Annotated in this window: 44 protein-coding genes and 7 pseudogenes (1 of these 51 cut by a window edge); 32 read left to right on the top strand and 19 right to left on the bottom strand. The window is 68.8% G+C overall.

Annotated features, from left to right (window positions below):
• The 8 genes from mtrA to G6N37_RS25590 form a co-directional block, all read left to right on the top strand.
• Window positions 1–433 carry the 3' portion of a two-component system response regulator MtrA gene (mtrA, locus tag G6N37_RS25555; protein WP_007168097.1) on the top strand. 254 nt of this gene lie to the left of the window's left edge, so the window shows 433 of its 687 coding nt (coding positions 255–687); the start codon falls outside the window, past its left edge; it ends in the stop codon at window positions 431–433.
• A 43-nt stretch (window positions 434–476) separates the two neighbouring features.
• On the top strand, window positions 477–2,162 hold the full coding sequence (gene mtrB / locus G6N37_RS25560) for an MtrAB system histidine kinase MtrB (RefSeq protein ID WP_163684301.1): 1,686 nt from the start codon (window positions 477–479) through the stop codon (window positions 2,160–2,162).
• Window positions 2,162–3,919, top strand: a complete 1,758-nt coding sequence (lpqB, locus tag G6N37_RS25565; RefSeq protein ID WP_163684303.1) for an MtrAB system accessory lipoprotein LpqB — start codon at window positions 2,162–2,164, stop codon at window positions 3,917–3,919. Before mtrB ends, lpqB begins: the two co-directional genes overlap by 1 nt.
• Window positions 3,920–4,078: 159 nt before the next feature.
• A complete protein-coding gene (locus G6N37_RS25570) occupies window positions 4,079–4,720 on the top strand; it encodes a ComF family protein (RefSeq protein WP_163684305.1) in 642 nt (213 codons plus the stop codon).
• A gap of 324 nt (window positions 4,721–5,044) precedes the next feature.
• Window positions 5,045–5,713, top strand: coding sequence for a ribosome hibernation-promoting factor, HPF/YfiA family (gene hpf, locus G6N37_RS25575; RefSeq protein ID WP_163685507.1), 669 nt, complete (start codon window positions 5,045–5,047; stop codon window positions 5,711–5,713).
• Window positions 5,714–5,810: 97 nt separating this feature from the next.
• Window positions 5,811–8,645 (top strand): preprotein translocase subunit SecA, encoded by a 2,835-nt coding sequence (secA, locus tag G6N37_RS25580; RefSeq protein WP_163684307.1) that lies wholly within the window; start codon window positions 5,811–5,813, stop codon window positions 8,643–8,645.
• Between the two features lie 126 nt (window positions 8,646–8,771).
• On the top strand, window positions 8,772–10,322 hold the full coding sequence (locus G6N37_RS25585) for an HD domain-containing phosphohydrolase (RefSeq protein ID WP_163684309.1): 1,551 nt from the start codon (window positions 8,772–8,774) through the stop codon (window positions 10,320–10,322).
• Between the two features lie 52 nt (window positions 10,323–10,374).
• A complete protein-coding gene (locus G6N37_RS25590) occupies window positions 10,375–11,181 on the top strand; it encodes an adenylate/guanylate cyclase domain-containing protein (RefSeq protein ID WP_163684311.1) in 807 nt (268 codons plus the stop codon).
• 82 nt (window positions 11,182–11,263) lie between these two features.
• On the opposite strand, the gene G6N37_RS25595 is transcribed toward G6N37_RS25590, so the two are convergent.
• Window positions 11,264–12,967, bottom strand: a complete 1,704-nt coding sequence (locus G6N37_RS25595) for an ABC transporter ATP-binding protein/permease (protein ID WP_174813983.1) — start codon at window positions 12,965–12,967, stop codon at window positions 11,264–11,266.
• Between the two features lie 214 nt (window positions 12,968–13,181).
• Between G6N37_RS25595 and mddA the strand changes: the two genes are divergently transcribed.
• From mddA to G6N37_RS25610, 3 genes are read left to right on the top strand one after another with little or no spacing between them, the layout of a single operon-like run.
• Window positions 13,182–13,955 carry a methanethiol S-methyltransferase gene (gene mddA / locus G6N37_RS25600; RefSeq protein ID WP_163684314.1) on the top strand — a complete coding sequence of 258 codons (774 nt, stop codon included), beginning with the start codon at window positions 13,182–13,184 and terminating at the stop codon, window positions 13,953–13,955.
• 53 nt (window positions 13,956–14,008) lie between these two features.
• Entirely contained in the window at window positions 14,009–14,491 is a 483-nt protein-coding gene (locus G6N37_RS25605) for a cation:proton antiporter regulatory subunit (protein WP_163684316.1), read from the top strand.
• Between the two features lie 4 nt (window positions 14,492–14,495).
• Window positions 14,496–15,653, top strand: coding sequence for a cation:proton antiporter (locus G6N37_RS25610; protein ID WP_163684319.1), 1,158 nt, complete (start codon window positions 14,496–14,498; stop codon window positions 15,651–15,653).
• A gap of 18 nt (window positions 15,654–15,671) precedes the next feature.
• Here the strand turns inward: G6N37_RS25610 and G6N37_RS25615 are convergent, their stop codons facing one another.
• Entirely contained in the window at window positions 15,672–16,223 is a 552-nt protein-coding gene (locus tag G6N37_RS25615; RefSeq protein WP_163684321.1) for an Rv3235 family protein, read from the bottom strand.
• Window positions 16,224–16,406: 183 nt separating this feature from the next.
• Between G6N37_RS25615 and G6N37_RS26000 the strand changes: the two genes are divergently transcribed.
• The 9 genes from G6N37_RS26000 (at window position 16,407) to G6N37_RS25665 (ending at window position 25,604) form a co-directional block, all read left to right on the top strand.
• On the top strand, window positions 16,407–17,825 hold the full coding sequence (locus G6N37_RS26000; protein WP_179961869.1) for a WS/DGAT/MGAT family O-acyltransferase: 1,419 nt from the start codon (window positions 16,407–16,409) through the stop codon (window positions 17,823–17,825).
• Window positions 17,826–17,869: 44 nt separating this feature from the next.
• Window positions 17,870–18,730, top strand: a complete 861-nt coding sequence (gene ppk2, locus G6N37_RS25630; RefSeq protein ID WP_163684325.1) for a polyphosphate kinase 2 — start codon at window positions 17,870–17,872, stop codon at window positions 18,728–18,730.
• The gene (locus tag G6N37_RS25635) at window positions 18,727–19,230 is read left to right on the top strand and encodes a DUF6912 family protein (protein ID WP_163684327.1); all 504 of its coding nucleotides are present in this window, start codon (window positions 18,727–18,729) and stop codon (window positions 19,228–19,230) included. The genes ppk2 and G6N37_RS25635 overlap by 4 nt, the downstream gene beginning before the upstream one ends.
• Window positions 19,231–19,330: 100 nt before the next feature.
• Window positions 19,331–20,524, top strand: coding sequence for a ferredoxin reductase (locus tag G6N37_RS25640; RefSeq protein ID WP_372514741.1), 1,194 nt, complete (start codon window positions 19,331–19,333; stop codon window positions 20,522–20,524).
• Between the two features lie 95 nt (window positions 20,525–20,619).
• Window positions 20,620–21,915, top strand: a complete 1,296-nt coding sequence (locus G6N37_RS25645) for a fatty acid desaturase family protein (protein WP_163684328.1) — start codon at window positions 20,620–20,622, stop codon at window positions 21,913–21,915.
• 53 nt (window positions 21,916–21,968) lie between these two features.
• Complete coding sequence (locus tag G6N37_RS25650) at window positions 21,969–22,349, top strand: nuclear transport factor 2 family protein (protein WP_163684329.1); 381 nt, start codon at window positions 21,969–21,971, stop codon at window positions 22,347–22,349.
• A 39-nt stretch (window positions 22,350–22,388) separates the two neighbouring features.
• On the top strand, window positions 22,389–23,462 hold the full coding sequence (locus G6N37_RS25655; protein WP_163684330.1) for an AraC family transcriptional regulator: 1,074 nt from the start codon (window positions 22,389–22,391) through the stop codon (window positions 23,460–23,462).
• Window positions 23,463–23,537: 75 nt separating this feature from the next.
• Window positions 23,538–25,034, top strand: coding sequence for a flavin-containing monooxygenase (locus G6N37_RS25660; RefSeq protein WP_163684332.1), 1,497 nt, complete (start codon window positions 23,538–23,540; stop codon window positions 25,032–25,034).
• Window positions 25,035–25,067: 33 nt separating this feature from the next.
• Window positions 25,068–25,604, top strand: a complete 537-nt coding sequence (locus G6N37_RS25665) for a hypothetical protein (RefSeq protein WP_163684334.1) — start codon at window positions 25,068–25,070, stop codon at window positions 25,602–25,604.
• On the opposite strand, the gene G6N37_RS25670 is transcribed toward G6N37_RS25665, so the two are convergent.
• From G6N37_RS25670 to G6N37_RS25680, 3 genes are all read right to left on the bottom strand, one after another.
• Window positions 25,601–26,086: a DUF302 domain-containing protein gene (locus tag G6N37_RS25670; RefSeq protein WP_163684336.1), complete on the bottom strand. Its 486-nt coding sequence runs from the start codon at window positions 26,084–26,086 to the stop codon at window positions 25,601–25,603. The two genes, G6N37_RS25665 and G6N37_RS25670, sit on opposite strands and share 4 nt — an antisense overlap.
• Before the next feature lie 74 nt (window positions 26,087–26,160).
• A complete protein-coding gene (locus tag G6N37_RS25675) occupies window positions 26,161–27,249 on the bottom strand; it encodes an NmrA family NAD(P)-binding protein (protein WP_163684338.1) in 1,089 nt (362 codons plus the stop codon).
• On the bottom strand, window positions 27,249–28,421 hold the full coding sequence (locus tag G6N37_RS25680; RefSeq protein ID WP_163684340.1) for a thiolase family protein: 1,173 nt from the start codon (window positions 28,419–28,421) through the stop codon (window positions 27,249–27,251). The genes G6N37_RS25675 and G6N37_RS25680 overlap by 1 nt, the downstream gene beginning before the upstream one ends.
• Before the next feature lie 95 nt (window positions 28,422–28,516).
• Here G6N37_RS25680 and G6N37_RS25685 point away from each other — a divergent pair, with 95 nt between their 5' ends.
• Window positions 28,517–28,990: a winged helix-turn-helix transcriptional regulator gene (locus tag G6N37_RS25685; RefSeq protein WP_163684342.1), complete on the top strand. Its 474-nt coding sequence runs from the start codon at window positions 28,517–28,519 to the stop codon at window positions 28,988–28,990.
• Here the strand turns inward: G6N37_RS25685 and rsgA are convergent.
• Together rsgA and aroA are read right to left on the bottom strand one after the other, a co-directional pair.
• Window positions 28,977–29,957 (bottom strand): ribosome small subunit-dependent GTPase A, encoded by a 981-nt coding sequence (gene rsgA / locus G6N37_RS25690; protein ID WP_163684344.1) that lies wholly within the window; start codon window positions 29,955–29,957, stop codon window positions 28,977–28,979. The genes G6N37_RS25685 and rsgA overlap by 14 nt on opposite strands.
• Window positions 29,954–31,234: pseudogene (gene aroA / locus G6N37_RS25695) on the bottom strand (3-phosphoshikimate 1-carboxyvinyltransferase). The gene rsgA and the pseudogene aroA overlap by 4 nt, the downstream one beginning before the upstream one ends.
• A gap of 70 nt (window positions 31,235–31,304) precedes the next feature.
• On the opposite strand from aroA, the gene G6N37_RS25700 reads away from it, so the two are divergent.
• Together G6N37_RS25700 and G6N37_RS25705 are read left to right on the top strand one after the other, a co-directional pair.
• Complete coding sequence (locus G6N37_RS25700; protein ID WP_163684346.1) at window positions 31,305–32,066, top strand: SOS response-associated peptidase; 762 nt, start codon at window positions 31,305–31,307, stop codon at window positions 32,064–32,066.
• 34 nt (window positions 32,067–32,100) lie between these two features.
• Window positions 32,101–32,979, top strand: coding sequence for a 3-hydroxyacyl-CoA dehydrogenase family protein (locus tag G6N37_RS25705; RefSeq protein WP_163684348.1), 879 nt, complete (start codon window positions 32,101–32,103; stop codon window positions 32,977–32,979).
• Between the two features lie 39 nt (window positions 32,980–33,018).
• On the opposite strand, the gene G6N37_RS25710 is transcribed toward G6N37_RS25705, so the two are convergent.
• Window positions 33,019–33,315: a hypothetical protein gene (locus G6N37_RS25710; protein WP_232075185.1), complete on the bottom strand. Its 297-nt coding sequence runs from the start codon at window positions 33,313–33,315 to the stop codon at window positions 33,019–33,021.
• Window positions 33,316–33,572: 257 nt separating this feature from the next.
• Between G6N37_RS25710 and G6N37_RS25715 the strand changes: the two genes are divergently transcribed.
• The gene (locus G6N37_RS25715) at window positions 33,573–34,157 is read left to right on the top strand and encodes an HdeD family acid-resistance protein (RefSeq protein ID WP_163684350.1); all 585 of its coding nucleotides are present in this window, start codon (window positions 33,573–33,575) and stop codon (window positions 34,155–34,157) included.
• On the opposite strand, the gene G6N37_RS25720 is transcribed toward G6N37_RS25715, so the two are convergent.
• Window positions 34,154–35,374: a PucR family transcriptional regulator gene (locus tag G6N37_RS25720; RefSeq protein WP_163684353.1), complete on the bottom strand. Its 1,221-nt coding sequence runs from the start codon at window positions 35,372–35,374 to the stop codon at window positions 34,154–34,156. The two genes, G6N37_RS25715 and G6N37_RS25720, sit on opposite strands and share 4 nt — an antisense overlap.
• Window positions 35,375–35,517: 143 nt before the next feature.
• Here G6N37_RS25720 and G6N37_RS25725 point away from each other — a divergent pair, with 143 nt between their 5' ends.
• From G6N37_RS25725 to G6N37_RS25735, 3 genes and pseudogenes are all read left to right on the top strand, one after another.
• Window positions 35,518–37,029, top strand: coding sequence for a long-chain-fatty-acid--CoA ligase (locus G6N37_RS25725; protein WP_163684355.1), 1,512 nt, complete (start codon window positions 35,518–35,520; stop codon window positions 37,027–37,029).
• A pseudogene (locus G6N37_RS25730) lies at window positions 37,026–38,719 on the top strand (PHA/PHB synthase family protein). The gene G6N37_RS25725 and the pseudogene G6N37_RS25730 overlap by 4 nt, the downstream one beginning before the upstream one ends.
• A 27-nt stretch (window positions 38,720–38,746) precedes the next feature.
• Window positions 38,747–39,592: an alpha/beta fold hydrolase gene (locus tag G6N37_RS25735; protein ID WP_163685514.1), complete on the top strand. Its 846-nt coding sequence runs from the start codon at window positions 38,747–38,749 to the stop codon at window positions 39,590–39,592.
• Here the strand turns inward: G6N37_RS25735 and G6N37_RS25740 are convergent.
• Window positions 39,589–40,073, bottom strand: a pseudogene (locus G6N37_RS25740) (YbaK/EbsC family protein). The gene G6N37_RS25735 and the pseudogene G6N37_RS25740 overlap by 4 nt on opposite strands.
• A 12-nt stretch (window positions 40,074–40,085) precedes the next feature.
• Entirely contained in the window at window positions 40,086–40,934 is an 849-nt protein-coding gene (locus G6N37_RS25745; RefSeq protein ID WP_163684357.1) for an SDR family oxidoreductase, read from the bottom strand.
• 303 nt (window positions 40,935–41,237) lie between these two features.
• Between G6N37_RS25745 and G6N37_RS25750 the strand changes: the two are divergent.
• Window positions 41,238–41,882 (top strand): annotated as a pseudogene (locus tag G6N37_RS25750) (sigma-70 family RNA polymerase sigma factor).
• Window positions 41,879–42,181, top strand: coding sequence for a mycothiol system anti-sigma-R factor (gene rsrA, locus G6N37_RS25755; RefSeq protein ID WP_163674216.1), 303 nt, complete (start codon window positions 41,879–41,881; stop codon window positions 42,179–42,181). Before G6N37_RS25750 ends, rsrA begins: the two are co-directional and overlap by 4 nt.
• Window positions 42,182–42,187: 6 nt before the next feature.
• Here rsrA and G6N37_RS26730 read toward each other — a convergent pair whose 3' ends face one another.
• Window positions 42,188–42,262 carry a 50S ribosomal protein bL37 gene (locus G6N37_RS26730; RefSeq protein WP_011728008.1) on the bottom strand — a complete coding sequence of 25 codons (75 nt, stop codon included), beginning with the start codon at window positions 42,260–42,262 and terminating at the stop codon, window positions 42,188–42,190.
• A 711-nt stretch (window positions 42,263–42,973) separates the two neighbouring features.
• On the opposite strand from G6N37_RS26730, the gene G6N37_RS25760 reads away from it, so the two are divergent.
• Complete coding sequence (locus G6N37_RS25760) at window positions 42,974–43,189, top strand: biotin/lipoyl-binding carrier protein (RefSeq protein WP_073876250.1); 216 nt, start codon at window positions 42,974–42,976, stop codon at window positions 43,187–43,189.
• Between the two features lie 41 nt (window positions 43,190–43,230).
• Window positions 43,231–44,729 (top strand): annotated as a pseudogene (locus G6N37_RS25765) (sensor histidine kinase).
• Window positions 44,730–44,795: 66 nt separating this feature from the next.
• Here the strand turns inward: G6N37_RS25765 and whiB1 are convergent.
• Complete coding sequence (gene whiB1, locus G6N37_RS25770; RefSeq protein WP_007168139.1) at window positions 44,796–45,050, bottom strand: transcriptional regulator WhiB1; 255 nt, start codon at window positions 45,048–45,050, stop codon at window positions 44,796–44,798.
• A gap of 282 nt (window positions 45,051–45,332) precedes the next feature.
• Window positions 45,333–46,304 carry a diacylglycerol/lipid kinase family protein gene (locus G6N37_RS25775; RefSeq protein WP_163674224.1) on the bottom strand — a complete coding sequence of 324 codons (972 nt, stop codon included), beginning with the start codon at window positions 46,302–46,304 and terminating at the stop codon, window positions 45,333–45,335.
• Between the two features lie 81 nt (window positions 46,305–46,385).
• On the opposite strand from G6N37_RS25775, the gene G6N37_RS25780 reads away from it, so the two are divergent.
• On the top strand, window positions 46,386–46,835 hold the full coding sequence (locus G6N37_RS25780; protein ID WP_163684359.1) for a hypothetical protein: 450 nt from the start codon (window positions 46,386–46,388) through the stop codon (window positions 46,833–46,835).
• On the opposite strand, the gene G6N37_RS25785 is transcribed toward G6N37_RS25780, so the two are convergent.
• From G6N37_RS25785 to G6N37_RS25795, 5 genes and pseudogenes are all read right to left on the bottom strand, one after another.
• Entirely contained in the window at window positions 46,787–47,215 is a 429-nt protein-coding gene (locus G6N37_RS25785; protein ID WP_163674227.1) for a GNAT family N-acetyltransferase, read from the bottom strand. The genes G6N37_RS25780 and G6N37_RS25785 overlap by 49 nt on opposite strands.
• 44 nt (window positions 47,216–47,259) lie before the next feature.
• Entirely contained in the window at window positions 47,260–47,421 is a 162-nt protein-coding gene (locus G6N37_RS26735) for a chorismate-binding protein (protein ID WP_408632886.1), read from the bottom strand.
• Between the two features lie 50 nt (window positions 47,422–47,471).
• Window positions 47,472–47,974: pseudogene (locus G6N37_RS26740) on the bottom strand (chorismate-binding protein); the annotation flags it as partial.
• Window positions 47,944–48,348 carry a hypothetical protein gene (locus tag G6N37_RS26745; RefSeq protein ID WP_408632884.1) on the bottom strand — a complete coding sequence of 135 codons (405 nt, stop codon included), beginning with the start codon at window positions 48,346–48,348 and terminating at the stop codon, window positions 47,944–47,946. The pseudogene G6N37_RS26740 and the gene G6N37_RS26745, both read right to left, overlap by 31 nt.
• Window positions 48,345–48,491 (bottom strand): annotated as a pseudogene (locus G6N37_RS25795) (acid phosphatase); the annotation flags it as partial. The gene G6N37_RS26745 and the pseudogene G6N37_RS25795, both read right to left, overlap by 4 nt.
• Window positions 48,492–48,498 lie beyond the last annotated feature (7 nt).

Raw genomic sequence — 48,498 nt, forward strand, 5'->3', positions numbered from 1 at the left:
GACCGACACCGTGGACGTGGTGTTGGGCCTGGAGTCGGGCGCCGACGACTACATCATGAAGCCGTTCAAGCCCAAGGAGCTGGTCGCCCGGGTGCGGGCCCGGCTGCGGCGCAACGACGACGAGCCCGCCGAGATGCTCTCCATCGCCGACGTCGAGATCGACGTGCCGGCGCACAAGGTGACCCGCAACGGCGAGCAGATCTCCCTGACGCCGCTCGAGTTCGACCTGCTGGTCGCGTTGGCGCGCAAACCGCGGCAGGTGTTTACTCGTGATGTGCTGCTCGAACAGGTGTGGGGCTACCGGCACCCGGCGGATACCCGCCTGGTGAACGTGCACGTCCAGCGTCTGCGGGCCAAGGTTGAGAAGGATCCCGAAAACCCGACCGTGGTGTTGACCGTTCGAGGAGTGGGTTACAAGGCCGGACCTCCGTGATCCGCGGGCGCCGTCTAGTTCGTCGTGGGGGAGGGCGCCGGCGGTGATTTGGGGCTCCCGGCGACGCACTCGGAGCCGTTGGGGGCGCTCCGGCCCCATGACCCGCGGCATCGGTGCGGTGAGTCGAGTCGTTGCCGTGGCCTGGCGCCGGTCGTTGCAGCTGCGTGTCGTCGCGCTGACGCTCGGAATGTCCCTGGCGGTAATCCTGGCGCTCGGCTTCGTGTTGACCTCTCAGGTCACCAATCGTGTGCTCGACGTCAAGGTCAAGGCCGGCATCGAGCAGATCGAGCGGGCGCGCACCACCGTCGGCGGGATCGTCAGCGGCGAGGAGACGCGCTCGCTGGACAGCAGCCTTCAGCTGGCCCGCAACACGCTGACCTCCAAGACCGACCCCGCGTCGGGCGCCGGGCTCGCCGGCGCGTTCGACGCGGTGCTGATCGTGCCCGGCGACGGGCCGCGCGCGGCGACCGCGGCCGGCCCCGTCGACCAGGTGCCCAATTCGCTGCGCGGCTTCGTCAAGGCCGGGCAGGCGTCCTACCAGTACGCCACGGTGCACACCGACGGCTTCTCCGGCCCCGCGCTGGTCATGGGCACGCCGGCGTCGTCGCAGGTGGCCAACCTGGAGCTGTACCTCATCTTCCCGCTGAAGAACGAGCAGGCCACCATCACGTTGGTCCGCGGCACCATGATCACCGGCGGCGCGGTGCTGCTGGTGCTGCTCGCCGGGATCGCGCTGCTGGTCTCCCGCCAGGTGGTGGTGCCGGTGCGGTCGGCGTCGCGGATCGCCGAACGGTTCGCCGAGGGGCACCTGTCCGAACGGATGCCGGTGCGCGGCGAGGACGACATGGCCCGGTTGGCGGTGTCCTTCAACGACATGGCCGAAAGCCTGTCCCGCCAGATCACCCAGCTCGAGGAGTTCGGCAACCTGCAGCGCCGGTTCACCTCCGACGTCAGCCATGAATTGCGCACCCCGTTGACCACCGTGCGGATGGCCGCCGACCTCATCTATGACCACAGCGCCGACCTCGATCCCACGCTGGCGCGGTCCACCGAGTTGATGGTCAACGAGCTGGACCGGTTCGAGTCGCTGCTCAACGACCTGCTGGAAATCTCGCGGCACGACGCCGGGGTGGCCGAGCTGTCCGTCGAGGCGGTGGATCTGCGCACCACCGTGCAGAGCGCGCTGAGCAACGTGGGCCACCTGGCCGAAGACGCCGGCATCGAGCTGCTCGTCGACCTGCCGGAAGAGGAGGTGATCGCCGAGGTCGACACCCGGCGGGTGGAGCGGATTCTGCGCAACCTGATCGCCAACGCCATCGACCACGCCGAACACAAGCCCGTGCAGATCCGGATGGGCGCCGACGAGGACACCGTGGCCGTCACCGTCCGCGATTACGGGGTGGGGCTGCGGCCCGGCGAGGAGAAGCTGGTGTTCAGCCGGTTCTGGCGGGCCGACCCGTCGCGGGTGCGCCGGTCCGGGGGCACCGGGCTGGGCCTGGCGATCAGCGTGGAGGACGCCCGCCTGCACCAGGGCCGGCTGGAGGCGTGGGGCGAGCCCGGGGAGGGCTCGTGCTTCCGGCTGACGCTTCCCCTGGTGCGCGGCCACAAGGTCACCACCAGCCCGCTGCCCATGAAGCCCATCCCGCCCACCGCCACAGGGAGTGCGACGGGCCCGCAACAAACCAAAGACCGGTCGCGGCAACGTGAGCACGCCGAGCGGAGCGGGTGATGCGGCGCCTGCTCGGCCTGTTGTTCCTCGCGGTGGTGCTCGCCGGCTGTGCGGGGGTGCCCAGCTCGTCGGCGCCCCAGGCCATCGGCACCGTCGAACGCCCGGCGCCGTCCAATCTGCCCAAGCCGACCCCTGGCATGGATCCCGACGTGCTGCTGCGCGAATTCCTCAAGGCCACAGCCGATCCCGCCAACCGGCATCTGGCGGCCCGGCAGTTCCTCACCCAGTCGGCGTCCAACGCCTGGGACGACGCCGGTAGCGCGCTGCTGATCGACCACGTGGTATTCGTGGAAACCCGTGCCGCAGAACGGGTCTCGGCGACGATGCGGGCGGACATCCTGGGCTCGCTGTCGGACATGGGCGTGTTCGAAACCGCCGAGGGGGTGCTGCCCGACCCCGGCCAGATCGAGTTGGTCAAGACCTCGGGCGGGTGGCGGATCGACCGGCTGCCCAACGGGGTGTTCCTGGACTGGCAGCAGTTCCAGTCGACCTACAAGCGCAACACGCTGTACTTCGCCGACCCGACCGGCAAGACGGTGGTTCCCGACCCGCGCTACGTCGCGGTCGCCGATCACGACCAGTTGGCCACCGAGTTGGTCTCCAAGTTGATCGCCGGACCGCGGCCCGAGATGGCCCACACCGTCCGCAACCTGCTCGCCCCGCCGCTGCGGCTGCGCGGCCCGGTGACCCGGGCCGACGGCGGCAAGAACGGGATCGGGCGCGGCTACGGCGGCGCGCGCATCGACCTGGAGAAGCTGTCCACCACCGACCCGCACAGCCGGCAATTGCTTGCCGCGCAGATCATTTGGACGCTGGCCAGGGCCGACATCCGGGGGCCGTACGTGATCAACGCCGACGGCGCGCCGCTGGACGACAGGTTCGCCGACGGCTGGACGACCTCCGATGTCGCCGCCACCGACCCCGGCGTGGCCGACGGCGCGGGCGCCGGGCTGCATGCCCTGGTGAACGGCTCGCTGGTGTCGCTGGACGGACAGCGCTTCAGCAACGTGCCCGGCGCCTTCGGGCGCATGGGCGACCAGACCGGGGCCGCGCTGTCCCGCAGCGGCCGGCAGGTGGCGTCCGTCGTCACCCTGCACCGGGGCGCGCCCGACGAGGCGGCGTCGCTGTGGATCGGCGACCTCGGCGGCGAGGCGGTCCAGTCCGCCGACGGGCACAGCCTGACGCGGCCCAGCTGGTCGCTGGACGACGCGGTCTGGACGGTGGTGGACGGCAACAACGTGCTGCGCGCGATCCAGGAGCCGGCGTCGGGGCAACCCGCCCGCATCCCGGTCGATTCCGTCGCCGTGGCCAGCCGGTTCCCGGGGCCGATCACCGACCTGCAGCTGTCGCGCGACAGCGCGCGCGCCGCGATGGTGATCGGCGGCCAGGTGATCCTGGCCAGCGTCGAGCAGACCCAGGCCGGCCAGTTCGCCCTGACCTACCCGCGGCGACTCGGCTTCGGGCTGGGCAACTCGGTGGTGTCGCTGTCCTGGCGCACCGGCGACGACATCGTGGTGACCCGCACCGACGCCAGCCACCCGGTGTCCTACGTCAACCTCGACGGGGTGAACTCCGACGCACCGGCCCGGGGCCTGCAGATGCCGGTGCTGACCGTCGCGGCCAACCCGTCGACGATCTACGTCGGGGCCCCGCAAGGCGTGCTGCAGTATTCGGCGTCGGCGGCCGAAAGCCAGCAGGCGTGGTCCGATGTGCCCGGGCTGACGGTGTTCGGGGCCGCGCCGGTGCTGCCGGGCTAGCGGCGATCGCGAGCGCGGCGGAGCCGGGCGCTGCGGGTCGCCGCCATCGGGCTAGCGGCGATCGCGAGCGCGGCGGAGCCGGGCGCTGCGGGTCGCCGCCATCGGGCTAGCGGCGCGCAACGGCGGAGGTTGTCACCCCCGCCCGCGACACTGGCGCCCATGCTCGACCTCATCCTGCCGCTGCAGTGCGGCGGCTGCGGGGCGCCGTCGACCCGCTGGTGTGACGCCTGCGCCCGGCAGCTGTCGGTGCCCGCGGACCAGCCGCATGTGGTGAACCCCCGCGTCGACCCGCAGGTGCCGGTGTTCGCCCTGGGCCGCTACGCGGGTGCCCGCCGGCAGGCGATCCTGGCGCTCAAGGAGCACGGCCGCGCCGATCTCGTCGGGCCGCTGGCCGGCGCGCTGGCCACCGGCGTGCACCGGCTGCTGTCGTGGGGGATCGTCGAGACGCCGCTGATCGTCGTACCCGCGCCGACGCGGCGCTCGGCGGCCCGGCGGCGCGGCGGCGACCCGGTCACCCGGCTGGCGCGCACCGCGGTGGCGGGCCACCCGGCCATCACCGTCGCCCCGGCGCTGCGGCTGCGGGCGCTGGTTCGCGACTCGGTGGGCCTGGGCAGCACCGCCCGCGAACGCAACGTCGCGGGCCGGGTGCTGCTGCGCCGGACGCGCGCACGGCTGCCCGACGCCGAGGTCTTGATCGTCGACGACATCGTCACCACCGGGGCGACGGCCCGCGAGTCGGTGCGGGTCTTGACCGCCGCCGGTGTCCGTGTCACCGCCGTGCTGACGGTCGCGGCCGCGTGAGGCTGTGCGGTCGCCAAGAGTATGTGAAGAACTCGCAACAGCTCCGCGAAATCAGTGGCATGGCGAGGCGAACACGAGCTAACGTCGAGGACAACATCAATCGACTCACCTGGTCTGACTCACTGGTCGCGACATTCCCAGGTTGAGACCCCACTCGCGGGAAGGGGTGAGTATTCGACACCTTGCATCGGCGAGCAGCCTGCGGCGGTGACTTCCGAAAAAAGGACCGCTCTCCCACCTCGTCGGCGCGTCGTAGTAAGCCGGGCACGCAGGGCGCGTGCGACGTGAAAGAGAAACGAGTTGTCACGTATGTCAAGGCTATCCGTGGATTCCGGTCAGATTCTCGACCAACCGCCGACGCAAACCGACGGCCAAGCGCAGCCGACGGCAACCGCCGAGGTCGTTTTCAAGGGCCGCAACGTAGAAATCCCCGACCACTACCGCGTCTACGTCTCCCAAAAACTCGCCCGCCTCGAGCGGTTCGATCGCTCCATCTACCTCTTCGATGTCGAGCTCAAACACGCGCCCAACCGGCGCCAGCGCAAATCGTGTCAACGCGTGGAGATCACCGCCCGCGGCCGCGGGCCGGTAAGCCGGGCGGAGGCCTGCGCCGACAGCTTCTACGCGGCGTTCGAGTCCGCAGTCGACAAGCTGGAGAACCGGCTGCGCCGCGCCAAGGACCGCCGCAAAGTCCACTACGGCGACAAGACACCGGTGTCGCTGGCCGCCGCCACCGCGGTCGTGCCGCCAGCCCCGCAGGAACGCACGCCGGAACCGGCGGTCGACCATGACGGCGCCGAGGCGGACCACGAGCCCGGGCGCATCGTGCGGACCAAGGAGCACCCGGCCACGCCGATGACGGTCGACGACGCGCTCTACGAGATGGAACTCGTCGGGCACGACTTCTTCCTGTTCCACGACAAGCACACCGAGCGGCCGTGCGTGGTGTACCGGCGCCACGCCTACGACTACGGGCTGATCAGGCTCTCCTAAGGTTCGTCGGCCCTCGCGGGGTTGTCACCTACCATGGGAGTCGCTTACGAGAAGAGACTCCTACCAATAGGGGAACATCCCAAAAGGGGACAACACCGTGCTGTCGAAGTTGCTGCGCCTCGGCGAAGGTCGCATGCTCAAGCGTCTCAAGCGGGTGGCTGACTACGTCAACACCTTGTCCGACGAGGTCGAAAAGCTGACCGACGCGGAGCTGCGGGCCAAGACCGACGAGTTCAAGAAGCGGCACGCCGACGGCGAAAGCCTCGACGACCTGCTGCCCGAGGCGTTCGCGGTGGCCCGCGAGGCGGCCTGGCGGGTGCTCGACCAGCGCCCGTTCGACGTGCAGGTGATGGGCGCGGCGGCGCTGCACTTCGGCAACGTCGCGGAGATGAAGACCGGTGAGGGCAAGACCCTGACGTCGGTGCTGCCGGCCTACCTCAACGGCATCGGCGGCAAGGGCGTGCACGTCGTCACGGTCAACGACTACCTGGCCAAACGCGACAGCGAGTGGATGGGCCGCGTGCACCGCTTCCTCGGGCTGGACGTCGGCGTGATCCTCGCCCAGATGACGCCCGACGAGCGCCGGGTGGCCTACAACGCCGACATCACCTACGGCACCAACAACGAGTTCGGCTTCGACTACCTGCGCGACAACATGGCGCACTCGCTCGACGACCTGGTGCAGCGCGGGCACAACTTCGCCATCGTCGACGAGGTCGACTCCATCCTGATCGACGAGGCCCGCACCCCGCTGATCATCTCGGGCCCCGCCGACGGCGCCTCCAACTGGTACCTCGAGTTCGCCCGGTTGGCCCCGCTGATGGAGAAGGACGTCCACTACGAGGTGGACCTGCGCAAGCGCACCGTCGGCGTGCACGAACTCGGCGTCGAGTTCGTCGAGGACCAGCTCGGCATCGACAACCTCTACGAGGCCGCCAACTCGCCGCTGGTCAGCTACCTCAACAACGCGCTGAAGGCCAAGGAGCTGTTCAACCGGGACAAGGACTACATCGTCCGCGACGGCGAGGTCCTCATCGTCGACGAGTTCACCGGCCGCGTCCTGTACGGCCGCCGCTACAACGAGGGCATGCACCAGGCCATCGAGGCCAAGGAGCACGTCGAGATCAAGGCCGAGAACCAGACGCTGGCCACCATCACGCTGCAGAACTACTTCCGGCTCTACGAGAAGCTCGCGGGCATGACCGGTACCGCCCAGACCGAGGCGGCCGAGCTGCACGAGATCTACAAGCTGGGCGTGGTGCCCATCCCGACGAACAAGCCGATGATCCGATCCGACCAGTCCGACCTCATCTACAAGACCGAGGAGGCCAAGTACATCGCGGTGGTCGACGACGTCGTTGAGCGCTACGAGAAGGGCCAGCCGGTGCTGATCGGCACCACCAGCGTGGAGCGCTCGGAATACCTGTCGCGGCAATTCCAGAAGCGCCGCGTGCCGCACAACGTGCTCAACGCCAAGTACCACGAGCAGGAGGCCGGGATCGTCGCGGTGGCCGGCCGCCGCGGCGGGGTCACGGTGGCCACCAACATGGCCGGCCGCGGCACCGACATCGTGCTGGGCGGCAACGTCGACTTCCTCACCGACCAGCGGCTGCGCGAGCGCGGCCTCGACCCGGTCGAGACGCCCGAGGAGTACGAGGCGGCCTGGCACGAGGAGCTGCCCAAGGTCAAGGAGGAGGCCGGCAAGGAGGCCGCCGAGGTGGTCGAGGCCGGCGGTCTCTACGTGCTGGGCACCGAGCGGCACGAGTCGCGGCGCATCGACAACCAGCTGCGCGGCCGCTCGGGCCGGCAGGGCGACCCGGGCGAGTCGCGCTTCTACCTGTCGCTGGGCGACGAGCTCATGCGCCGGTTCAACGGCGCCGCGCTCGAGGCGATGCTGAACCGGCTGAACCTGCCCGATGACGTGCCCATCGAGGCCAAGATGGTCACCCGCGCGATCAAGAGCGCGCAGACCCAGGTCGAGCAGCAGAACTTCGAGGTCAGAAAGAACGTCCTGAAGTACGACGAGGTGATGAACCAGCAGCGCAAGGTGATCTACGCCGAGCGCCGCCGCATCCTGGAGGGCGAGAACCTCAGGGAGCAGGCGCTGGACATGGTGCGCGACGTGGTCACCGCCTACGTCAACGGCGCGACGGCCGAGGGGTACGCCGAGGACTGGGACCTGGAGGCGTTGTGGACGGCGCTCAAGACGCTGTACCCGGTCGGCATCGACCACGAGACGTTGGTGCGCCCGGACGATGACTCCGAGCGCGACGACCTCACCCGCGAGGAACTGCTCGACGAGCTGCTCAAAGACGCCGAACGCGCTTATGCCGCAAGGGAAGCCGAGCTTGAGGAGATCGCGGGCGAGGGCGCGATGCGGCAGCTGGAGCGCAACGTGTTGCTCAACGTCATCGACCGCAAGTGGCGCGAGCACCTCTACGAGATGGACTACCTCAAGGAGGGCATCGGGCTGCGCGCGATGGCGCAGCGCGACCCGCTGGTGGAGTACCAGCGCGAGGGCTACGACATGTTCATGGCCATGCTCGACGGCATGAAGGAGGAGTCGGTCGGATTCCTGTTCAACGTCACCGTCGAGGCGGTGCCCGCACCGCAGGTCGCGCCGGTGGAAGCGCCGGAGGGCCTGGCGGAATTCGCGACCGCCGCGGCGGGGGCCGAGCAGCAGGGCGGCGCGCCGGCCGCCGTCCGCGAGGAGGCCCCAAGCATGTTGCGCGCCAAGGGGATCGATGACGAGCGCCCCGCGCTGACGTACTCGGGTCCGTCGGAGGACGGCTCGGCGCAGGTGCAGCGCAACGGCGGCGACGGGAAGGCCCCGGCCGGGGTGCCCGGCGGGGCCAGCCGGCGCGAGCGGCGCGCGGCCGCGCGGCAGCAGGGCCGCGGCGCCAAGCCGCCGAAATCGGTGAAGCGGCGCTAGCCGCGCCCGGAGCCGTCGTTTCTCCACCCGGCAGCAACGCCGATGCCATAGGCTAATCAGGCATCACCTGCTGTGTGGCTACAGATGACCCCGCGACCGCGCCCGGTCAAGGAAGGGGCGAGTTTCATGCCCTTCGACGGAGCTGTGTCGCGAATCGAGGTACTGGCGGCGCTGTCTTTGGCGGTCGACCTCGGGCTCGGCCAGCCGATGGACCACATGCTGAGGTCGGCGGCTATGGGTACCAGGCTCGCCGAGCGGCTGGGGCTCGGTGAACGTGAGCGCGGGACCGTCTTCTACACCGGTCTGGTGATGTGGATCGGGTGTCACGCCGACTCCCACGAGTACACGCGATGGTTCGGCGACGACATCGCGATGCGACACGACAGCCACTTCATCGACTGGTCAGGGGCACCGTACCGGCGATTTCTGCTGGGCAACCTCGGTCGTGGGTCGACATTGCCGAAACGGGCGCAGCTGGCGGCCAAAGTCTTTTTGGACGCGCGTGGCAACCTCGGCGCGTTGGTGCAGTCCCATTGCCTGTCGGCCGCATTGCTCGCCGACGAGATCGGCCTGGGTGCGGACGTGTGCGAAGCCCTGCCCTATGCGTACGAACGGTGGGACGGCAGCGGCCTTCCCGGTGGCGCCGCCGGCGGGCAGATACCGGTGACAATGCGCGTGGCGCAGGTTGCCGACATCGCCGAGGTGCACCATCGCGCGTACGGCGCGAAAGCCGCGGTCGCGGAGGTCCGCCGACGCAGCGGCACACAGTTCGATCCGGATATCGTCGCGGTGTTCACAGCTGCCGCCGATGAGCTGCTGAGTGATAGCGAAGATGCATGGTCGACCGCCGCCGACTTGGCCCCGGACCCGGGGGAGGCGCTGACCGGCCCCGCACTCGACGCACTGCTGCGCGCAATGGGCGATTTCGTGGACCTCAAGTGCCCGTTCACGCTTGGCCATTCCCGCGCCGTGGCCGAGCTGGCGGAGAACGCCGGAAAATGTGCTCGGCTGCCGCAGAACGAGATCGACATCTTGCGCCGCGCAGGCTACGTCCACGACCTCGGCCGGATCGGCGTGTCGAACCGGGTCTGGGAGAAGCCGGGCGGGTTGACCGGTGCCGAACGCGAGCGGGTGCAGATCCACCCGTACCTGACCGGCAGAATTCTGGCCCGGGTGGGTGGGCTGAAGGCCGTCCGGGAGGCCGCGGTGAACCATCACGAGCGACTCGACGGATCGGGGTATCCGAACGGTGTGCGGGGTGAAGACCTGTCCGTTCGCGATCGGATCCTTGCCGCTGCCGAAAGTTATTGCTCCTCAATGGAACCACGGCCCTACCGTGACGCCCTCGACGACACCGACGCCGCAAGGCGGCTACGAAGCGAGGCCGCCCGCGGGCGCCTCGACGGTGATGTGGTCGAAGCCGTGCTGGAGGCTGCGGGTCACCGGCCGTCACGCAGAGCCGTCAGGCCGGAGGGACTGACGCGGCGCGAAGCCGAGGTGTTGCTGCACGTTGCGCGCGGGCAATCCAACCGCGAGATCGCCTCGGCCCTCTGGATTTCCGAGAAGACCGTTCGCAATCACGTCGAGCGCATCTATGCCAAAATCGGGGTCTCGAACAGGATCGGGGCCAGCTTGTACGCGACACGGCACGGCCTGACCGCCAGCGCGCTCGACTGATTTGGGGCGGATGCCTCATGTGCGGGCGGGAAATCGGCGAGACCATTTTCCCATGACTCGCACTGCCCAACGGCAATCCGCGGCCGTCGCGCCGGCCCGGCAGTCGGTCCCCTCGTCGGGTCTGTGGGACAAGGTACTCACCGACGGCCACGCTTCCCTGATCCGAGCGAGGCGCGCGTTTCGCTATCTGCCTTCGGCCCCGCGATGCAAGCTGTGCAACAACCCGTTCGGCGGTCCCGTCGGCCGGATCTTCGCCGCCGCCGGTTTTCGCCGTTCGCGCAAGAACCCGAACTTGTGCGAGCGATGCTGCGACGCACTGCCGCGGGGCGGCGCGGAGGTGGACATCGCGGTGCTGTTCGCCGACGTCCGCGGCTCCACGGCGCTCGGTGACCGTCGGCCCGCCGCGGATTTCGCCGCGTTGCTCAACCGGTTCTACGGTGCCGCGACGCAGACACTTCTGCGCCACGACGCGGTGATCGACAAGCTGATCGGCGACGAGGTGATGGCGTTCTTCGTCCAGGGCATCAGCGGGCCCCGATATCGTCAGCGAGCGGTTCAGGCGGGGATCGCGCTGCTCGAAGCGGTCGGATACGGCACCCCCGACGGGCCTTGGCTGGACGTGGGAATAGCGGTGAACGCGGGCGTGGCATACGTCGGCAACGTCGGCGGGGCGGTGGTCGACTTCACCGCCCTCGGGAGTCCGGTCAACGCCGCGGCCCGGATGCAACAACACGCCGCCGGGGGCGAGTTGCTGGTTGCCCGCGGAGTCGCCGATGGGCTGGTGGACGACCTGCCGCGGCGCACGCTGATACTGCGGGGCCAGCAAGAGCCGATGAATGCCTTCGTACGAACCCTGTGAGCGCACGGCCAACGCGTTGTAAGCGTCGAAGACCTGGCCCGCGACCCTGTTGCAGGGTCGCGGGCCGGCCGGCGTGCAGGCGTTATCGCGCGGAAGCGCCGGGCCTGGAGCGCCGGTCCAGTACCCATGCCGTGGCCAGCGTGAGGGCAACGGCGAAGGCGGCGAGCGCGGCCAGGCTGACGGCCGTGCCCCCCTGGAAGGTGTCACGGTAGGCGGACATGGCCGGCATTGTGGCGGTGTAGCGGTCGAGCGACAGGCCGCGCCCCAGAGCATCGAAGGCATGGCGGTTGGACAGGGCCAGGCTCATCAGGCGCCCGGGGGTGGCCATCTGGTCGACGGGGACGATGGCGCCGCCGAACAGAACCTGCGGGAAGCAAAGCATCGGCAGGGCGAGGGCCGCTTGTGCGGCATTGGAGACCGCGGCCGAGGCGAACAGGCCCAACGCCAGGGCAGAGGTCGCTTCGATCAGAATCGTCGCAAACAGGAAGGCGTAGACGTCCCATCCGACCGCGGGGAGCCGACCGAGCGCGCGCAGCACAACGAGTAACACCGCGCTCACTGTCGCCAAGACCGGTAGCAGCGCCGCGATCTTCGATGCCACGTAGGCGCCCACGCTGAGCCCGGCCAGCCGTTCGCGTCGGAAAACGGCCATCTCGCCGACGATCTGGAGCAGGCCGTACGTGAGGCCGAAGAAGAAGCCGTCGAAAGCGATCCAAAACACGATCTGGGCCGGACCCACACCGGCTGCGGCACGCGGATCGAACTCGCCGCGCTTGAACAGCGTCGCCATCATCACCGTCACCAGCACCGGCGAGCCGAGCAGGATCGCAAGGGTCAGCCGGTTGCGAGAGAGAACGTCGACATTGCGCCGGGTCAGGAGCCACCATTGTCGGACCCCGCCGGTGTGCTTGAGGCGGGGCGGGGTGTGGGGGACGCGCCGTTGAGGGGATCCGTGGCGAGTTGACGCGTAGACGCGGCTTCCCGCGAATCGCTCCGCCCAGATTTGCGGAGTGCCTTCGCACGCAAGGCGCTCGTACACCTCGGTGAGGTCCTGCGCACCGAAGTAGCGCCGCGCCGCGGCCGGGCTGCCGGTGAAGGCCAAGTGGCCGTCGCGAGCCAGGAAGACCACCCGGTCACACCGATCGATTCCGGCCGGCTCGTGCGTGGTGAGAATGACGGTTACCCCGCGGCGGCTGAGCCGGCGCAGCAGGCGCATCACTTCGGCCGCGGTCGACGGATCGAGCCCAGAGGTGGGTTCGTCGAGAAAGAACAGTCTCGGCCCGGTCAGCAGCTCCACGGCGATGCTGGCCCGCTTGCGTTGACCGCCGGACAGCGCACGTACTGGCACGTCGGCACGGTCGGCCAAGTCGAGGTCCTGCAGGGTCTCCTCAACGATCCGTTCCGTTTCCGCCGCGGACGTGCCGGCTGGAAGCCGTAGCAGTGCCGCGTACCGCAGCGTTCGGCGCAGGGGCATCTCCAGGTGGATGATGTCGTCCTGAGGCACGTAGCCCACTCGGGAGTCGGTGACGATGCGTGGACGGCGGGCAACGCCGTCGTGCCGTACCTCTCCGGTTGAAGGCGGTTGCAGTCCCGCGAGGACCTCCAGCAAGGTGGTCTTGCCCGCTCCGCTGCCGCCGGCGATGGCGACCAATTCGCCGGGTTCCACTGAAAGCGACATCTTTTGCAGGACTTGCCGCCCGCCGGCGCGCCGGCCGATGTCGATCGCATCGATCCGAGCACCCACTGGCGCATCGGACATCGTTGCGGCACATGCTAATTCGGTCATGATCTGATCTCCGTGCTTTCTTGAGGTAACTTCGTCAGGATCGATCATCGGTCCACCGCTTCTGCCGTCGCATGAGGCGTTTGCCTCAAATGGCAGAGTCCGCCAGCGGGTATGCGCTCCGAATGAGCTAGTCAAAATTGCCTAGAGCCCGGCAACGAAAAAATGAGGCAAACGACCTATAGGCCAGTGCGCCCACCCGGCGGACACTTAGCCCATGAAGCGATACATGACGCTTGGTTACGGCGCCGCGGCGTACCTGCTCTTCCTCGCGGCCTTCCTGTATCTCATTGGCTTCGTGGGCAACCTCGCGGTGCCCCGAAGCGTCGATCGAGGGCTCGCCGCACCTGTCGGCGAGGCGGTACTGGTCAACACGGTGTTGGTCGCCGTGTTCGGGGTCCAGCACAGCGTGATGGCCCGGCCCGCGTTCAAGCGATGGTGGGCGCGGTTCATTCCGTCGCCGATCGAGCGCAGCACCTACGTGCTGCTGTCCAGCGTGGTGCTCGCCCTGCTGTACTGGCAATGGCGGACGATGCCGACCGCCATCTGGGAGGTGCGGCTGCCGGCCGCCCGCGCGGTGCTGTGGGCGCTGTTCTGGCTCGGCTGGGCCATCGCGCTGCTGTCGACGTTCCTGATCAACCACTTCGACCTGTTCGGGCTCCGGCAGGTGTATCTGGCGGCGCGCCAAAAGCCGTACACCAGCATCGAATTCCGCGTCCGCCTGCTCTACCGGGTGGTGCGCCACCCCCTGATGCTCGGGATGGTCATCGCGTTCTGGGCCGCACCCGTCATGACGGCCGGGCATCTGCTGTTCTCCAGCGGCATGACGCTCTACATCCTGATCGCCACGCAGCTGGAGGAGCGTGACCTGGTCGCCTCGCTGGGCCACCAATATCGCGATTACCGCCGCGAGGTGTCGATGCTGCTCCCGCTTCCGCGCCGCCACGCCGCGGGGATCGAGCGCCAGGCGGACTCTTCAGCAGTTCTCTAGGAGCTCGGCAATCCACTGACCGTGCCTCCGTCCGACCTGTCAGGATTGACGGTATGGATGTCAAGGAGGTGCTGCTGCCGGGCGTCGGCCTTCGCTACGAGTTCACCGATCACAAGGGCGACCGCATCGGCATCATCGCGCGGCGAAGCGGCGACTTCGACGTCGTCGTCTATGCCCGCGACGATCCGGACGAGGCCCGCCCGCTCCTGCACCTCAGCGACGAGGAGGCCGAGGCGGTGGCCCAGATCCTGGGCGCCCCCCGGATCGCCGAGCGGTTCACCGAGTTGGCCCGGGAGATACCCGGACTCGAGACCGGGCAGGTCCACATCCTGGCCAACAGCCCGTTCGTGGGCCACCCGTTGGGTGACACCCACGCCCGCACCCGCACCGGTGCCTCCATCGTCGCGATCGTGCGTAACGAGGAAGTGCTCGCCTCGCCCGGCCCAGCCGAAACACTTTATGCCCAAGACGTTTTGATCGTCATCGGCACCCATGACGGCATCGCCGGCGTCGAGCAGATCATCGACAAGGGCTGAGCCGGTGCAAGTTTCGTGGGCGCTGTTGTTACAACTCGGCGCCCTCCTGGCCACGCTGGCCGTATTGGGCGGTGTCGCACGCAGGTTCGCGCTGTCCCCGATCCCGGTGTACCTGCTCGCCGGTCTATCGCTGGGGAAGGGGGGGATCCTCCCGCTGGACGCGGGCGGCCAGTTCATCACGACGAGCGCGCCCATCGGCGTCGTGCTGCTGCTGCTGACCCTGGGCCTGGAGTTCTCCGCCGCCGAATTCGCGACCAGCCTGCGCCACCACCTGCCGTCCGCGGGCGTCGACGTCGTCCTCAACGCGGCGCCCGGCGCGATCGCCGGCTGGCTGCTGGGTTTGGACGGCGTGGCGATCCTGTGCCTGGCGGGCGTCACCTACATCTCCTCGTCGGGCGTCATCGCGCGCCTGCTGGTGGACCTGCGTCGGCTCGGCAACCGGGAGACCCCGGCCGTGCTCTCGGTACTGGTCCTCGAGGACTTCGCGATGGCGGCCTACTTGCCGCTGTTCGCGGTGCTGGCCTCCGGCGGCGGCTGGCTGCGCGCCGTCGTGGGCATGGCGGCGGCGGTGGGCGCCCTGTTGGCGGCGTTCGCCGCGTCCTACCGCTGGGGCCACCACGTGGGCCGGCTGGTCGAACACCCCGACTCCGAACAGCTGCTGCTGCGGGTGCTGGGCATCACCTTGATCGTGGCGGCCGTGGCGGAATCCCTGCACGCGTCGGCCGCGGTGGGCGCCTTCCTGGTCGGGCTGACGCTCACCGGGGAGACGGCGGACCGGGCGCGCAAGGTGCTGGGCCCGCTGCGGGACCTGTTCGCCGCGATCTTCTTTCTGGCGATCGGCTTTTCGGTCGACCCGCAGGAGCTGATCCCGATGCTGCCGGTGGCGCTGATCCTGGCCGCGGTGACCGCGGCGACCAAGGTGGCCACCGGGGTCTTCGCCGCCCGGCGCGACGGGGTGGCCCGCCGGGGGCAGTTGCGCGCGGGCACCGCGCTGATCGCCAGGGGCGAGTTCTCGTTGATCATCATCGGATTGGCGGGCACGTCGATCCCCGCGGTCGCCGCGCTGGCGACGTCGTACGTCTTCATCATGGCGATCGCGGGTCCGGTGCTGGCCCGCTACACGGGCGGACCGCTGGCGCCCAGCGCCGGGTCCCCCCACTGACCCCGCACTGACGCCGGGTCAACCGATGTGCAGGGCAACCACCAGCCACCGGTTGCCGGTCGCGGCCGGCACCCGCTCGACGCGGCAGGCGATGGCGTGGATCCGGTTGCCGCGGCTGTACGAGCCGCAGACCTCGGCCGCGGCCTCGGGGTCCCGGTGACCGGCGGGCTGTAACCGCATCCGCCGCAGCACCGCGGCGCCCTGGTGGCCGCCGGCCGACTGGCCCATCGAGACCACGGAATCCACCAGGCTGGGCGTCAGCAACGGCCGCAGCTGGGCGACCGGGCGGCGGCGGTCGATGACTTCGAGCACCCGGCGCAGCGCCGCGTCGGCGAAGGCCGCGGCCTGCCGCATCTGCGCGGACATCGCGGCGCGCGGCCCGACCGCCGGCTGCCTGCCGGCCGGATGGGGCCGGTACTGCGCGGGGCTGCCGCGCCGGAGCGACGGCGCGCGCGGCGATTGCCGGCATGTGGGGACATTCCGCGATACGTCCCGTGCCGGCGGCTCGTAGTCGACGACGGGCAGGACGGCGAAGGCGTCGGACGGACTCACGGCGGGACTGGTGTTCAACGCGCACTCTCCAAATCTTCGGCCGAACCGGCGCCCGCTGGAGAGTGGCAGGCAGTGGTCATCATGGCACAACTCCGGCTCGCGCGTACCCGCGCTCGGACCCGGCCCGGCCGGACGATTACCGTGGGCGAGACATCTCCTTTTTGCGGCAGGGCGATGATTCGATGAGGAGGACTGCGCCCCATGGTGACCCGGTTGTCCCCATCGGACGCGTCGTTTTTCCGGCTGGAAAACACGGCCACCCCGATGTACGTCGGATCGCTGTCGATCCTGCGCCGTCCGCGCGCGGGGTTGAGCTACGAGACGCTGTTGTCCACGGTCGAACGGCGGTTGCCGCAAATCCCGCGCTACCGGCAGAAGGTCCGGGAGGTGCGGGTCGGCTCGGCCCGGCCCGTGTGGATCGACGACGCCGACTTCGACATCACCTACCACGTGCGGCGCTCCGCGCTGCCCTCCCCGGGCAGCGACGAGCAGCTGCACGAGCTGATCGCCCGGCTGGCGGCCCGGCCGCTGGACAAGTCGCGGCCGCTGTGGGAGATGTATCTGGTCGAGGGCCTGTCCAAGAACCGGGTCGCGCTCTACACCAAGTCGCATCAAGCCTTGATCAACGGCATGGCGGCGCTGGAGATCAACCACGTCATCGCCGATCGCACCAAACGCCCCCCGGCGCTGCCCGAGGACATCTGGGTCCCGGAACGCGACCCGGGCAACGCGCGGTTGGTCTTCGGTGCCATCGGCGACTGGTTCGTGGGACCGAGCACCCAGCTGCAGGCCGTCGGATCGGCCCTCGGGGGCGTGGTGACCAACCATGGCGAGCTCCTCGCCGCGGGTCGCCGGGTCGTCGATTTCGCGCGGGCCGTGTCGCGGGGCACCGCGCCGAGCAGCCCGCTCAATGCCACCGTTTCACGCCACCGGCGGTTCACCGTCGCCAGCTGCAACCTCGACGACTACCGGACCGTGCGCGCACGGTACGACTGCGACGTCAACGACGTGGTGCTCGCGGTGATCGCCGGCGCCCTGGGCAACTGGCTGATGTCGCGCGGGGTGGCGGTATCGCCGACCGCGACGGTGCGGGCCATGGCGCCGCTGTCCATCTACGCCGACAGCCAGCTCGACGCGACCGGCCCCGGCCAGGCCGTCGGGCAGGTGATGCCGTTCCTGGTCGACCTGCCGGTGGGGGAGCCGAACCCGGTGGTGCGGCTGTCGCAGATCGCGCACGCCACCGAGTCGAACCCGACGGCCGCCCGGCTGGTGGACGCCAGGACCATCGTCACGCTGTCGGGATTCGCCCCACCCACGCTGCACGCCATGGGCATCCGGGTCGCCACCAGTTTCCCCAGCTTTTCCCGGCGGACGTTCAACCTGCTGATCACCAACGCGCCCGGGGCCCAGTCGCAGATGTACATCGCGGGCACCAAATTGCTCGAGACCTATGCCGTCCCGCCGCTGCTGCACAACCAGGCGCTGGCCATCAGCGTGACGTCCTACAACGGCATGTTGTATTTCGGCATCAACGCCGACCGCGAGGCGATGAGCGACGTCGAGCTGCTGCCCGGCCTGTTGAGCCAATCGCTCGAGGAATTGCTGGAAGCCTCCCGCTAATTAGTCGCGGTGAAAAGCGGTGGCCGGTTCTATCATTCGTTGTTGTGAGCACCACGACGAAGGGCCCCAAGGCGAAATCGGCGAAATCAGCGGCGCCGAACGCGCCCAGGATTTCCGACGAGGTATATCAAGCCGAATTATTCCGGCTGCAAACGGAATTCGTGAGGCTGCAGGAATGGGTGCGGCATACCGGCCAACGCCTGGTGGTCGTTTTCGAAGGGCGCGACGGGGCGGGCAAGGGCGGAACGATCAAGCGGATCACCGAATACCTCAATCCGCGCGTCGCCCGCATCGCGGCGTTGCCGGCGCCGACCGAGCGGGAACGCGGCCAGTGGTATTACCAGCGCTACATTGCGCAGCTTCCCGCCAAAGGGGAGATCGTGTTGTTCGACCGATCGTGGTACAACCGCGCCGGCGTGGAGAAAGTCATGGGATTCTGCACGCCGCAAGAGCATGCGCTGTTTTTGCGGCAGACCCCGATCTTCGAGCAGATGCTCATCGACGACGGGCTCCTGCTGCGCAAGTATTGGTTTTCGGTCTCCGAGGGAGAGCAGCTGCGCCGGTTCAGGGCTCGCCTGACTGACCCTGTGCGGCAATGGAAACTGAGCCCGATGGACACCGAATCGCTGTACCGGCGGGAGGATTATTCGCGCGCCAAGGACGAGATGATGGTGCACACCGACACCCCGGTCAGCCCGTGGTATGTCGTGGAATCGGACATCAAGAAGCACGCGCGGCTGAACATGATGGCGCATCTGCTGTCTACGATCCCCTATCACGACGTCGAGCGGCCGCGCGTCAAACTGCCCAAGACTCCGGTGGTGAGCGGGAACTACCGGCGCCCGCCGCGCGAGCTGTCCAAGTACGTCGACGACTACGTGGCCACACTGATCGGGGATTCGTGACGATCGTCTACATTCCGGCAACCCTGGCCATGTTGCAGCAGCTGGTCGCCGACGGCGAGTTCCGGCCCGTCAACGGCACCGCGTTCGCGCTGACGCCGACCTTGCGCGAGGCCTACGCCGAGGGTGACGACGACGAGCTCGCCGAGGTCGCCCTGCGTGAGGCGGCGCTGGCGTCGCTGCGCCTGCTGGCCGACGACGCCGCCGCCGGATCGCTCCCGCCGCGGCGCGCGGTGCTGGCCGCAGAGGCCGGCGACGTCAGCTACCGGCCCGACCTCGACGACGCGGTGGTGCGGCTCGGTGGGCCGGTGGCGCTCGAGGACGTGATCGCCGCCTACGTCGACAACGCGGACGCCGAGCCGGACGTGACGAAGGCGATCGAGGCCATCGATGCCGCCGACTTGGGCGACGAGGATGCCGAGTTGATCGTCGGCGACGCCCAAGACCACGACTTGGCGTGGTACGCGAACCAGGAGCTGCCCTTCCTGCTCGAGCTGCTCTGACAGGCGCGACTGTGACCGAATTCCAGGTCGCAGCGCTGGCTACGGAACCGTAGGTTACGGTACCGTAGGTTTCGTGATGCCCAAAGAGTCGACCACAATGGTGAGTGCAAGCAAGACGCAGCATCGTGAGCAGGAGCATCCACTGGGCAGACGTAACCCATCGATCACGGGCGACGTCGTCGAGACCAGGCGGCCAGTCGTCGCCGGCGCCGACCGGCATCCCGGTTGGCACGCGCTACGCAAGCTGGCCGCGCGCATCACGACGCCGCTGTTGCCCGACGACTACCTGCATCTGGCCAATCCCCTGTGGTCGGCGCGCGAGCTGCGAGGCCGCGTGCTGGAGGTGCGGCGCGAGACCGAGGACTCCGCGACGCTGGTGATCAAACCGGGTTGGGGCTTCAACTTCGACTACCGGCCGGGGCAGTACATCGGGATCGGCCTGCTGATCGACGGACGCTGGCGCTGGCGGTCGTATTCGCTCACGTCCAGCCCGGCCGAGACGTCGGGATCCGGTTCGGCGCGCACGGTGACGATCACCGTCAAGGCGATGCCCGAGGGGTTCCTGTCCACCCACCTCGTGGCGGGCGTCGCGCGGGGGACCATCGTCCGCCTGGCCGCCCCGCAGGGCAACTTCGTGCTGCCCGACCCGGCGCCGCCGTCCATCCTGTTCCTCACCGCCGGCTCGGGGATCACGCCGGTGATGTCGATGCTGCGAACTCTGGTGCGCCGCAACCAGATTGGTGACATCATCCACGTCCATTCGGCGCCCAGCGAAGCCGACGTGATGTTTCGCGCCGAGTTGGCCGCGCTGGCCGCCGACCACCCCGGCTATCGCGTGCTGCTGCGCGAGACGCGCACCCAGGGCCGGCTCGACCTCACCCGGCTCGACCAGGAGGTACCGGACTGGCGCGATCGCCACACCTGGGCCTGCGGGCCGGAGGGGATGCTGAGCCAGGCCGAGAAGATCTGGTCGGCGGCGGGCATCGGGGACCGGCTGCACCTGGAGCGATTCGCCGTGTCCAAGGCGGCGCCGACCGGCGCGGGCGGAACGGTCACGTTCGCCCGCAGCGGTCGCGCCGTCGCGGCCGACGCCGCGACGTCGTTGATGGACGCGGGCGAAAGCGCCGGCGTGCAGATGCCGTTCGGCTGTCGAATGGGTATATGCCAGTCGTGCGTGGTTGGCCTGACGGAGGGCCACGTCCGTGACCTGCGCACCGGCGCGGAACACGAACCGGGCACCCGGATTCAGACCTGCGTGTCGGCCGCGTCCGGCGATTGTGTGCTCGACATCTAAAGGCTACTCACAGGTAACCTACGGGTTCGTAGGTTACGATAGCGTAGGTCTGGACCTGGTTCAGGAACAGACAATCGACCGCAGGGAGGAAGACGATGGCGATCACCGACGTCGACGTATTCGCCCATCTGACGGACGCCGACATCGAGAACCTGGCCGTTGAGCTGGACGCCATCCGCCAGGACATCGAAGACTCTCGCGGCGAGCGGGACTCCCGCTACATCCGCCGCACCATCGCAGCGCAGCGCGCGCTGGAGGTATCCGGCCGGCTGATGCTGGCCGCGAGTTCCCGCCGCCCGGCATGGTGGGCGGGAACCGTCACCCTGGGCGTGGCCAAGATCATCGAGAACATGGAGATCGGCCACAACGTCATGCACGGCCAGTGGGACTGGATGAACGACCCCGAGATTCACTCCTCGGCGTGGGAGTGGGACATGAGCGGGTCGTCGAAGCACTGGCGCTACACCCACAACTTCGTGCACCACAAATACACGAACATCCTCGGGATGGACGACGACGTCGGCTACGGACTGCTGCGCGTCACGCGCGACCAGAAGTGGAAGCGCTTCAACATCTTCAACCTGGTCTACAACACCCTGCTTGCGCTGCTGTTCGAGTGGGGCGTCGGCCTGCAGCACGTGGAGCTCGGCAAGATCGCCAAGAAGCGGATGGATCACGACGACGCGCGGCAGCGGGTCGACGAGTTCCTGGCCAAGGCCGGCCGGCAGGTGCTCAAGGACTACGTCGCGTTCCCGGCGCTGACCGCGCTGTCGCCCGGGGCCACGTACACGTCCACATTGAAGGCCAACGCGCTGGCCAACGTGATCCGCAACGTCTGGGCGAACGCCGTCATCTTCTGTGGCCATTTCCCCGACGGCGCAGAGAAATTCACCAAGACCGACATGATCGGCGAGACCAGGGGTCAGTGGTACCTGCGCCAGATGCTGGGCAGCGCCAACTTCGAGGCCGGGCCCGCGCTGCGGTTCATGAGCGGCAACCTGTGCCACCAGATCGAGCACCACCTGTTCCCGGATCTGCCGAGCAATCGGTACGCCGAGATCTCGGTGCGGGTGCGCGAGGTGTGCGACAAGTACGACCTGCCCTACACCACCGGCTCGTTCCTGGTGCAGTACGCCAAGACCTGGCGCACGCTGGCCAAGCTGTCGCTGCCGAACTCCTACCTGCGCGACAGCGCCGACGACGCGCCGGAAACCCGCAGCGAGCGGATGTTCGCCGAACTGGAGCCCGGTTTCGCGGGGACCGACCCGCAGACCGGCCGGCGACGCGGGCTGAAGACCGCCATCGCGACCGTGCGCGGCTGGCGAAAGGGCAAGCGCGCGCAGCGCGATGCGCGGCGCTCGGTCGGCGGCGCGGACGGCCTGGCGGCCTAGCGTTCCGACGGCCTAGCGTGTCCCGTGCGGGGGCCGTCTGGGAGGAGCCAGCCATGGGTGATCACGACGTGCGCATCGCCCTGCAGCGCCATTGGGCGGCTTCGGACGTCAACGACTTCGCCACGGAGCACGAAATCTACCGAGCCGACGCGGTTCTTGAGTATCCGCAGTCGGGCGAGCGTATCCGGGGTCGGGCCAACATCCAGGCATCGCGCGCCGCCCAGCCGAACGCGAAACGCTTCACCGTGCGGCGGATGCTCGGCGGCGGCGACCTCTGGATCAGCGAGCTCGTCCTCACCTATGACGGGCAACCGTTCTATGTGATCAGCGTGATGGAATTCGACAGCGGGGAAGTCGTCCGCGAGACGCAGTACTTCGGCGACCCGTTCGAGCCGGGGCCATCCCGGGCTCAGTGGGTCGAACCGATGGACTGATCGCCGCCTTCGCCCATCGTCGTTCGCCATACTGGATAAGTGCAGGTGTTCGTCGGCTCGCCGGTGTCCCACTGGGATTTCCCGCGGAGCACGGTCAGCGTCGCCCTGATGGCCGAGTTCGCTTGCGACAACGGCTGTGCCGTGGCCGACGTCCTGGAAGGGACCGGTCTGTCGGAGGCCGATCTGCACGACCCCAACCGGACCGTCGTCGGGCGCCAGGAACTGACGGTCGCGACGAACCTGGTGAACCTGCTGGGCAACGAGGCCGGAGCGGCCGACCTGGGGGTGCGGGTGGGCGGCAGCTATCACGTCGGGGCGCTCGGCATCTTCGGTTTTGCCTGCCTGACCAGTTCGACGCTGGGTGACGCCGTCCGGTTCGCGGCCCGGTTCTACGAGCTGAGCTACGGCTTCTGCCTGCCGACCGTCACGGTGGACGGACCCGTGGCGGCGATGCGGCTCGACCTGCCCGACTTGACCGGTCCGGTGGCGGAGTTCCTGGTGCGGCGCGACCTGGTGGCGATCGCCCGGGTCATGGCGGAGATGCTGGGCCGTCCCGTCCCGTTCACCTCGATCGAGTTCGCCGGGCCCGCCCCGGCGTCGGGTGATACCTTGGCCCGCAAGGCCTTTGGCGTGACACCGCGGTACGACTCGCCGGCCAACGTGGCACGCTGGCGGGCCGCGTTGCTGGACAATCCGCTGCCACGGGCCAGCGAGATGACCGTGGCCATGTGCGAGCAGCAGTGCCGCGAATTGCTGGAACGCCGCCGGCAGCGGACCGGGGTGGCCCGGCGGGTGCGTGAGCGCCTGGCGTCGGTCGACGGCGAACCCCACACCATCGCGGCCGTCGCGCGGCAGTTGGCGATGAGCGAGCGGACGCTGCGCCGCCGGCTGGCCGAGGAGAACACGAGCTTTCGGGACCTGGTCGAGGAGGTGCACCGCGTCCTGGCCGAGGAGCTGTTGGCAACCGGCGCGCTGTCGGTCGACGACGTCGCGCTGCGGCTGGGGTACGCCGAGGCGACGAGTTTCATCGCCGCGTTCAAACGGTGGACGGGCACGACGCCGGCGCGCTATCAGCGTTCGGTCGCGCCGCGCGCCCGGTTGGCCGCCGGCTGAGCGTGGCCGGAATCATGGATTTGCCGACCGCTATCGGCTGCCTGCGGCGTGCCGTGCGCGCCTAACGTTTGCTCCATGACTTCGACCACTCGCAAACCCCGCGTGCTGGTGATCGGCGCCGGCTTCGGCGGCCTGGCCGCCGCCCACGAGCTCTTCCGGGACGGCCTCGCCGACGTGACGGTGCTGGAGAAGGCCGGCGACATCGGCGGCGTCTGGCGGGAGAACACCTACCCCGGCGCCGCCTGCGACGTCCCGTCGAACCTGTACTCCTACTCCTTCGCCCGCAAGACGGACTGGGGGCGCCGCTACGCCGAGCAGCCCGACATCCTCGGCTACATCCACGACACCGCCGCCCGGTTCGGCCTGCGGGACCTGGTGCGGACCGGGGTCGAGGTCACCGCCGCCCGCTACGACGACGACACCGCCACCTGGCGGGTGGAGACCGCCTCGGGCGAAGTCTTGGAGGCCGACGTCCTGGTGCCCGCGGTCGGACAGCTGTCGCGGCCGGCGTTCCCGAACATCCCGGGGCTCGACACGTTCGCGGGCCCGTCGTTCCATTCGGCCCAGTGGCGCCACGACGTCGACCTGGCCGGCAAGCGCGTGGCGGTGCTCGGCACCGGCGCGTCGGCGATCCAATTCGTCCCGCGCATCCGCGAGACGGCCGGGCGGGTCACCGTCTTTCAGCGCTCCGCGCCGTACGTCATCCCCAAGCCGGACCGCGCCTACACCGGCGCGCACCACGCCGCGTTCCGGAACGTGCCCGGGTTCACCGCCGCGATGCGGGGGCTGATCTGGGAGATCTCGGAGTTCTTCGGCCTCGCGCTGACCAAGGTCGCCCCGCTCGCCTGGTTGATCGGCGTCGTCGCGTCGCTGAACCTCAGGCACCACATCAAAGACCCGGTGCTGCGGGCCAAGCTCACGCCCGACTACCCGGTCGGCTGCAAGCGCGTGCTGTTCAGCAACGACTGGTACCCGGCGCTGGCCAGCGACAACGTCGACGTCGAGACCGGCGCCATCACCGAGGTGACGCCCACGGGTGTGCGCACCGCCGACGGGCGCCTGCACGAGGTCGACGTCATCATCTACGGCACCGGGTTCAAGGCCACCGAATTCCTTGCCCCGATGACGATCACCGGCCGCGGCGGGCGGGACCTGTCCGCCGAGTGGGCCGAGGGGGCCCGCGCGCATCTGGGCATGGCGGTGCCGGGTTTCCCGAACATGTTCCTGATCTACGGGCCCAACACCAACCTCGGCAGCAGCTCGATCATCCTGATGATGGAGCAGCAGGCCCGCTACATCCGCCAGATCACCGAGGAGCTCGCGCGCGGGGGTGTGGCCCGCGCGTTCGAGGTCCGGCGCGCCGTGGAGCAGGCCTACGACGCGGAGGTCCAGTCCCGCCTGGATGCCGGCGTGTGGACCACCTGCGACTCCTGGTACCGCACCGCCTCCGGCCGCGTCACCACCAACTGGCCCGGCCTGGTGCACGAATACCAACGCCGCACCCGGACCGCGGTGCTGGCGGACTACGAGGTGGTCCTTCCCGAGCGCGCGGCCGAGAAGGTCGGCGCCTAACCCGGTTCGCCGGCCGCGACTACGCTCGCAAACATGCTCGCAGCGTTCGGATTCGAAACCATGGGTGTCGTCGTCGGGGACATGTTCTTCGTCGACCCCCGCCCGCTCGAAGGCCAGGAGACCCCGGAGCGGGGAGTCAGACTGGAACTGCGCCTCGTCGACCGCGACGAGCCGCAGGGGTCGATCTACGCGGGGGTTCCGATCTCGTTCAACCGCCCGGTGTGGCGGGTGGACCTGTTCGGATCCACCGAGAGCCCGCCCGGGACGCTCGACCGGGCCCATCACCACCCCCGTTTCGACGGGTGGGAACCCGGCCGCCGGCATTTCGTCCCCGAGCTGTCGGCCGACCCGGTGGGCTGGCTGGCCGGCCAGCTGGCCGACCCGGCCGCCGTGCTGACGAGGGCGGGCGTCGACCCCGACGAGGTCAGCGAGGCCGACAAGGCCGGGCTCGCCGCGGCGGCCCCCGAGATCGTCGCCGCGGTCAAACGGATGCTGGACGGCGTGCGGGATGGGGAATTGGCCCCGGCGCCCGACGAGCCGGTCGCCGCCGCTCGCACCGGCTGGCTCTAGCCCGTCACCTTCACCGCCAGCGCGGCCAGCTTGGCATCGAGTTCGGTTGCGGCCTTGAGCAATTCGGGATTCGGTCCGACGACCATCAGCGACGACGGCTTGACGTAGGTCAGGCTGCTGCCGGCGCCCTCGTCGACAATCAGCAGCTCGACCGGGACGAACAGGCCCGCGGTCACGTCGTGGCGCAGCATCGTGATCGCGATCAACGGGTTGCCGAGGATGACGCGGACCGCCTTGCGGTCGATGCCCGCCCTGGTGATCCACGCACCGTGGTCGAACACCCCGAACAGCATGAATCCGCTGGGCCCCACGTGGGATTCGACGCGCTGCCGGTAGGACTCCCAGTCATCGCTGCTCGTCGCGATGTCGTTGATGGGCACCGGCCGCTCACCGATGTCTGCCAGTAAGGCGGCGCACAGTTCGTCGTAGCTCTTGGTGCTGGCGTAGCGCACCCGCACGCCCTCGAACCGGGTCTCGGTCATCGGACTGGCCCCACCGCCCGGGATATTGTATGACGTCGGAAGTCCATGTCTACCTGTGCCTTTCAGAACTAGATCTACAGCTTCCCTGTCCTTAGATCCTCACCGGTCTTGAGGATCGGAGCCCGGTTCTCCAGTTGAACCCTCTCCCACAGGCCGCCCTTGCCCAGCGCTCGTCCCCGCTGGTCCTCGCGCCGGAACCACTCCTCGGCGCTCCTTATCCGATTCGGGTGAATCTCATCGAGCAGAGCGTAATCGCGTTCAACGACTCCGTGTTTCCAGAGATTCCAGAATCCCGTGAAGTTGTCGCGGACATTCATGGTGCTCTTGTCGTTTGGGTCCGCGTTGTACCCGGCAGGCGCATCCGCGATTCTACCGAGGGGGCCGTCCCTGAAGTACGTGTCCAAATCGGTGTCGATGTACTGCGCCGGATGTCCGGTGACGTTCTCAAACGCCGCAGCAAGATCCGCGTAGGCGATATGGTCAACGGCGACTCCGAGATCGATGCCGTTCGCGCGCTCGGGATGGTCGAAAATCCAACGGACATAATATCCGCAATCTTCGAGAGCCAGATGGGGCACAGCGCCCTCACCGAGCGGGACCCGCCACGTCAAGACGCCGTCCTCGACGGTGGGCGTCATGGGCGTCCCGGGCGAGAGCACCATCTCGATGTAGGGACCCGTCGTGAAGACCGCCGCACCCATCCGATCGCCATTCACCTGATTCTGGAACAGGATCCACTCGCCCACGCGGCCCTTGCCGTCGTAGTGGCCGGTCCGGAAGCGCGTGTCGTATCCCGATTTCTTGAGGCCGTAGTCCAGGTTTCCGTAGACGAAGAATTTCACACCCTCTTCGATGGCGATCTCGTAGCTGCGGATGGCCCAATAGGTCTCGGTCTTCTCGCCGGTGTTGAACCCGTCGATGTTGACAAACGCTCCGTCACAACCGCGGAATCCTTCCCGCAGGACGGCCTCGTCGGCGAACGAGCCTTCCAGGACCGAGACATTGTCGAGTGCGAGCAGGTCCTTGGCTCGCCGGGAGCCGGGGTCGCGGCTGAGGAATCGAACCGAGTACTTCTCGTCGGAGACCAGGGCACGTATGACCGGGATGCCCTGGGCTCCGGTGCCGCCGATGACGAAGACTTTCGAGACGGTGTCGGAAGACATTACAGCCGCTCGATGATCGTGGCGTTGGCCATGCCGCCGCCCTCGCACATCGTCTGCAGCCCGTACCGTCCGCCGCGCTGTTCGAGGGCGTTGACCAGCGTGGTCATGATGCGGGCACCGCTGGCGCCGAGAGGGTGGCCGATCGCGATGGCACCGCCGTTGACGTTGGTCTTGGCCAGGTCGGCGCCGGTGTCCTTGGCCCACGCGAGCACGACGGGCGCGAAGGCCTCGTTCACCTCGAACAGGTCGATGTCGGCCAGCGTCAGGCCGGCCCGCCGCAGCACCTTCTCGGTGGCCGGGATGACCCCGGTCAGCATGTAGAGCGGATCGGAGCCCACCACGGTGGTGGTGTGGATGCGGGCCAGCGGGCGCAGGCCAAGTTTCTTGGCGGCCTCGCCGCTGGCGATCATGACCGCGGCGCTTCCATCGGAGAGCGGCGAGGAGTTGCCGGCGGTGATCTCCCAATTGATCTGCGGGAAGCGGGCATTCATCGCCTCGCTGTAGAACGCGGGCTGCAGCCCGGCCAGCGTCTGCACCGTCGTGCCGGGCCGGATGAATTCGTCGGCGGCAAGGCCGGCGATGGGGATCAGCTCGTTGTCGAAGAGCCCGTCTTTGGTCGCGCGGGCGGCCTTGTCATGGCTGCCGGCGGAGAACTCGTCGAGCTGGGTGCGTGAGAATCCCCATTTCGCCGCGATCAATTCGGCGCTGATGCCCTGCGGCACCAGGCCGTCGGGATAGCGACGCGTCATGTCGTCGCCGAAGGGATTGCTGCCCGGCAGCACCGAGCTGCCCATGGGGACGCGGCCCATCGACTCCACCCCCGCGGCCACGACCAGGTCGTAGGCGCCGGAAACGACGCCCTGCGCGGCGAAGCTGATGGCCTGCTGGCTGCTGCCGCACTGCCGGTCGATCGTGACGCCGGGAACCGACTCCGGGAACCCGGCACCCAGCAGCGCATTGCGGGCGATGTTGACTGCCTGGTCGCCGACCTGGGCCACCGCGCCGGCGATGACGTCGTCCACCTGCGCCGCGTCCACGCCGGTGCGCGCCACCAGTTCGCGCAGGCTGTGCGCCAGCAGGTCGGCGGGCAACACGTCGTGCAGGGCACCGCTGGGTTTGCCCTTGCCGATTGGGGTGCGGACGGCTCCGACGATGACGGCGTCGCGGTTCATGGCTCCTCCTCGAGTCCCAGCCATCTAGGTATAGATCGCTGTACCCAGATAAACATCTAGGTACACTAAACGCAACCCAGACGGGGAGGTGATCTATGACACTGCTGCAGGGACCGCTGGCCGACCGCGATGCCTGGTCGGCCGCGGGCGAATGTGCGATCGAGAAGACCATGGCGGTGGTGGGCACCAAATCCGCGATGCTCATCATGCGCGAGGCCTACTACGGCACGACACGCTTCGACGACTTCGCCCGCCGGGTGGGCATCACCAAGGCCGCCACCTCGGCGCGGCTGTCCGAGCTTGTCGAGCTGGGGCTGCTGAAGCGCCGGCCGTACCACGAGCCCGGGCAACGCCGCCGCCAAGAATATGTGCTCACCGAGGCCGGCATCGACTTCATGCCGGTGGTGTGGGCGATGTTCGAGTGGGGTCGGCGCCACCTGCCGGGGCGCAACCGCCTGCGCCTGACGCATCTGGGGTGTGGCGCCGAAGCGGGCGTCGAAATCCGTTGCACCGAAGGGCATTTGGTTCCGCCCGACGAGCTGGGCATGCGGCTGGCTAAGTCTGGTTGAGCGCGGCCAGCAGCCGGCGCGCGGCCCCCACGCGGCGGGCGGCGGGGCCGGACAGGGTGTCGAGCGCGCACTCGGGGTCGGCCGGGGGGCCCATGTGTCCGCAGCCGCGCGGGCAGTTCTCGATCGCCTCGGCGAGGTCCGAGAAGGCCATCAGCACGTCGTCGGGTTGGATGTGGGCCAGCCCGAACGACCGGATGCCCGGGGTGTCGACCACCCAGCCCGATGTGGCGAGGGGCAGCGCGACCGATTGGGTGGAGGTGTGCCGCCCTCGGCCGATGTCGGTGACCTCGCCGACGGCCCGCTCCGCCTCGGGCACGAGGCGATTCACCAACGTGGACTTGCCGACGCCGGAATGCCCGAGCAGCACGGTGATCTTGCCGGCCAGCAGGTCGGCCACCGCGAGCAGCGGGTCATCGCGGCCCGCCACGACGACCGTCAGGTCCAGGTCGACGAACTGCGCGGCGAACGGCTCCGGCGGCGCGAGGTCGGTCTTGGTCAGGCACAGAATCGGCGTCAGCCCGCCGGCGAAGGCGGCGATCAGCGCGCGGTCGACCAGGCCGGTGCGCGGCGGCGGGTCTGCCAGCGCCACCACGATCAGCAACTGGTCGGCGTTGGCGACCACCACGCGTTCGGTGGGGTCGGTGTCGTCGGCCGTGCGGCGCAACACCGTTCGCCGTTCCCCGCGCCGCACGATGCGGGCCAGCGTGTCCAGCCGCCCGGACAGATCGCCGACGATGTCGACCTCGTCACCGACCACGATCGGGGTGCGGCCCAGTTCCCTGGCCCGCATGGCCGTGACCCGCCGATCGGGGTCCCCGCCGAGCACGCACCCCCAGCGGCCGCGGTCGACGCTGATCACCATCGCCGGCTCGGCGTCGGCGTGCTCGGGACGAGTCTTGGTGCGCGGTCGCGAGCCCCTGCCGGAGCGGACCCTGACGTCGGACTCGTCGTAATCGCCGGGCCTCAAATATCGGACTCCAGCATGTGCGCCCACAGCTGCGGAAACTCGGGCAGCGTCTTGGAGGTGGAGCCGATGTCGTCCACCTGGACCCCGGCCACCCGCAGCCCGACGATCGCGCCCGCCATCGCCATCCGGTGGTCGGCGTAGGCGCGCCAGACGCCGGGCCGCAGCGGTGCCGCGGTGATCACCAAGCCGTCGGGTGTTTCCGTGCAGTCGCCGCCGAGGCGATTGATCTCGGCGCTCAGCGCGGCGAGCCGGTCGGTCTCGTGGCCCCAGGTGCCCGATGCCGGACAGGCGCGACACCGATCCGGGCTTCGCCAGCGCGGCCAGCGCCGCCACCGCCGGGGTCAGTTCGCCGACGGCGCGCAGGTCGACGTCGAACCCGTCGTAGTCGGCGGAACCCTGCACCTCGAGGAACGAATCACCTTGGTTGACAACGGCGTTCAGCTTGCCCAGCACGGTCAGGATGTTCTCGGCGGGTTGCACGCTGGCGGCCGGCCAGCCGGTGATGCGGACCGTTCCACCGCTGACCACGGCCGCCGCCAGGAACGGCACGGCGTTCGTCAGATCGGGTTCGACCTCCCAGCGCCGGGCCGCGACCGGGCCGGGCGCACGGTTGGGCACCGAATCGTCGACGTCGACCCCGGCCTGCCGCAGCATCTGCACGGTCATCGCGATGTGCGGCGCCGACGGCAGCGTCGCGCCGGTGTGCTGCACGGTCAGGCCCTCGGCGAACGACGGCGCGCACAACAGCAGCCCCGAGACGAACTGCGACGACGCCGAGGCGTCGATCGCCACGGTGCCCCGGCGACCGACCCGCTGCCGTGCACGCGAAAGGGCAGACCCGCGCCCTCGATCGGCACGCCCAGGCCGCGCAGGGCGTCGAGCAGCGGCGCGATGGGCCGCACCCGGGCCTGCTCGTCGCCGTCGAACTCGACCACCGCTTCGGCCAGCGCGGCCAGCGGCGGCACGAAGCGCAGGACCGTACCGGCCAGGCCGCAATCCACCCGCGCGTCGGGCCCGGGCGCGATGCGGCCACTGACCGTCAGCTCGGATCCCGTGCCGTCGACGCGCAAACCCAGTGCGCGCAGCGCGCCGATCATCAGGTCGGTGTCCCGGCTGCGCAGCGCCCCGCTGATGCTCGGGGTGCCCCCAGTCGGCGGGCCCTGCGCGGCCGCCAGCGCCGCCAGCACCAGCGCCCGGTTGGTCTGCGACTTCGAGCCCGGAACGGTCACGGTCGCGTGCACCGGTTGCGGTGCGCTGGGGGCCGTCCACATACTCACCGGTCCATCATGGCGTGTCTTGGTGGCTCTGCCACCAATGGGAGTGCCGTGGCTCTGCCACCATGGAGTTATGTGTGGACGGTTCGCGGTCACCACGGATCCGGCTCTGCTGGCCCAGAAGATCAAGGCGATCGACGAGGCCACCGGCGCCTCGGAGAGCGCCGGGGCGCCCAACTACAACGTGGCCCCGACGTCGACCGTCGCGACGGTCGTCCGCCGCCACAGCGACCCCGACGACGAGCCCACCCGGCGGGTCCGGCTGATGCGCTGGGGCCTGGTGCCGCCGTGGGCCAAGGCCGGTGCCGACGGGGCGCCCGAGACCAAGGGCCCGATGCTGATCAACGCCCGTGCGGACAAGGTCACCACCTCGCCCGCGTTCCGGTCGAGCGCCAAGTCGAAGCGGTGCCTGATCCCGATGGACGGCTACTACGAATGGCGCGTCAACGACGCCGTCGCCGGCAAGAAGTCCCGCAAGACGCCGTTCTTCATGTACCGCGAGGACGGCGAGCCGCTGTTCATGGCGGGCCTGTGGTCGGTGTGGAAGCCCGCCAAGGAGGCGTCGCCCCTGCTGAGTTGCACCATCATCACCACCGATGCGCCCGGGGAGCTGGCCGAGATCCATGACCGGATGCCGCTGGTGGTGCCCGAACGGGAGTGGGACCGCTGGCTGGACCCCGACGCCCCGGCCGACGAAGAGCTGCTGACCCGGCCGCCCGACGTGCGCGGCATCCGCATGCGCGAGGTCTCGACGCTGGTCAACAACGTCCGCAACAACGGGCCGCAGCTACTCGAGCCGGCCGGCCCGGAACCCGAACAGGCGACCCTGCTCTAGCGTCAATTGCTGAGGCGGGACTTAGCATGCCTGTGTGACTGGCTCGTACACATACTCGTTCGATGACATCCGAAACCGTCCGGTCGCGGTGGTCGGGGCGGGAACGCTGGGCCGCCGCATCGCGTTGATGTTCGCCAGCCGCGGCGGCACCGTCCGGATCTTCGCCCCGCGCGCCGAACAGCGCGCCGCCGCGGTGCAGTACGTCGCGGAAGCCCTACCGAAGCTGTTGGAGGACCGCGGCTTTGGTGAACTGGGTGGCGCGACGGCCGCGGGGTCGCTGGAAGAGGCGTTGGACGACGCCTGGCTTGTCGTGGAGTCCGTCCCGGAGAAACTGGAGATCAAGATCGCAACGTGGGACCAGATCGACCAAGCCGCGCCGCCGGGCACCATCTTCGGCACCAACTCTTCGTCGTATCCGTCGCGTCTGATGGCCCGCGGCGTGCGCGACAAGACCCGCTTGTGCAACACGCACTTCTACATGCCGCCCGAGGCCAACGCCGTCGACCTGATGTCCGACGGGCAGACCGACCGCGGCCTGCTCGACACCCTGCTGACCGTGCTGCCCGAGTTCGGCGTCCATCCCTTCGAGGCGCGCAAGGAATGCACCGGCTTCATCTTCAATCGCATCTGGGCGGCGATCAAGCGGGAGTCCCTGGCCGTGGTCGCCGAGGGTGTGGCGCGCCCAGAGGATGTCGACGGGATGTTCAAGAGCAACCTGGGCGTGCCGGCCGGTCCGTTCCAGATGATGGACGCGGTCGGGCTGGACGTGGTGCTCGACATCGAGAACCACTACGCCGACGAGTTCCCGCACCTCCCGAGGCACGTGCGGGAGTTGCTGCAGTCGTACGTCGATGCCGGCAAGCTCGGCGTGAAGTCCGGCGAAGGTTTCTACAGTTATCGGTCCGGGGCGTGACCGCGACGCCGCCGAGCCAGGTCCGGCCGAACGCGTGGCCTAGTTGCTGAGCACCAGCTTCCAGTTACCGTTGATGTTCCGATCCGGAATACACCAGAAGTTGTTCCAGGTACCCGGCGTGGTGGCCTTCACGCCCGGCCCGGCGTTCTGGCACGCCTCCCGGGTTGGGTAATTACCCTCGGTCTGAATCGTGTCGGCGTGGCTGACAACCACGCCGGTCGTCATCAACCCCGCGAATGCCAGTGCGCCGGCGGCAAGGATTGTCCCGGCGCGCGCTTTGCCGGCCGATTTCTTCACACCCGGCCGAGTCCGGTTGAACGATCGCTTCGTTTCCATTCAATCCTCCTGTGGCGCTCCATCTGGCGGTCCGTGAGGGGGATACGAACCCGCGGTAGCGCAAAGTGTATGACCACACGAGCCCACGAGCCGCTCGAACTGGGCAACAACGTTGTCTCCCGCCGACAAATGGGTGGCGCGGCCCCGCACAATGCACGGGAATTTGGTTCAACGTTTGTCCGCGATATCCACGCGTGATACCGAATTGTTTCGCCAAAGACATTTCCTTTGCGCCGATGATGGCGAACCATATTGGCATGACGAATACCGACCAGACCGTGTTTGAGGGTCCCCTGCAGCAACTTGCCCGCAGCGCGTGGCAGTTGCTTCTGCTCATCGGTGTCCTGGCGGTGGCACTTGGTGCCATCGTGCTGGCTTGGCCAGGCAAGACACTATTCGTGGCGGGTGTGCTGTTCGGCATCTATTTGGTGGTTTCCGGGATCGGGTATGTGTTTGCCGCGTTCGGCACACACACCGGGGCCGCGATGAGGGTGTTGACGTTCATCACCGGCATCGTGTCGCTGGTTCTCGGCCTCTTTTGCTTTCGCGACAAATTCGAGGCGGTCACCCTGCTCGCCATATGGATCGGCGTTAGCTGGCTGTTTCGCGGGTTCACCCTGCTCGCGGCGGCGCTGTCGTTCGACCACCTGCCCGGCCGCGGCTGGCAGGTGCTGTCCGGGCTGATCATCGTGATCGGCGGCGCCGTGCTGATCGTCTCGCCGCTCGACTCGATCGCCGTCCTGACCCTGGTCGCCGGCTGCTGGCTGATCGCCATCGGCATAGTGGACGTCATCACGGCGCTTCAGGTTCGCAGCCGGGCCAAAGGCGTGACGGGAGTCTAGGGGAGCCGCCGCTCCGCCTCGAACACCAGGCACAGCTCGGCGACATCCCTTGGCCGCGAAAGCGATCGGCCGGTCAACTCCTCGATGCGGCGCAGCCGGTGCCGCACCGTGTTGGGGTGGCAGAAGATTTTCGACGCGGCGTCGTTGGCGGAGCCGCCCGAATCCAGCCAAGCCTGGAAGGTATCGAGAAGGACCGCGCGCTCCTCGGCGGGCAGTTCGTCCACCCGCCGCAACAGCGACGACCTGATCTTTGCCATCGCCTCGGGCGCGCTGACCGCCAACACGGCCAGCGGGGTGTCGTCGAAGACCGAGATCAGCGACGCACCAGACGGTTTGCCGGTGAGCGCCAATCGGGCTAGTCGCAACGCGTCGCTGGTTTCGGCCAGTTCGCGAAACGGCGGGCTGATGCCGACCCGCGCGATCGCGACCTGGCCGAGCACTTCGACGAGGGTGTTCAGGGCGTCGGTCGTTGGCCCGTTGAGATGGACGATGCCCACCTGCACGTCAGGCAGGAGCCGCCAGGCCGACCGAATATCGCGGGCGGACAGCTTGTTTTCGATCACCGGCAGCCCCACCCTCCCGATCGCGGGCAGTTCCGCGGCCACCACGACATAGGGGCCAGAGGTGGGCAGGCGCAGCAGATCGGCGGCCTCCCAGAGGCTCCGCCTGTTGGTCATCCGGCGGGACAACAGCGCTTCCACCAATGCCGATCGCTCTTCCTCCCGCTCCAGGATCTGCGTCGTGAGTTGGTGGCGGTAAGCGTCGGCCATCGCTTGGGTGAACGTCTCCTGGGCGAAGAAGATCCGTGCCGTCGCATCCAGGATGGCGTCGGTCGGTATTGCCGCGGCACGGGCGGTGGCGAGGGTCTCCTCCCACATGAACCGAAAACCGATCCGGTAGGCGGTCATCACCGCCGGTAGCGGCACGCCCGCGAGCGCACGTTCGGTGCCGGTGCGCTCGGCGGGTGAGACGTCGACATCGGCGCCGCTGGTGAGAGAGTCGAAGATGAACGCCACGTTCGCCGCGCAACTCTGCGCGACCTGATCCTTGGTGACGACGCCGCCGTCCCGGTATGCGTCGATGTCGCGGCAGAGCAGATCGGCCATCGCCTTTCCCAATTTCGGTGCGCGAGACAGCATGAGCTTGCTGAGTTCGGCGACATACGGATCGATCGGTGCGCCATGCCGAACACCGCGGTTTCTCGGTGCCACGCCCATAGCGCAAACCTTATGCCCGGGTCTTGGCGAATGTGGCCGCTCACACCGAACCGGCCTTCTTGTTGTTTCCGCAAACATTGTGACCCGCGCTGGCCGAGATCACGCTTGAAGCGAGCACGATAAGCACTCCCCGGAGGCCCCGCATGACCGCATTGAGCGCCGATCTGGTCAGGTCGAAAGATCGCCACGCAGAACGCACGGCGCTGCGTTGTGACGACTTGCGGTTCACCTATGCGGAATTCGACGCGGCGGCGGCCCGGGTCGCCACGCTCCTCGAGCGGGCCGGGGTGGAGCCGGGTGATCGGGTGGGCGTGATGCTGCCCAACACGCCGGCATTCGCCATTGTCTTCTACGGCATCATGTATCGCGGCGCCGTCGCGGTACCGGTGAACCCGTTGCTCAAGGCCCGGGAGGTCGCCTACTACCTGCTCAACAGCGGTGCCAGGGCGTTGTTCGCGACACCGGCCTTCGCCGACACGGCCACCACCGGTGCCCGCGACGCGGGCGCCCGCTGCTGGCTCGTCGACGACGCCGGGCTGGCCGAGCTGGTCGCCGGCGTGCCCGCCCAGGACTCCCCAGTTCAGCGCGACGACGAGGACATCGCGGTCATCCTGCACACCTCCGGGACCACGGGTAAGCCCAAGGGCGCCATGCTCACTCACGGCAATCTGCGCCGTAACGCCGACGTCAGCGTCCGCACCCTGATCGAGACCGGTCCGGACGACGTGGTGATGGGCTGTCTGCCGTTGTTCCATGTCTTCGGGCTGACCTGTGGCCTGAATTCTTCGGTCCTGGCGGGAGCGATGCTGACGCTCGTTCCGCGCTTCGACCCCCGCAAGGCGCTCGAGGTGATCGAGCGTGACCGGGTCACGGTTTTTCAGGGGGTGCCGACAATGTATTCGGCGCTGCTCTCCGTGGCGGACGAGGCCGTGCCGGGGGCGACGCACAGCCTTCGAACCTGCGTCTCGGGTGGTGCAGCGCTGCCGGTCCAGGTGCTCACCGACTTCGAAAAGGCTTTCGGCTGCCCGGTTCTCGAGGGGTACGGGTTGTCCGAGAGCTCCCCGGTGGCGGCGTTCAACCACCCGAACCGGCCGCGCAAGGCGGGCTCGATCGGCACCCCGATCGAGGGTGTCGAGATGCGGGTGGTCGACCTCGACGGCGTCGAGGTGCCGCAGGGTGAGACGGGCGAGGTCCAGATCCGCGGCCACAACGTGATGAAGGGCTACTGGAACCTGCCCGACGCGACGGCGGGCAGCATCACGGCCGACGGGTGGCTGAACACCGGTGACATCGGACGCGTCGACTCCGGCGGCTATTTCTACATCGTCGACCGGACCAAGGACATGATCATCCGCGGCGGGTACAACGTGTATCCCCGCGAGATCGAGGAGGTGCTCTACGAGCACCCGGCGGTGGCCGAAGCCGCCGTCGTCGCCATCCCGCACGACTCCCTCGGTGAGGAGGTCGGTGCCGCCGTCGCGCTCAAGGAGGGCGCGGCCGTCGCGCCGGAAGAGCTGCGCGACTACGTCAAGGCCCGGGTGGCCGCCTACAAATACCCGCGACTGGTGTGGCTCGTCGACGCGCTGCCCAAAGGACCGACCGGGAAGGTCCAGAAACGCGACATCACCGTCCCCACAACCGAAAGTGCACGATGACCATGGCAACCAAGACCGCGGCCGATGAGCTCGCCGTACCACTGGACCTGCTGCTGACCAGCGCCACCAAACCGTTCGCGAGCCGGATGCTGCCGGACGCCACCTGGGCGCGCTTCGGCGCCAACCTGGCCAAGCAGCCCGGCGCGGTGGCCGGCCGGATCGGCGCGCTCACCCGCGAGCTCGGCGCCATAGCGGCGGGCAATTCGCACCGCGTTCCGGCGCGCTCCGACAAGCGATTCGCCGACCCGGCGTGGGAGCAGAACCCGTTGCTGCACCGGATCATGCAGGCCTATCTCGCGGGCGCGGAGACTGCCGAAGGGCTGCTCGCCGACGCCGGGCTGGACTGGCGGGACCAGGAGCGGATGCGGTTCGTTGTCGACAACCTGGTCGAGGGTTTGGCGCCCGGCAACAACCCGCTGATCAGCCCGCTGGGCTGGAAGGCGATGATCGACACCGGCGGGCTGAGCGCGGTCCGGGGCGTCAAAGCCTTTGCCCGCGACATGCTTTCGAAGCCGAGGGTGCCCGCGATGGTGGAGCCCGACGCCTTCGTGGTGGGCGAGAGCCTGGCTGTCACCAAGGGTGCGGTGGTGCTGCAGACGTCGATGTTCGAGCTGATCCAGTACGCCCCGCAGACGGCCAAGGTGCGCGAGATTCCCTTGCTCATGGTGCCGCCGGTGATCAACAAGTACTACGTCATGGACATCGCGCCCGGGCGCAGCATCATCGAATACTTCGTCCAGCAGGGCAGCAGGTCTTCGTCATCTCCTGGCGCAATCCGCATAAGCGGCACCGGGATTGGGGCTTCGACGTGTACGGCGCCGCGATCGTCGAGGCGATGGACGCGCTGCAGGCGATCACCGGGACCGACAGCACGCACCTGTTCGCCACCTGCTCGGGCGGCATCCTGGCCGCGATGACGGCCGCCCACCTGGCCGGTGTCGGCGAGGGCGACCGGGTGGCCGGCCTGAACCTGTCCGTCACCGTGCTGGACGAGACCCGGGCCGGGTTCGCGGCCGCCATGATGAGCGACCGCGCCGCCCAGGCGGCCATCCGCGTTTCGGGGCGGAAGGGCTATCTGGACGGGCGGGACATGGCCGAGATGTTCGCGTGGCTGCGGCCAACCGACCTGGTCTGGCGGTACTGGGTGAACAACTACGTGCAGGGCCGCAAGCCGGCCCCCTTCGACGTGCTGTTCTGGAACGCCGACACCACCCGGATGACCGCCGCCCTGCACCGCGACATGGTGCAGATGGCGATGCGGAACGCGCTCGTCAACCCCGGCGGGGTCAGCATGCTCGGCACCCCGGTGGACCTGGGGAAGATCACCTCCGACGCGTACGTGGTCGGCGGCGTCGCCGACCACATCTCCCCGTGGCAGGCCACCTACCGCAGCGCGCGGCTTCTCGGCAGCAAGGACAACCGGTACGTGCTGTCCACCAGCGGTCACATCGCGGCCCTGGTCAACCCGCCGGGCAACCCGAAGGCGTCATACCGGACCGGTCCGGTCGACGCCGAGGATCCGCAGCGGTGGCTTGAGTCGTCGCAGGAGTCGAGTGACTCCTGGTGGCCGGACTATGTGGCCTGGCTCGCCGAGCGCAGCGGGCCCGAGGTCGACGCGCCGAAAGCGCTTGGCGGCGAAGGGTTTCCGCCACTCGGCCCGGCCCCCGGCAGCTACGTGATGGAGAAGTGAGTGAAGCGCGGTGCACAACAGCGGCGCCTGCGCGTGGTAACGCCGAGCACGCTCGGCGCCGAGCGCTACGTCAGCGTGGGTGGGCAGCGGATCCGGGTCAACGTGCACCGTGGAACCGGCGTGCCGCTGGTGCTGTGCAACGGCATCGGCGCCAGCCTCGAGGTGCTCGACCCGCTGGTGGAGCGACTCGATCGCACAGTGGTCAGGTTCGACGTCCCCGGCACCGGGGGCTCACCCACCTCACCGCTGCCGTACGGCTTTCCCTACCTCGCCTGGGTGCTGGGACGGGTCCTGTCGAGGCTGGGCATCGGGGTGGTCGATGTGCTCGGGCTGTCCTGGGGCGGCGCTCTGGCGCAGCAGTTCGCCTTCCAGAACCCCCGCCGCTGCCGGCGCATCGTCCTGGTGGCGACCGGTACCGGCGTGCTGATGGTGCCGGCCCATCCGCGGGTGCTGTCGAAAATGGTTACCCCGCGCAGGTTCTCGGATCCCGACTACGCCGCGGCCATCGCCGGTGAGCTGTACGGCGGTACCGTGCGCGCCCACGGTGAAGACGTGGCCCGGTTGTTCGTGCGGCAATTGCACGCTGGGTCGAAGATGGGCTACCTGCACCAGCTGCTCGCGGGCGCCGTCTGGACCAGCCTGTTCGCGTTGCCGGCCGTGCGGCAGGAGACGCTGATCGTGGCGGGCACCGACGACCCGATCATCCCGGTGGTCAACGCCCGCATCCTGCACGCTCTGCTGCCCCATTCGATGCTCCACCTGCATTCGGGCGGGCACATCGATGTCGTACACAACGCGACCGAGCTCGCGCCCGTCATCGAGAGTTCTTGGCCGAACCGGGCGAACGGGCCTAGGCGCCCGCGGACTCTCTAGGCCGCAATGTCCGCCGTGACCGCGCCGGTCAACCGGATCAGGTCCCGCGGTGAAACCCCGACGTCCCAGCCGCGGCGCCCGCGCTGCAGTACACCCGATCCCAGGCCAGTGCGCCCGCGTCCACGACGGCCGGCAGGGCCTTGCGCTGCCCGAACGGCGACACGGCGCCCACCAGGTAGCCGGTGGCCCGCTGGGCCACGGCCGCATCGGCCATGTCCGCCTTGGCCACCCCGAGCGCCGCGGCCGCCTTCAGCGAGAGGCGGGCCGGCGCCGGCAGCATCGCGACCGCAAGCCCGCCCGGCACCGCGATGATCAGCGTCTTGTAGATCTGCTCGGGCGCGATGCCGCGCGCCGTCGTCAGCGCGTGGACCGCCTCAACACCGAACGAGCGTTCCCGCGGATCGTGGTCGAAGGTGACAACCTCGTGCGCCACACCGGCTTTCACCAACGCGGCGATCGCGGGCGTGGCGGCGCGGCCCACCGCTCGGCCCCGCTAGGGACCCGTGTACCCCGGCGGGTTCACGCCGTCGACCCAGAAGTCGACACCGAGCTGCCCACCCGGGACGCAGTTGTAGACCGACAGGTCGGTGACGCCGGACTCGACCAGCACGTCCTCGCACAGCAGGGTGTTGCCGGTGTACTCGCGGGCGGGCTTGTTGAGGATGACGTAGGCCGCGTCGGAGTACACCTCCGGCTTGCGGGCGCGTCCCATCGCCTCGTCGCCGCCGAGCAGGTTCTGCACCGCGGCGGTGGCCACCAGCGTGCGCGGCCAGAGCGTGTTGGACGCGATGCCCGCCTCGCGCATCTCCTCGGCGATGCCCAGCGCGCACAGCGTCATGCCGAACTTGGCCATCATGTACGCCGTCGGCTTCAGCCATTCCTTGCCGAGCAGCACCGGCGGGGAAAGCGTCAGGATGTGCGGGTTCTCCGCGGCCTTGAGGTGCGGGATGCAGGCCTGCGATACGGCGTACGTGCCGCGCACCTGGATGCCGTTCATCAGGTCGAACCGCTTCATCGGCACCTCGGTGATGGACCCCAGGTTGATCGCCGACGCGTTGTTGACGCAGATGTCGATGCCGCCGAACTGCTCGACGGTCTTGGCGACCGCGGACTCGACGGAGTCCGGGTCGCGGACGTCCCCGACGATCGGCAGGGCCGCCCCGCCCGCTTCCTCGAGCTCCTTGGCGGCGGTGTACACCGTGCCCGGCAGCTTGGGGTGCGGCTCGGCGGTCTTGGCGATCAGGGCGATGTTGGCGCCGTCTTGGGCGGCGCGTTTGGCGATCGCCAGGCCGATACCGCGACTGGCGCCGGAGATGAACATGGTCTTGCCGTTGAGGGACATGGCGCCACATTAACGTCCTGGCCCGCTCGCCCGGATCGGGGGACGGGCGGACCCGGATGCCGCGGGAAATAGCACGTCGGCCACCGCTGTTGAAGCAAGCGGTCTCTGATGTGACGTGGGCGCACCCGGGCAGACACTGTCGGTGGCAGCCTCTAGATTGGGAGGAGCGGTTTGGTGTCAGCGGCGACGAGCCTGTTGGACCGTCCAATGGGTGCCGAGCAGTTGGCTTGCGTTCCTGCAAGCCCGGTGGCGCTTTCAGTGCTGCCCGGCGACACCGCAGCAGAAGGGACCGGGTTCATCGACATGGCCGACACAGACGGCGCGACAGCACGCGAGGCTCCCGATCCGGCCCCGCACGAGACGGACGCCGAGCTCATGGCGCGTTTCGAGCGCGACGCGATACCCTGCTGGACCAGCTGTACGGCGGTGCCCTGCGCATGACGCGCAATCCCGCCGACGCCGAAGACCTGCTGCAAGAGACGATGGTGAAGGCGTACGCGGGGTTTCGTTCCTTCCGCGCCGGCACCAATCTCAAGGCGTGGCTGTACCGGATCCTGACCAACACCTACATCAACAGCTACCGCAAGCGGCAGCGCCAGCCGGCCGTACCCGACCGAGGAGATCACCGACTGGCAGCTGGCCTCCAACGCCGAGCACTCGTCCACCGGGCTGCGCTCGGCCGAGGTCGAGGCGCTCGAGGCGCTGCCCGACACCGAGATCAAGGAAGCGCTGCAGGCGTTGCCGGAAGAGTTCCGGATGGCCGTCTATTACGCCGATGTCGAGGGGTTCCCATACAAGGAAATCGCCGAGATCATGGACACGCCCATCGGGACGGTAATGTCACGGCTGCACCGCGGCCGGCGTCAGCTGCGTGGGTTGTTGGCTGACGTGGCCAAAGAGCGGGGCTTCAACCGCGGCCAGCAGGCGCACGAGGAGGTGTCGTCATGAGCGAGCTTTCCGGCCCGGGCGACTCCTGCCCCAACGACGACGCCCACGGTGCCGTCGGCTGCGCCGAGGTGATCCGTCAGGTCTGGCTCCTGCTCGACGGCGAGTGCACGCCGGAGTCGCGGGACCAGTTGCGCCGCCACCTCGAAGCGTGCCCCGGCTGCTTCAAGCATTACGGCCTCGAGGAGCGGATCAAGGCGTTGATCGCCACCAAATGCCGGGGCGAGAAGGCCCCCGAAGGCCTCCGCGAGCGGCTACGGCTGGAGATCCGGCGGACCACCGTCATCCGCGAGTCGCAGTAGCGGTCCTCAGGCGTTGGGCCGCTTGCCGTGGTTGGCTTTGCTGTGCTTGCGGTCGCGCTTCTTACGGCCCCGTTTGGCCATGGTCGAACCCTCCGTTGATCGGTCTTTGTGCGGGCGCGCGGCGCCCGTCAGCCTGCCGCACAGTCTCTCACGAGGTCCGAACCACGTGAAATCGGCACGACGCCGAAGCCCGTGCCACCGTACGACCGCTCCAATCCATCCGTCACACTGACATACGTGACGACGTCGACGTTGATTCGGGCATTTGGTCTATCACGGATGGCGCTTGGTCTGTGGCTCGCGCTGGCGCCTCAACGTCCCGGCGAACTGTGGTTCGGCGAACCCGATCCGCCGGCGGCGGGTACCGCGCTCTTGCGTTGTGTCGGCGGACGGGACCTGGGCATCGGACTCGGCCTTACGGCGAACGCTACGCCGGACTCATTGTGGTTGAGGGTCGGAATCCTCGCCGATGTCATTGATGGCGTGGCCACGCTGGCGGCGAGCCGCCAGATGCCACGCGCGGGCGCTCGTCGGCTTCGTCGGGGCGACCGCCTACTCGGTCATCGGGATTCTGATGCTGCGCGCGGCCGGGATCGGACAGCGGATCGTTCGGGCATCGCGCAGGGATAGCCCCCTACCCGCCTGACGTGAGCCCGCACCGCCCACGGCACAAGACCAGAGCCCCGCGTGCCGAGGTCCGGACCGCACCTGTGGTTCGATAGACACCGAGCCTGACGGAAGCTTGATGACCAGCAGCCGGCCTGCGCAATGGCCGATACGAGTGGGGTGAAGATGGCCGAGGATGTCCGCGCCGAGATCGTGGCCAGCGTGCTCGAAGTCGTGGTGAGCGAGGGTGACCAGATCGGCAAAGGCGACGTCGTGGTGTTGTTGGAGTCGATGAAGATGGAGATTCCCGTGTTGGCCGAGGTCGACGGCACCGTCAGCAAGGTGAGCGTCTCCGTGGGCGATGTCATCCAGGCGGGCGACCTGATTGCCGTGATCAGCTAGCCGTTGGACCCCTCTGTTGCCGGGGATGCCCGGGGTGAGTGATGTCGACTCTCGGTGATCTGCTCGCCGAACACACCGTGCTGCCGGGCAACGCGGTGGACCACCTGCACGCGGTGGTGGGGGAGTGGCAGCTGCTGGCAGACCTGTCGTTCGCCGACTACCTGATGTGGGTTCGCCGCGACGACGGCATGTTGGTGTGTGTGGCGCAGTGCCGGCCCAACACCGCGCCCACGGTGCTGCTCACCGATTCGGTGGGCAGTGTGGTCGCCGCCGACCGGCTGGCGCTCGTCGCCCAGACCTTCGAATCCGGCGCCGCCCAGCGGGATTACGATGCGGGCCAAGAGGATTCGTTGCTGCCCGGCCCGCACGTCGAGGCCTCGCCGGTGCAGTACGGCGGCCGCGTGGTGGCCGTGCTCACCCGCCATCAAACCGCGGTCGCGGCCGACCGCACGTCCGGCCAACTGGAGACCGCCTACCGGGAGTGCGCGAGCGACCTCGTCCACATGCTCGCCGACGGCACCTTCCCCGACGTGGGGGACGTCGTCATGTCCCGTTCCACGCCCCGGGCGGGCGACGGCTTCATCCGGCTGGACGTCAACGGCGTCGTCGCGTACGCCAGCCCCAACGCGGTGTCGGCCTACCATCGGATGGGGCTGACCAGCGAGCTGGAGGGCCGCAACCTGGTCAAGGTGACGCGGCCGCTGATCTCGGATCCCTTCGAGGCGCAGGAGCTGGCCGAGCACGTGCTCGACCTGCTCGCCGGGGGCAAGAGCATGCGGATGGAGGTCGACGCCGGCGGCGCCACGGTGCTGCTGCGGACGCTGCCCCTGGTGGTCAACGGCGCCAGCGCCGGGGCGGCGGTGCTGATCCGCGACGTCACCGAGGTGAAGCGCCGCGACCGGGCCCTGATCTCCAAGGACGCCACGATTCGCGAAATCCACCACCGGGTGAAGAACAACCTGCAGACGGTGGCGGCGCTGCTACGCCTGCAGGCCCGACGGACGGCCAACGCCGAGGGGCGCGAAGCCCTGATCGAGTCGGTGCGCCGGGTCTCGTCGATCGCTTTGGTGCACGACGCGCTGTCGATGTCGGTCGACGAGCAGGTGAACCTCGACGAGGTCATCGACCGGATCCTGCCGATCATGAACGACGTGGCGTCGGTGGACCGGCCGATCCGGATCAACCGGGTCGGGGACCTGGGGGTGCTGGACTCCGACCGGGCGACCGCGCTGATCATGGTGATCACCGAATGGTTCAGAACGCGATCGAGCATGCGTTCGACCCGGCGGTCGAAGCGGGGTCGGTGACCATCCGCGCCGAGCGGTCGGCGCGCTGGCTCGACGTCGTCGTCCACGACGACGGCCGCGGGTTGCCCGAGGGCTTCAGCCTGGAGACGTCCGACAGCCTCGGTCTGCAGATCGTGCGGACCCTGGTGTCGGCCGAGCTCGACGGCACGCTGGGCATGCGCCAAGCCCCGTCCAGCGGCACCGATGTGGTGTTGCGGGTGCCGATCGGCCGGCGGGCCCGCTTGGTGTTGTAGGCGTCACGCCAACACAACAGTGCGGCCCCGACTTTCGTCGGGGCCGCACTGTGTGCTCTGACTGAATCAGACTCCGCTGCGGGCCTTCGTCCGGGCATTGCGACGCTTGAGGGCGCGCCGCTCGTCTTCGCTCATGCCGCCCCAGACGCCCGAGTCCTGGCCGGTATTCAGGGCCCAGGACAGGCAATCCGTGGTCACCGGGCACCGATTGCAGACCAGTTTCGCGTCAGCGATCTGCGCGAGCGCCGGGCCGCTGTTCCCTACCGGGAAGAACAGCTCCGGGTCCTCGTCACGACAGACCGCCTTGTGGCGCCAATCCATACGTTCTTACTCCTCACTGAGTGCGCAGCAGGGCGCACGGCCAATTTTCTTCGGCTGTTAACGCGTGCACAAGAAAAGGGTCCGTACCCCTATCCAAATTTCTGCATGCAACCTTTCGATCGTTTCACAGGCTCAACAGAAGTCAATAGGACCGAGTTAGCTCGTGGGCTATCTCACTTTGATCATTCGGTAGCCGAGCCCTTACTCCGTTGTACTACACTGACGGGCCACTCTCGCGGAAAAATTTCGCCGCCCGGCTCGTGGGCGCTTCGTTCGCGCAGGTCAGAGCGGATTTTTTCGAGGCGGTGCGACCACGGCAAGCGCGTCCGGTACCGCCCGGTACGTCATGGTTTCGCGCACTCCGAGGTAATCCCCGTCGAACTGGCAGGCGACCGGGCCCCCGGTCGAGGTGACGCGCACACAGGGCACATCGTCCGCGGTGATGAGGTGGTCGAACTCGAACTTCGGCCGCTTGGCGAACATCTGCCGCACGATGCGCAGCGTGGGAATCGTTTTCATGGTGGTGGGCGCGAACACGCCCAGCCCCGACTCGAAGGTGCAGCCGGGATTGGTCCATACCGGCCGGTCATTGGCGAACGTCCAGGGGCTGGAATTGGACACGAACGCGAAGCTCACCCCGGTGATGGGTTCGCGGCCCGGCAGTTCGAGGGTGAGCATCGGTTCGCGGCGCGTGTAGCCCCAGACGGCGGGCACCGCGGCGCGAATGTAGCGCCAGGCCGTCACCTTCCCGCCCTTGTCCCGTTCGGCCTCGACCGCGGCGACCACCTCCGCGTCGACACCCATCCCGGTGTTGAACACCGCCCACCGCTCACCGCAGTCGATCAGGCCGATGCGCCGCCAGGTGTGGTGGCGGTGGTAGTCGTCGAGCAACTGGATGAGCTGGTTGGTGGCGGCCACCGGGTCCCGCGAGATGCCCAGCGACCGCGCCAGCACGTTCGCCGAACCGCCGGGAACCACCGCGACCGCAGGGACCGGGCCGACGGGCCCCGATGCGGCGCCGGGACGGCCGAGCAGGCCATTGACCACACCGCTCACCGTGCCGTCGCCGCCGTGCACGACGACCAAATCGACGCCGTCCGCGACCGCCTTCTCCGCGAGTTCCGTGCCGTGACCGCGGTGATTGGTGTGTTCGACGGTGAGCTGCAGCCGGCTCTTGAGCGCGTGCGCCAGCAGGTCGCGACCGGCCGGGGTGGTGGACGTGGCTGTGGGGTTCACGATCAGCACGGCGCGCATGAAGCACGAGCTTATGCGGGCGGCCTAAGGCCGCGCTGTGGGGAACTCCCCCCGGCGGCCGGGGTGACTACGCTGACGCGGGTGACAGGTTTCCGCCGCAACCCAGCGGCCGTCCCGTCCGCAGTGCGCGGTGCCGGACTCCTCGTGGTGGTGCAAGGGGCGGCCGCACTGGTCATCGCGGCGGTGCTGGTGGTGCGCGGCGTCGCGGGCGCCGACCAGCACGTGGTCAACGGGCTCGGCACCGCGGTGTTCTTCCTCTTGGCCGGGGCGGTGGTGCTGGCCGCCGGGCGCGCGCTGATCCTCGGCAAGCGCTGGGGCCGCGGGCCGGCCGTGATCACCCAGCTGCTGCTCCTGCCGGTGGCGTGGTACCTGACGGTGGATTCGCACCGGCCGGGGTTCGGGATTCCCGCGGGCGTGGTGGCGCTGGCGGTATTGGGGCTGCTCTTCAGCCCCGCGGGCGTGCGCTGGGCCGCCGGCGGCGATCAGCGCGACTCCGCCAGCTCGGCCAATCGCGGACCGGACACCCGATAGGTGGTCCACTCGCGCTGCGGTTCGCCGCCGACGGCGTCGTACAGCGTGATGGCATCGGCGTTCCAGTTCAGCACGGCCCAAGACAACCGCGTGTAGCCCTTGTCGAGGCATTCGGCCGCCAGCGCCGCCAGCAGCGCGCGGGCCAGGCCACGGCGGCGGAACCGCGGCCGCACGAACAGGTCTTCGAGGTAGATGCCCGCCACGCCGTCCCACGTGGAGAAGTTGAGAAACCACAACGCCATCGCGGCGATCTGGCCGTCGACTTCAGCGACATGCCCTAATACCGTCGGCGCGTCACCGAAAAGCGCCGCCGCGATTTGGTTTTCGGTGACCGTGCAGTGGTCGGCGGCCTTTTCGAATTCGGCCAGTGCGTGGATCATTTCGGTGATCGCGCCGGCGTCTTCGGGCGTCGCGCGGCGGATGGTCAATGCTCGACGTCCAATGCGTTGAGGATGGTGGCGAATTTCGTTGTGGTTTCGGCGACTTCGGCGTCGGGATCGGATTCGGCGACGATGCCGCCACCCGAGCGGGCGAGCGCGGTGCGGCGGTCCGCGGACAGTTGCGCGCAGCGGATGGAACCACCCAGCGGCCGTCACCGCGCGCGTCGCACCAGCCCACGGCCCCGGCGTAGAAACCGCGGTCGCCTTCCAACTCGGCGATGAGCTCGACCGCGGCCTTGGTCGGCACCCCGCCGACGGCCGGGGTGGGGTGCAGGGCCAGCGCCAAATCGATTGCGGTCGTTGACATGTCGCGGAGCCGCCCGCTGATCGGTGTGCACAGATGCCATACGGCGGCGGTGCGGCTCAGCTCGGGCTCGGCGGCGATCGTCAACTCGTCGCACAGCGGCTCCAGGCCGCCCGGATGGTCTCGATGACCAGCTGATGCTCGTGCCGGTCCTTGGCCGAGCCGGCCAGCGCCGCGCCGTTGGCGGCGTCGGTCTCGGGGTCGCCGGCCCGGGGTGCCGAGCCGGCGAACGGCCGGCACGTGACCCGGTCCCCGGAGCGCGCCACCAGCAGCTCCGGGCTGGCCACCAGCGCGACGCCGGCGTAGTCGTCGCCGGCGCCGGTCAGGTCGGCGAGGTAGCCGTATGCGGCCGGGTCGGCGGCAATCAGGCGGCGCAGGATGACGCGTGCGTCCAGGGGCGTCGGCGACCAGCCGCAGCGCGCGGGACAACCACCTTGGTGATCAGGCTGTCGGGCGCGGTGAGCTGATCGAGGGCCCGGCTGATGCGGGCGCGATACTCGGCCGGCGGAGGGTCGGCGGCGGCGACGCGCACCGGCGGCAGCGGGCCGGTCGGCCAGTCCGGTGGCGCGTCGGTGCGGCGCACCCCGTCGGGGGTCAGCAGCGCAGTGGGTTGTTCGACATCAAAAGGCAACGCGCCCAATACTATTGGGACCGAACCGGAACGCAGCGCGTCCTGCGCGGCGGCCACTTCGCGGTAACGCTGCCGCACCCCCTCGGCAACGAGAGTCTGGTTCGGTCCGCACAACGCGAACACCGGTTCGGTATTCACCCGGGTTTGATCGCCTGCGGCTGGCTGGTCAATCCGAGCGCGGCGAGCTGCCGCACCCCGTGCTCGAAACCGCACACGGCGATGGAGCCGGCCAGCATCCAGAAGCGGCTGCCCTCGACGAGCGGCAGCTCCACCCAGCGTGATGATCGA

This window comes from Mycobacterium seoulense, assembly GCF_010731595.1.
Lineage (GTDB): Bacteria > Actinomycetota > Actinomycetes > Mycobacteriales > Mycobacteriaceae > Mycobacterium > Mycobacterium seoulense.

What these genes read in the sequence shown, in the direction of transcription:
- lpqB (WP_163684303.1), top strand. Translation starts at nt 2,162, where the DNA reads ATGCGGCGCCTGCTCGGCCTGTTGTTCCTCGCGGTGGTGCTCGCCGGC.
- G6N37_RS25570 (WP_163684305.1), top strand. Translation starts at nt 4,079, where the DNA reads ATGCTCGACCTCATCCTGCCGCTGCAGTGCGGCGGCTGCGGGGCGCCG.
- G6N37_RS25585 (WP_163684309.1), top strand. Translation starts at nt 8,772, where the DNA reads ATGCCCTTCGACGGAGCTGTGTCGCGAATCGAGGTACTGGCGGCGCTG.
- G6N37_RS25590 (WP_163684311.1), top strand. Translation starts at nt 10,375, where the DNA reads ATGACTCGCACTGCCCAACGGCAATCCGCGGCCGTCGCGCCGGCCCGG.
- G6N37_RS25595 (WP_174813983.1), bottom strand. Translation starts at nt 12,967, where the DNA reads ATGACCGAATTAGCATGTGCCGCAACGATGTCCGATGCGCCAGTGGGT.
- mddA (WP_163684314.1), top strand. Translation starts at nt 13,182, where the DNA reads ATGAAGCGATACATGACGCTTGGTTACGGCGCCGCGGCGTACCTGCTC.
- G6N37_RS25605 (WP_163684316.1), top strand. Translation starts at nt 14,009, where the DNA reads ATGGATGTCAAGGAGGTGCTGCTGCCGGGCGTCGGCCTTCGCTACGAG.
- G6N37_RS26000 (WP_179961869.1), top strand. Translation starts at nt 16,407, where the DNA reads ATGGTGACCCGGTTGTCCCCATCGGACGCGTCGTTTTTCCGGCTGGAA.
- G6N37_RS25645 (WP_163684328.1), top strand. Translation starts at nt 20,620, where the DNA reads ATGGCGATCACCGACGTCGACGTATTCGCCCATCTGACGGACGCCGAC.
- G6N37_RS25650 (WP_163684329.1), top strand. Translation starts at nt 21,969, where the DNA reads ATGGGTGATCACGACGTGCGCATCGCCCTGCAGCGCCATTGGGCGGCT.
- G6N37_RS25660 (WP_163684332.1), top strand. Translation starts at nt 23,538, where the DNA reads ATGACTTCGACCACTCGCAAACCCCGCGTGCTGGTGATCGGCGCCGGC.
- G6N37_RS25665 (WP_163684334.1), top strand. Translation starts at nt 25,068, where the DNA reads ATGCTCGCAGCGTTCGGATTCGAAACCATGGGTGTCGTCGTCGGGGAC.
- G6N37_RS25670 (WP_163684336.1), bottom strand. Translation starts at nt 26,086, where the DNA reads ATGACCGAGACCCGGTTCGAGGGCGTGCGGGTGCGCTACGCCAGCACC.
- G6N37_RS25675 (WP_163684338.1), bottom strand. Translation starts at nt 27,249, where the DNA reads ATGTCTTCCGACACCGTCTCGAAAGTCTTCGTCATCGGCGGCACCGGA.
- G6N37_RS25680 (WP_163684340.1), bottom strand. Translation starts at nt 28,421, where the DNA reads ATGAACCGCGACGCCGTCATCGTCGGAGCCGTCCGCACCCCAATCGGC.
- G6N37_RS25685 (WP_163684342.1), top strand. Translation starts at nt 28,517, where the DNA reads ATGACACTGCTGCAGGGACCGCTGGCCGACCGCGATGCCTGGTCGGCC.
- G6N37_RS25700 (WP_163684346.1), top strand. Translation starts at nt 31,305, where the DNA reads ATGTGTGGACGGTTCGCGGTCACCACGGATCCGGCTCTGCTGGCCCAG.
- G6N37_RS25710 (WP_232075185.1), bottom strand. Translation starts at nt 33,315, where the DNA reads ATGGAAACGAAGCGATCGTTCAACCGGACTCGGCCGGGTGTGAAGAAA.
- G6N37_RS25715 (WP_163684350.1), top strand. Translation starts at nt 33,573, where the DNA reads ATGACGAATACCGACCAGACCGTGTTTGAGGGTCCCCTGCAGCAACTT.
- G6N37_RS25720 (WP_163684353.1), bottom strand. Translation starts at nt 35,374, where the DNA reads ATGGGCGTGGCACCGAGAAACCGCGGTGTTCGGCATGGCGCACCGATC.
- G6N37_RS25725 (WP_163684355.1), top strand. Translation starts at nt 35,518, where the DNA reads ATGACCGCATTGAGCGCCGATCTGGTCAGGTCGAAAGATCGCCACGCA.
- G6N37_RS25745 (WP_163684357.1), bottom strand. Translation starts at nt 40,934, where the DNA reads ATGTCCCTCAACGGCAAGACCATGTTCATCTCCGGCGCCAGTCGCGGT.
- rsrA (WP_163674216.1), top strand. Translation starts at nt 41,879, where the DNA reads ATGAGCGAGCTTTCCGGCCCGGGCGACTCCTGCCCCAACGACGACGCC.
- G6N37_RS25760 (WP_073876250.1), top strand. Translation starts at nt 42,974, where the DNA reads ATGGCCGAGGATGTCCGCGCCGAGATCGTGGCCAGCGTGCTCGAAGTC.
- whiB1 (WP_007168139.1), bottom strand. Translation starts at nt 45,050, where the DNA reads ATGGATTGGCGCCACAAGGCGGTCTGTCGTGACGAGGACCCGGAGCTG.
- G6N37_RS25775 (WP_163674224.1), bottom strand. Translation starts at nt 46,304, where the DNA reads ATGCGCGCCGTGCTGATCGTGAACCCCACAGCCACGTCCACCACCCCG.
- G6N37_RS25785 (WP_163674227.1), bottom strand. Translation starts at nt 47,215, where the DNA reads ATGATCCACGCACTGGCCGAATTCGAAAAGGCCGCCGACCACTGCACG.